The 56,274-nt window shown below is 66.0% G+C and carries 56 protein-coding genes, 2 tRNA genes, 1 other RNA gene and 1 pseudogene (2 of these 60 running past the window's edge); 21 read left to right on the forward strand and 39 right to left on the reverse strand.

Annotated features, from left to right (window positions below; genetic code table 11):
* The 4 genes in view from RM532_RS10630 to RM532_RS10645 are tightly spaced (at most 51 nt apart) and all read left to right on the forward strand, a layout consistent with a single transcriptional unit that may run on beyond the window.
* A protein-coding gene (locus RM532_RS10630; RefSeq protein WP_311653308.1) for a PilW family protein crosses the window boundary here: on the forward strand, positions 1-510 show its end. 552 nt of this gene lie to the left of the window's left edge; only the last 510 of its 1,062 coding nucleotides appear in the window; the start codon falls outside the window, past its left edge; its stop codon occupies positions 508-510.
* Complete coding sequence (locus tag RM532_RS10635; RefSeq protein ID WP_311653309.1) at positions 507-1,070, forward strand: pilus assembly PilX family protein; 564 nt, start codon at positions 507-509, stop codon at positions 1,068-1,070. Before RM532_RS10630 ends, RM532_RS10635 begins: the two co-directional genes overlap by 4 nt.
* On the forward strand, positions 1,067-4,852 hold the full coding sequence (locus RM532_RS10640; RefSeq protein ID WP_311653310.1) for a pilus assembly protein: 3,786 nt from the start codon (positions 1,067-1,069) through the stop codon (positions 4,850-4,852). The genes RM532_RS10635 and RM532_RS10640 overlap by 4 nt, the downstream gene beginning before the upstream one ends.
* Positions 4,853-4,903: 51 nt before the next feature.
* Positions 4,904-5,398: a type IV pilin protein gene (locus RM532_RS10645; RefSeq protein WP_311653311.1), complete on the forward strand. Its 495-nt coding sequence runs from the start codon at positions 4,904-4,906 to the stop codon at positions 5,396-5,398.
* Positions 5,399-5,410: 12 nt separating this feature from the next.
* Here the strand turns inward: RM532_RS10645 and lspA are convergent, their stop codons facing one another.
* The 3 genes from lspA to murJ are packed head-to-tail and all read right to left on the reverse strand — an operon-like array spanning position 5,411 to position 8,434.
* The gene (lspA, locus tag RM532_RS10650; protein WP_311653312.1) at positions 5,411-5,905 is read right to left on the reverse strand and encodes a signal peptidase II; all 495 of its coding nucleotides are present in this window, start codon (positions 5,903-5,905) and stop codon (positions 5,411-5,413) included.
* Positions 5,898-6,878, reverse strand: a complete 981-nt coding sequence (gene ribF / locus RM532_RS10655; RefSeq protein WP_311653313.1) for a bifunctional riboflavin kinase/FAD synthetase — start codon at positions 6,876-6,878, stop codon at positions 5,898-5,900. Before ribF ends, lspA begins: the two co-directional genes overlap by 8 nt.
* Positions 6,878-8,434 (reverse strand): murein biosynthesis integral membrane protein MurJ, encoded by a 1,557-nt coding sequence (murJ, locus tag RM532_RS10660; protein WP_311653314.1) that lies wholly within the window; start codon positions 8,432-8,434, stop codon positions 6,878-6,880. Before murJ ends, ribF begins: the two co-directional genes overlap by 1 nt.
* A 165-nt stretch (positions 8,435-8,599) precedes the next feature.
* On the opposite strand from murJ, the gene rpsT reads away from it, so the two are divergent.
* Positions 8,600-8,863, forward strand: a complete 264-nt coding sequence (gene rpsT / locus RM532_RS10665; protein WP_311653315.1) for a 30S ribosomal protein S20 — start codon at positions 8,600-8,602, stop codon at positions 8,861-8,863.
* An 83-nt stretch (positions 8,864-8,946) separates the two neighbouring features.
* On the opposite strand, the gene cysC is transcribed toward rpsT, so the two are convergent.
* The 5 genes and pseudogenes from cysC to rplU all read right to left on the reverse strand — a co-directional run.
* On the reverse strand, positions 8,947-9,561 hold the full coding sequence (gene cysC, locus RM532_RS10670; protein ID WP_311653316.1) for an adenylyl-sulfate kinase: 615 nt from the start codon (positions 9,559-9,561) through the stop codon (positions 8,947-8,949).
* 41 nt (positions 9,562-9,602) lie between these two features.
* Entirely contained in the window at positions 9,603-10,721 is a 1,119-nt protein-coding gene (proB, locus tag RM532_RS10675; RefSeq protein ID WP_349255309.1) for a glutamate 5-kinase, read from the reverse strand.
* Between the two features lie 4 nt (positions 10,722-10,725).
* Positions 10,726-11,808 carry an Obg family GTPase CgtA gene (gene cgtA, locus RM532_RS10680; RefSeq protein WP_311653318.1) on the reverse strand — a complete coding sequence of 361 codons (1,083 nt, stop codon included), beginning with the start codon at positions 11,806-11,808 and terminating at the stop codon, positions 10,726-10,728.
* 71 nt (positions 11,809-11,879) lie between these two features.
* Entirely contained in the window at positions 11,880-12,137 is a 258-nt protein-coding gene (gene rpmA, locus RM532_RS10685) for a 50S ribosomal protein L27 (protein ID WP_311653319.1), read from the reverse strand.
* 186 nt (positions 12,138-12,323) lie between these two features.
* A pseudogene (gene rplU, locus RM532_RS10690) lies at positions 12,324-12,626 on the reverse strand (50S ribosomal protein L21); the annotation flags it as partial.
* 180 nt (positions 12,627-12,806) lie between these two features.
* On the opposite strand from rplU, the gene RM532_RS10695 reads away from it, so the two are divergent.
* The gene (locus RM532_RS10695) at positions 12,807-13,778 is read left to right on the forward strand and encodes a polyprenyl synthetase family protein (RefSeq protein ID WP_311653320.1); all 972 of its coding nucleotides are present in this window, start codon (positions 12,807-12,809) and stop codon (positions 13,776-13,778) included.
* Positions 13,779-13,782: 4 nt separating this feature from the next.
* Positions 13,783-13,859, forward strand: a tRNA-Pro gene (locus RM532_RS10700).
* Between the two features lie 392 nt (positions 13,860-14,251).
* On the opposite strand, the gene orn is transcribed toward RM532_RS10700, so the two are convergent.
* Complete coding sequence (gene orn / locus RM532_RS10705) at positions 14,252-14,797, reverse strand: oligoribonuclease (protein ID WP_311653321.1); 546 nt, start codon at positions 14,795-14,797, stop codon at positions 14,252-14,254.
* A gap of 105 nt (positions 14,798-14,902) precedes the next feature.
* On the opposite strand from orn, the gene RM532_RS10710 reads away from it, so the two are divergent.
* Entirely contained in the window at positions 14,903-15,244 is a 342-nt protein-coding gene (locus RM532_RS10710) for a 4a-hydroxytetrahydrobiopterin dehydratase (RefSeq protein ID WP_311653322.1), read from the forward strand.
* A gap of 29 nt (positions 15,245-15,273) precedes the next feature.
* The gene (rsgA, locus tag RM532_RS10715) at positions 15,274-16,119 is read left to right on the forward strand and encodes a ribosome small subunit-dependent GTPase A (RefSeq protein ID WP_311653323.1); all 846 of its coding nucleotides are present in this window, start codon (positions 15,274-15,276) and stop codon (positions 16,117-16,119) included.
* 8 nt (positions 16,120-16,127) lie between these two features.
* Here the strand turns inward: rsgA and recR are convergent, their stop codons facing one another.
* The 7 genes from recR to dapA all read right to left on the reverse strand — a co-directional run bounded on the left by recR (position 16,128) and on the right by dapA (position 20,544).
* Entirely contained in the window at positions 16,128-16,724 is a 597-nt protein-coding gene (gene recR, locus RM532_RS10720) for a recombination mediator RecR (RefSeq protein ID WP_311653324.1), read from the reverse strand.
* Between the two features lie 13 nt (positions 16,725-16,737).
* Positions 16,738-17,064 (reverse strand): YbaB/EbfC family nucleoid-associated protein, encoded by a 327-nt coding sequence (locus RM532_RS10725; protein WP_349255306.1) that lies wholly within the window; start codon positions 17,062-17,064, stop codon positions 16,738-16,740.
* A 16-nt stretch (positions 17,065-17,080) separates the two neighbouring features.
* On the reverse strand, positions 17,081-18,745 hold the full coding sequence (dnaX, locus tag RM532_RS10730) for a DNA polymerase III subunit gamma/tau (protein ID WP_311653326.1): 1,665 nt from the start codon (positions 18,743-18,745) through the stop codon (positions 17,081-17,083).
* A 73-nt stretch (positions 18,746-18,818) separates the two neighbouring features.
* Positions 18,819-18,909, reverse strand: an RNA gene (ffs, locus tag RM532_RS10735) — signal recognition particle sRNA small type.
* A 108-nt stretch (positions 18,910-19,017) separates the two neighbouring features.
* Positions 19,018-19,108 (reverse strand) — tRNA-Ser (locus tag RM532_RS10740).
* 270 nt (positions 19,109-19,378) lie between these two features.
* A complete protein-coding gene (locus RM532_RS10745; RefSeq protein ID WP_311653327.1) occupies positions 19,379-19,654 on the reverse strand; it encodes a hypothetical protein in 276 nt (91 codons plus the stop codon).
* A 5-nt stretch (positions 19,655-19,659) separates the two neighbouring features.
* Entirely contained in the window at positions 19,660-20,544 is an 885-nt protein-coding gene (gene dapA, locus RM532_RS10750; RefSeq protein WP_311653328.1) for a 4-hydroxy-tetrahydrodipicolinate synthase, read from the reverse strand.
* A 118-nt stretch (positions 20,545-20,662) separates the two neighbouring features.
* On the opposite strand from dapA, the gene RM532_RS10755 reads away from it, so the two are divergent.
* The 3 genes from RM532_RS10755 to RM532_RS10765 are packed head-to-tail and all read left to right on the forward strand — an operon-like array spanning position 20,663 to position 23,137.
* Complete coding sequence (locus tag RM532_RS10755) at positions 20,663-21,202, forward strand: glycine cleavage system transcriptional repressor (RefSeq protein WP_311653329.1); 540 nt, start codon at positions 20,663-20,665, stop codon at positions 21,200-21,202.
* Between the two features lie 24 nt (positions 21,203-21,226).
* Entirely contained in the window at positions 21,227-21,691 is a 465-nt protein-coding gene (locus RM532_RS10760) for a peroxiredoxin (protein ID WP_311653330.1), read from the forward strand.
* A gap of 42 nt (positions 21,692-21,733) precedes the next feature.
* A complete protein-coding gene (locus tag RM532_RS10765; protein WP_311653331.1) occupies positions 21,734-23,137 on the forward strand; it encodes a PhoH family protein in 1,404 nt (467 codons plus the stop codon).
* 228 nt (positions 23,138-23,365) lie between these two features.
* Here RM532_RS10765 and RM532_RS10770 read toward each other — a convergent pair whose 3' ends face one another.
* Positions 23,366-24,436 (reverse strand): AI-2E family transporter, encoded by a 1,071-nt coding sequence (locus tag RM532_RS10770; RefSeq protein WP_311653332.1) that lies wholly within the window; start codon positions 24,434-24,436, stop codon positions 23,366-23,368.
* Positions 24,437-24,559: 123 nt separating this feature from the next.
* Here RM532_RS10770 and RM532_RS10775 point away from each other — a divergent pair, with 123 nt between their 5' ends.
* Positions 24,560-26,044: a beta-barrel assembly-enhancing protease gene (locus tag RM532_RS10775; protein WP_311653333.1), complete on the forward strand. Its 1,485-nt coding sequence runs from the start codon at positions 24,560-24,562 to the stop codon at positions 26,042-26,044.
* A gap of 24 nt (positions 26,045-26,068) precedes the next feature.
* Here the strand turns inward: RM532_RS10775 and lapB are convergent, their stop codons facing one another.
* The 12 genes from lapB to gyrA form a co-directional block, all read right to left on the reverse strand.
* Positions 26,069-27,241: a lipopolysaccharide assembly protein LapB gene (gene lapB / locus RM532_RS10780; protein ID WP_311653335.1), complete on the reverse strand. Its 1,173-nt coding sequence runs from the start codon at positions 27,239-27,241 to the stop codon at positions 26,069-26,071.
* Positions 27,234-27,524 (reverse strand): lipopolysaccharide assembly protein LapA domain-containing protein, encoded by a 291-nt coding sequence (locus RM532_RS10785; protein WP_311653336.1) that lies wholly within the window; start codon positions 27,522-27,524, stop codon positions 27,234-27,236. Before RM532_RS10785 ends, lapB begins: the two co-directional genes overlap by 8 nt.
* Positions 27,525-27,597: 73 nt before the next feature.
* On the reverse strand, positions 27,598-27,882 hold the full coding sequence (locus RM532_RS10790; protein WP_311653337.1) for an integration host factor subunit beta: 285 nt from the start codon (positions 27,880-27,882) through the stop codon (positions 27,598-27,600).
* A gap of 105 nt (positions 27,883-27,987) precedes the next feature.
* Complete coding sequence (gene rpsA, locus RM532_RS10795) at positions 27,988-29,664, reverse strand: 30S ribosomal protein S1 (protein ID WP_311653338.1); 1,677 nt, start codon at positions 29,662-29,664, stop codon at positions 27,988-27,990.
* Between the two features lie 142 nt (positions 29,665-29,806).
* Positions 29,807-30,520 (reverse strand): (d)CMP kinase, encoded by a 714-nt coding sequence (gene cmk, locus RM532_RS10800; RefSeq protein ID WP_311653339.1) that lies wholly within the window; start codon positions 30,518-30,520, stop codon positions 29,807-29,809.
* 2 nt (positions 30,521-30,522) lie between these two features.
* Positions 30,523-31,842: a 3-phosphoshikimate 1-carboxyvinyltransferase gene (gene aroA, locus RM532_RS10805; RefSeq protein WP_311653340.1), complete on the reverse strand. Its 1,320-nt coding sequence runs from the start codon at positions 31,840-31,842 to the stop codon at positions 30,523-30,525.
* Positions 31,839-32,726: a prephenate dehydrogenase gene (locus tag RM532_RS10810; RefSeq protein WP_311653341.1), complete on the reverse strand. Its 888-nt coding sequence runs from the start codon at positions 32,724-32,726 to the stop codon at positions 31,839-31,841. Before RM532_RS10810 ends, aroA begins: the two co-directional genes overlap by 4 nt.
* Positions 32,723-33,850 carry a histidinol-phosphate transaminase gene (gene hisC / locus RM532_RS10815; protein WP_311653342.1) on the reverse strand — a complete coding sequence of 376 codons (1,128 nt, stop codon included), beginning with the start codon at positions 33,848-33,850 and terminating at the stop codon, positions 32,723-32,725. The genes RM532_RS10810 and hisC overlap by 4 nt, the downstream gene beginning before the upstream one ends.
* Positions 33,851-33,888: 38 nt before the next feature.
* The gene (gene pheA, locus RM532_RS10820; RefSeq protein ID WP_311653343.1) at positions 33,889-34,974 is read right to left on the reverse strand and encodes a prephenate dehydratase; all 1,086 of its coding nucleotides are present in this window, start codon (positions 34,972-34,974) and stop codon (positions 33,889-33,891) included.
* 4 nt (positions 34,975-34,978) lie between these two features.
* Entirely contained in the window at positions 34,979-36,169 is a 1,191-nt protein-coding gene (locus RM532_RS10825; protein ID WP_311653344.1) for a phosphoglycerate dehydrogenase, read from the reverse strand.
* A 152-nt stretch (positions 36,170-36,321) separates the two neighbouring features.
* Positions 36,322-37,398 (reverse strand): 3-phosphoserine/phosphohydroxythreonine transaminase, encoded by a 1,077-nt coding sequence (gene serC / locus RM532_RS10830; protein ID WP_311653345.1) that lies wholly within the window; start codon positions 37,396-37,398, stop codon positions 36,322-36,324.
* Between the two features lie 132 nt (positions 37,399-37,530).
* Positions 37,531-40,077, reverse strand: coding sequence for a DNA gyrase subunit A (gyrA, locus tag RM532_RS10835; RefSeq protein ID WP_311653346.1), 2,547 nt, complete (start codon positions 40,075-40,077; stop codon positions 37,531-37,533).
* Positions 40,078-40,273: 196 nt separating this feature from the next.
* Here gyrA and RM532_RS10840 point away from each other — a divergent pair, with 196 nt between their 5' ends.
* The 4 genes from RM532_RS10840 (at position 40,274) to RM532_RS10855 (ending at position 43,814) form a co-directional block, all read left to right on the forward strand.
* Entirely contained in the window at positions 40,274-41,599 is a 1,326-nt protein-coding gene (locus RM532_RS10840) for a TRZ/ATZ family hydrolase (RefSeq protein WP_311653347.1), read from the forward strand.
* 97 nt (positions 41,600-41,696) lie between these two features.
* Complete coding sequence (gene ubiG, locus RM532_RS10845) at positions 41,697-42,410, forward strand: bifunctional 2-polyprenyl-6-hydroxyphenol methylase/3-demethylubiquinol 3-O-methyltransferase UbiG (RefSeq protein WP_311653348.1); 714 nt, start codon at positions 41,697-41,699, stop codon at positions 42,408-42,410.
* Complete coding sequence (locus tag RM532_RS10850) at positions 42,407-43,090, forward strand: HAD family hydrolase (RefSeq protein WP_311653349.1); 684 nt, start codon at positions 42,407-42,409, stop codon at positions 43,088-43,090. Before ubiG ends, RM532_RS10850 begins: the two co-directional genes overlap by 4 nt.
* Entirely contained in the window at positions 43,083-43,814 is a 732-nt protein-coding gene (locus tag RM532_RS10855; RefSeq protein WP_311653350.1) for an SDR family NAD(P)-dependent oxidoreductase, read from the forward strand. Before RM532_RS10850 ends, RM532_RS10855 begins: the two co-directional genes overlap by 8 nt.
* On the opposite strand, the gene RM532_RS10860 is transcribed toward RM532_RS10855, so the two are convergent.
* Genes RM532_RS10860 through RM532_RS10880 form a run of 5 tightly spaced genes read right to left on the reverse strand, consistent with a single transcriptional unit; the run spans position 43,811 to position 47,763 of the window.
* On the reverse strand, positions 43,811-44,557 hold the full coding sequence (locus RM532_RS10860; RefSeq protein WP_311653351.1) for a pseudouridine synthase: 747 nt from the start codon (positions 44,555-44,557) through the stop codon (positions 43,811-43,813). The two genes, RM532_RS10855 and RM532_RS10860, sit on opposite strands and share 4 nt — an antisense overlap.
* On the reverse strand, positions 44,557-45,219 hold the full coding sequence (scpB, locus tag RM532_RS10865) for an SMC-Scp complex subunit ScpB (protein ID WP_311653352.1): 663 nt from the start codon (positions 45,217-45,219) through the stop codon (positions 44,557-44,559). The genes RM532_RS10860 and scpB overlap by 1 nt, the downstream gene beginning before the upstream one ends.
* On the reverse strand, positions 45,212-46,072 hold the full coding sequence (locus tag RM532_RS10870) for a segregation and condensation protein A (RefSeq protein WP_311653353.1): 861 nt from the start codon (positions 46,070-46,072) through the stop codon (positions 45,212-45,214). The genes scpB and RM532_RS10870 overlap by 8 nt, the downstream gene beginning before the upstream one ends.
* Positions 46,069-47,088 carry a tryptophan--tRNA ligase gene (gene trpS / locus RM532_RS10875; RefSeq protein ID WP_311653354.1) on the reverse strand — a complete coding sequence of 340 codons (1,020 nt, stop codon included), beginning with the start codon at positions 47,086-47,088 and terminating at the stop codon, positions 46,069-46,071. The genes RM532_RS10870 and trpS overlap by 4 nt, the downstream gene beginning before the upstream one ends.
* A gap of 51 nt (positions 47,089-47,139) precedes the next feature.
* Positions 47,140-47,763, reverse strand: a complete 624-nt coding sequence (locus tag RM532_RS10880) for an L-threonylcarbamoyladenylate synthase (protein ID WP_311653355.1) — start codon at positions 47,761-47,763, stop codon at positions 47,140-47,142.
* Between the two features lie 82 nt (positions 47,764-47,845).
* Here RM532_RS10880 and ispZ point away from each other — a divergent pair, with 82 nt between their 5' ends.
* The 4 genes from ispZ to RM532_RS10900 are packed head-to-tail and all read left to right on the forward strand — an operon-like array spanning position 47,846 to position 51,014.
* A complete protein-coding gene (gene ispZ / locus RM532_RS10885) occupies positions 47,846-48,391 on the forward strand; it encodes a septation protein IspZ (protein WP_311653356.1) in 546 nt (181 codons plus the stop codon).
* A 1-nt stretch (position 48,392) separates the two neighbouring features.
* Complete coding sequence (locus RM532_RS10890) at positions 48,393-48,695, forward strand: YciI family protein (protein WP_311653357.1); 303 nt, start codon at positions 48,393-48,395, stop codon at positions 48,693-48,695.
* Positions 48,692-48,961 carry a BolA family protein gene (locus RM532_RS10895; protein ID WP_311653358.1) on the forward strand — a complete coding sequence of 90 codons (270 nt, stop codon included), beginning with the start codon at positions 48,692-48,694 and terminating at the stop codon, positions 48,959-48,961. Before RM532_RS10890 ends, RM532_RS10895 begins: the two co-directional genes overlap by 4 nt.
* Positions 48,962-48,968: 7 nt before the next feature.
* Positions 48,969-51,014: a TonB-dependent receptor family protein gene (locus RM532_RS10900; RefSeq protein WP_311653359.1), complete on the forward strand. Its 2,046-nt coding sequence runs from the start codon at positions 48,969-48,971 to the stop codon at positions 51,012-51,014.
* On the opposite strand, the gene RM532_RS10905 is transcribed toward RM532_RS10900, so the two are convergent.
* From RM532_RS10905 to smc, 5 genes are all read right to left on the reverse strand, one after another.
* Entirely contained in the window at positions 51,004-51,390 is a 387-nt protein-coding gene (locus RM532_RS10905) for a hypothetical protein (protein ID WP_311653360.1), read from the reverse strand. The two genes, RM532_RS10900 and RM532_RS10905, sit on opposite strands and share 11 nt — an antisense overlap.
* Before the next feature lie 65 nt (positions 51,391-51,455).
* On the reverse strand, positions 51,456-52,607 hold the full coding sequence (locus RM532_RS10910; RefSeq protein ID WP_423246893.1) for a PQQ-dependent sugar dehydrogenase: 1,152 nt from the start codon (positions 52,605-52,607) through the stop codon (positions 51,456-51,458).
* Positions 52,608-52,644: 37 nt separating this feature from the next.
* Positions 52,645-54,765, reverse strand: coding sequence for an NAD-dependent DNA ligase LigA (gene ligA, locus RM532_RS10915; RefSeq protein ID WP_311653362.1), 2,121 nt, complete (start codon positions 54,763-54,765; stop codon positions 52,645-52,647).
* Positions 54,762-55,568 carry a cell division protein ZipA gene (locus RM532_RS10920; protein ID WP_311653363.1) on the reverse strand — a complete coding sequence of 269 codons (807 nt, stop codon included), beginning with the start codon at positions 55,566-55,568 and terminating at the stop codon, positions 54,762-54,764. Before RM532_RS10920 ends, ligA begins: the two co-directional genes overlap by 4 nt.
* A 50-nt stretch (positions 55,569-55,618) precedes the next feature.
* On the reverse strand, positions 55,619-56,274 hold the end of the coding sequence (gene smc / locus RM532_RS10925; RefSeq protein ID WP_311653364.1) for a chromosome segregation protein SMC. Its footprint extends 2,863 nt past the window's final position; 656 of the gene's 3,519 nt are visible here — the last part of the coding sequence; its start codon lies off the right edge, out of view; its stop codon occupies positions 55,619-55,621.

The raw sequence follows: 56,274 nt of genomic DNA on the forward strand, positions 1-56,274 counted from the left end.
GCCGATGCCGAGGCGCCGGATACCTCGCACGCCCCGCGGCTGCCGCCGAAATCCATCTGGGAATACGAGTCGCGCTTGTACTTCGTGCGGGACTACAGCCAGACCCCGGGCGACGGCATACCGGCCCTTTGCCGCCGCTATCTGGCTGATCAGGCCAGTCCGCGGACTGATACCGAGTGTATCGCCGAGGGGGTGGAGAACTTCCAGATCGCCATCGGTATCGATACCGACGACGATGGAATCGTCAACCACTATGACACCGATCCCGCCGTCACGGACCTAGCCCGGGCAGTCACCGCGCGCATCCAGCTGCTGATGCGCAGCACCGCGGCGGATCCCGGCTACCGTAACGACAAGCGCTACGACCTGCACGGTCACGACGATGACGGTGACGGCGCGATCGATGAAAGCGGCGACGGCTACACTCCCGACGACCGCTTCTACCGGCGCCTGGTGCAGACCACTATCAACCTCCACAACCCGGCGCTGGCGTCGGGCAGCACGCCATGAGCAGTCATCCCGCAACCCGCCGGAATTCGGCCGTCCCGCTGCGCCAGCGCGGCATCGCGCTGGCCACGGCACTGATCTTTCTGGTGGTGATCACCCTGCTGGGTCTGGTGGCCATGCGCACCAGCACCACCGAACTGCGCCTGGCCCGGAATGAACAGGTTCGCATGGAAGCGATGCAGACCGCCCAATCGGTGGTGGACACGGTACTTGCCGACAGCGACAACTTTCCGCTGATCATGAACATCGACTCGCCCCATTGTTTTGCCAGCGGCGGCGGCGACATTCAGGCCGCCTGCCCGCCGGAACAGGCGCAGCTGACGCTGTCCGGCCCGGACCAGCCCGTGCCGCCGCTGTTCCAGAAAGGCATCCATGCGGAAGTCCGGCGGTTGCCGCCGGATCAGGCTCCGTTACCGGGTGGTCTTCTGACCAGCATGGACAAGTTCACCGGTGCTGCATTTGCCGTGCGCGGACAGTACTCGCGCGGTCAAGCCGGCCAGGGCGCGGCCGATATAGAACAGGGGGTTATCAAACTGGTGCCCCGCCAGGAAAGGATCCGATGAGCCGCTCCCGTGACAATCAACCGAATCGACGCCGCAGCGGTCCGCGCTGGGGCGCGCTGCTGGGCGGCATGTGTCTGTCACTGGTAGCAACCCTGTCCCCGGCGCCGAAGGTGGTAGCCGATGATATCGACATCTACCAGCAGACCGGCACCCCCGACACCCAGCCCCCGCTGGTGGTGCTCAATCTCGATCTGAACCTGGATCCCACGGAAATCGTCTGCAGCAACGTGCTGGCCGATCCCGCCACCCTGGTGGGAGAACCCGCCTGCGAGTTGCTGCAACAGGTGGCGGTACTGCCGGTGCTGGAACAGGCGCTGGGCCTGGAAATCGGCGCGCTGCTGGGTACGCTGCTCGGCGACAATGCTGTCGTTGGCGGTCTGACCGGCCTGGTCGGAAACCTCACCGGGGCCTCGCTGGGCTCACTGGCCGACAGCCTACGCGGCATCACCGGGGATGAGGGCGACGGCACCAGCGTTGCTCTCGACCAGCTCGACGTGGTACGGCTGCTGCTCTACCGCGTTCTGCATCAGCTGGTCGGGGTCCGGGTGGCGGTGCTAGCCAGCCATGCCAATACCTGCGCCGAGGCGGATTTCGATGATCCGCGCGCCGATACCGACAACTGCAGCAACGGCGCGGTTGTGCTCCTTCGCGCGACCGAGCTACTGGAAGACAATCTGGACAGTACGGTCGACAACCTGCTCGCCCGTGTGGGCCAGGTCGACGCCCAGCGCCGTGACCAGATCCCGGACTACACTTCCGGCAACAAGGTCACGCTCTGCCATAAGCCTCCCACCGATCCTGACGACCTGGAAACCGTCAACGTCGATATTTCGGTCAACGTCAACGCGGTGGATCCTCATCTCGCCCACGGCGACTACATCGGTCCCTGCAGCGACCCACCCGCGCTGGCGCCGCACCCCTTCCAGGGCAAGGAAGTCTACTTCGAACTGCTGCGTTATCTGACCGGCTCGTCGGTCTACAACGCGGGGCTGAATGCGGACAATAGTCTGCCGCTGCTGGCGGACCCCGCGGCCACCAGCGGTGACAGCTACAACAGCCCGCTCGGCCCGGAGGCCTGCGGGGACATCCGCGTCATCAACGTACTGCTGACCGACCCAACCGCGCAGGATGAATCCGACGACGACATCCTGGGGCATCCAGCGATGGCCGGGGCGGACGGGCCCGAGGGCGAGGGCTTCACCTTCGCGGAAATGACCCGCCATCTGGCGGACGAGGGTTTCAACTACGGCGGCGGGAATTACCGCCTGCACAGCTATTACTTGCTCAACGGCATCGAAGGCGGCGGGCCCACCCAACTGCTGAGCAATCTGGTGGGTACCACCATGAGCCTGCCCATCGGCCTCAATCCACTGGCCGCCCCGTTTGCCAGTCGCGACTCGTTCCTGCCGGTCAGCACCGACAGCGCATCGATGGGCGGCCCGCAACCGGTCTTCTCCCGAGCGCAGCCGGGCGAGGCGCAATCGGCCCTGTTCACCGGCCTGTTCCAGCCCGACCCGGACCGGGCCCCCGCCTGGAACGGCAACCTGAAGAAACTTGCGCTCAGCGACGGCGCAGGCCCGGTCGTGGTCGATGCGCTCGACCAGCCGGCTATCGCCCCGAACGGCCAGATCGCCGACGGTGTCCTGACATTCTGGACTGAGCCCAACGCGCTGGAATCCGGTGTCTCGGGCACTGTGAACGGCCGTGACGGTGGCCATGTCACTCGCGGCGGCGCCGGCATGTTCCTGCTGCCACCCACGACCCCGCCGAGCCCGAGCAACCCGCCCGGCAATGCCGGCAGCGGCGGTGGTGGTCCGCGCATTTTCTATCAGACTGCGGGTGGCGGGCTAACCGTGGCGCCATTGAATCTGGACACCACAACTGTCGAGGAGGCACGTCCCGCGCTGGCGGCTGACGACAAGCTCCACGCGGCCGAGCTGGTGGCCTGGGCCCGCGGCTACGAAACGGACCCGAACGTTCTCGGAGACGAAGGCTACGGCGGGCTGCTCGGATTTCTGGACGATCTGGTGCAAGGCCTGAGCAGCCTGATCCGCGACCTGGTGCGGGATGTGCTCAGCGGGCTGTTCTGCAACCCGATCCTGGGCTTCCTCGGCGTGGTGCTGGGCTTCAACTGCAGTGTCCCCGCCGCCGAGGAACCGCCGCCGCAGGACTGGCCGATGGGCGACATCCTCCACGCGCATCCCCTTGCGATCGACTATGGCAGTGGCGGCAACGATTCGGACATCCGCGTCTTCGCCGGCACCAACCGCGGCTTTCTGCACCAATTCCGTGATGGCGGCAGCGGCGGCAACACCTACGCCGGGCAGGAAGTCTGGCGACTCGCCCCGCGTGCCGTAATGGCCAACTTCAAGCGCTGGCAGTCCGGCAGCCCCACAGCGGCCAGCCGGCCCTACGGCGTGGATGGCGCGCCGGTGGCCCTGATCCAGGACAGTGACGGCGTGATCAGCAGTGCGCAGGGCGACCGCGTCTGGCTGTACTTCGGCCTGCGCCGCGGCGGCAAGGCCTATTACGCACTCGATGCCACCAACCCCGACGCCCCCCCCCAAGGACTCTGGTCGATCGAGAAGACCGGCCAGGACGGCAATTTTTCGGAACTCGGGCTGACCTTCTCCACCCCGCAGGTCGGCTACATCCGGCTGACCAACGACAGCGACGAAACCACCTCGCGGCCGGTGCTGGTATTCGGCGGCGGATACGACGGCGGCTATACCAGCGCCGGCAACCCCCTCGGCAAGGACGCTGCCCGCGGCAGCCAGGCCGATGCCGACGGCCAGACCGAGGGTGCGCTGGTGGGCAGCGACGACGATGAGGGCAACGCCCTGTTCGTGGTGGACGCGCAAACCGGTGAGTTGATCTGGAAGGCTCGACACGGCAGTCGAGGCCACAGCGCCAGTGGCGGCGCGGACGTCTGGCAGCACCCGGCAATGGACGACAGCATTCCCTCCGACGTCACGGCGCTGGATACCGACGGCGACGGGCACCTGGACCGGCTCTACGTCGGCGACACCGGCGGCCGGGTCTGGCGAGCGGACATCGGCGCGCCCGATGCCGCCGACTGGCGTGCCGAACCGATTGCCAGTCTCGGCCGCCATGCCGGCGACGGCGGTCTGGCCACCGATCGGCGTTTCTTTCACCGGCCGGACGTGGTGCGAGTCAGCGCCGGGGCCCGGAGTTTCTACGCCGTGGTCATCGGCTCAGGCAATCGTGCCGACCCCCTCAACCGGGCCACCGACAACCGGCTGTTCGTGATCAAGGATCCGGAAACCCTGCCCGACAATCCCGAACCGGCCACGCCAGCCGATCTGGCCGATTTCTCCGGCAACTGCGCGGGCGGCGAGTGCGCCAGCCTGCTAGACCCTGCGTTCTCACCAGCCGGCTGGCAGATGGCGCTGGGCAGCGCCGGGGAAAAGATCCTGTCCAGCCCCACCACCATCGCCGGCAAGGTACTGGTAACCAGCTATGAGCCACCGGCTGTCGGCGGCAGCGCCTGTGCGCCGTCAACCGGCACTGGCCGCCTCTACGCCGTGGACATCCGCAATGCCACCCCCACCCTGCCCGCTTTCGACAGCGATGGCGACAGCGTCGGCAGCGGCGGTTCACTTGGCATGGCCCGCAGCACGCCGCTGCGCAACGCCGGCATCCCGGCCGAGGTTCAGTACTTGCGGCCCGAGAAATTCCTGACCAGCGATTTCGGGGTACTGGACATCAACCACCGGCTCATCTGGCGCACGTACTGGCGCGAACGCGTCGGCGACCAGTAGGCGGGCGGTCCGGCTTCCGGCCGTACGGCCAGGCCCGTATCATTGCCTCGCATGCCTCGCCCTCACTCCATCCCGGCCGTACTCCGCCGTTGCCAGCGCGGAATGACGCTGATCGAACTGATGATCGTGATCACGGTGGTTGGCATTCTGGCCGCGGTGGCCTACCCGTCGTACCTGAACGTGGTGGTGCGCAACAATCGCTCGGTGGCCCATGCCGCACTGAGTGATCTGGTGGCTCGGCAGGAGAACTACTTCACCCAGCGCAAGCGTTATGCCCAGACCATCCGGGAACTGGGCCTGCCATCGAGTCCCACCGGGGTGCGCAACAACGGCGCGCTAGACGACCTGGACGCGTCGCCCAATCCGGGCGACATCGTCTACCATCTTCAGGTGTCGTCGGTCGCGCCGTTCGACCAGGACACCAATTTCCGGGTGGAGGCCGTGCCGACCAACATGCAAACGCGGGATGATGACTGCGGCACCCTGTTCATCACCGCCGCCGGCACACGCGGTGCCACTGGCGACAACCCCGAGGACTGCTGGTAACCGAACCCCGCCTCAGGACTGACCGCGCTTGCGCCACATGTCCAGCAGCAGCAACGCGGCACCCATTGTGATGGCACAGTCGGCAATATTGAACGCCGGCCAGTGATAGCCCGCCGCGTGCAGATCGAGAAAATCGATCACGTGCCCACGGGCAACACGATCAATCGCGTTGCCCAGGGCCCCGCCCAGAATCAGCGCCAGCGAGGCGGCCACCAATCGGTCCGTATGCGGGTTGCGGCGCAGCCAGATCAGGATGCCGATGCTCACCACGACCGTCAGCCCGACGAAGAACAGCGGCGCCGCACCCGCAAACATGCTGAAGGCCGCGCCGGTATTGTGCAGCCGTACCAGATTGAAGAACGGTGCAATCACCAGCCGGTCGTAGAGATCGAACGACCGGACCACCAGCTGCTTGGTGATCTGATCGGCCACGATCACGATCGCCGAAATCCAGAGCCAGTGAGCGTTTTGGTAGCGGAATGCTTGGCCGGTCGCGGACTCAGACATGGGTGCCTCGGTTGGTATCGGGATTCGGCTCGTCGCCGGCCGGGGGAATTCGGGCCAGCAGGGTCCGGGCATGGTCGATATCCGCCATCATCGCATCGCGCAGCGCGCTGGTGCTGTCGAATCGGACTTCGCCCCGCAGGAATGCGTGAAAGAATACCGCGATTCGGGTGCCGTACAAGTCCTCGTTGAAATCGAGCAGATGCACTTCCAGCAGGCAGCCTTGGCCGTTGACCGTGGGCCGAGTACCCAGGCTGGCCGCCCCATCGAGCACACGACCGTCAGCCAGCCGCACGCGAACGGCGTAGACCCCGTGACGGGGCGCGACCTTGCGTTGGAGGTCGAGATTGGCGGTCGGCACACCCAGCGACCGACCCAGTCGCTGACCGCTGATCACCCGCCCGGACACCCGATAGGGACGTCCCAGTAGCGTTTCCGCCACGTCCGGCTTGCCGGCAGCCAGCGCCTCGCGTACCCGCGTGCTGCTCACGCGCTGGCCGTCCACCGAGATCGTGGGCACCGGCAATACCTCGAAGCCGCATTCCCGTCCCAGCGTCTCGAGCATGGCGAGATCACCGACGCGGTCGCGGCCGAAACGGAAGTCGGTACCCACCATCACCGCTGCCACACTCAACTGCCCCACCAGCAACGAACGCACGAATTCAGCCGGTGGCTGGGCCGCAAACCGCGCGTCGAAACGGGCCCGGACCAGCCGTTGCAGCCCGTAACGAGCAGTGTCCTCGATCTTTTCCCGCAGGCTGGACAGCCGCGCCGGCGCCAGCTCTGGCTTGAAGAATTCCAGCGGGGTCGGATCGAAGGTCAGCAGCGTGGCCGGCCGGCCATGCGTTGCCGCCAGCGTCGTCAGGCGCTGGATGATGGCCTGGTGGCCGCGATGCACGCCATCGAAGTTGCCGATCGTCAGCACGCAGCCGCGCCGGGACGGCGGCAACGCCGATACGCGCCGGACGAACTCCATCAGGCCGCCCGCAGGTGGCGCGGCCGCAAGCCGAGCGCCGCGATCACGACGGCATAAACCGCCAGACCGGCGCCGATAAGGGTAAACAAGCGTGCCGCCCGCTCGGACGCACCGGCCGACAGCCAGCTGCCGATATCACCAGCCAGCCAGAACAACAGCCCGCTCATTACCAGCGTGGCCGCCGTCACCTGGAAAAGCAGCGGCCTCCAGCCCGCACCCGCCTGGTAGACCCCCTCCGCGCGCAGCCCGCGAAACAGCAGACCCGCGTTGACGAAGGCACCCAGGGAAGTACCCAGGGCCAAACCGGCATGCGGGGCCGGCCAGTCGAGCGCGACCACGGCACCGACGAATACCACGTTCATGAGCATCGCCGCCGCCAGCGAGATCACCCCGAAGCGAACCGGCGTGCGCGTATCCTCACGCGAGAAATAACCCGGTACCAGTACTTTCACCAGGGAGAAACCCATGAATCCGAATGCATAAGCGCACAGACTGTACCGGCTCATCAGCACGTCCTGCACACCGAAGGATTGATACTGGAACAGCGTGGCGATCAGCGGTCCGGCCAGCACGAACAGTCCGGCCATGGCCGGCAGGCCGAGCACGATAACCAGTTTCAGCGCCCAGTCCAGGGTGGCCGAGAATCTGGCCGGCTCGGCCTCCGCATGCCGGGCCGACAGATTCGGCAGGATGACGGTGCCCAGGGCGATGGAAAACACCCCCAGGGGGAACTCCATCAGGCGATCAGAGTAATACAGCCAGCTGACGCTGCCAGCCGCCAGCAGCGACGCGATAGCCGTATCCAGCAGCAGATTGACCTGGGCCACCGAGGAGCCGAACAGGATCGGCAGCATCAGCTTCAGAATGCGGCGGACCCGCGAGTCGCGCCAACCCCAGCGGGGTCGCGGGAGCAGCCCCAGGCGCCACAGGAACGGCACCTGGAAAAGCAGTTGCGCCAGCCCGGCCAGAAACACGCCGATGGCCAGTCCCAGTTCCGGCTGTGCCAGCCGCGGCGCCAGCATCAGGGCGGCACCGATCAGACAAAGATTGAGCAAAACCGGTGTGAATGCAGGTACCGCAAAGCGACCGTAGGTGTTGAGAATGCCGCCGGCCATTGCGGTCAGGGAGATGAACAGCAGGTACGGAAAGGTCCAGCGCAGCAGATCTGCCGCCAGCGCGCCGGGGCCATCGTCCAGCATGAAACCCGGCGCGAAAACCAGAATGAACACGGGTGCAGCCATCACGCCCGCCACGGTGATTCCCAGCAGGATCACTGCCAGCGTGCCGCTGACCACGTCGATCAATGCCTGCACCTCGGCCCGGCTGCCCTGACTGCGAGTGGCGGATAGCACCGGGACGAAAGATTGCGCGAACGCACCCTCCGCAAACAGCCGACGCATGAAGTTGGGAATCTTGAATGCGACCAGGAATGCGTCCATGCCCGCGCCGGCGCCGAACACCACGGCGAATACCACATCGCGTGCGAATCCGAGCACACGGGAAAGCAGCGTCATGGCGCCCACGACGCCGGTGGATTTAAGCAGGGACGACGACATCAAACAGCGCCTTGGCGTGAATCCGCGATGATAGCGGTTTCGTTCCGCGGGCCTCCAGCGCAGGAACGCATGCCTGCATTGACAAGCGCCCGTCGAATACCAATAATAGCGGGCTTTCCCGGGCGGTTTCTGCGCCCGAAACAGATGCCTTCAGGAGCTTTTTTCGTGGCCAACTCCCCGCAAGCGCGCAAGCGCGCCCGCCAGTCCGAAGTCCGGCGCACCCATAATATGGCTCAGCGCTCGCTGGCCCGCACGCACATCAAGAAGGTTCGCAAGGCGATCGACGCCGGCGACAAGGATGCCGCCCTGGCCGCATTCCGGGCCGCCGAGCCGGTGCTGGACCGCTTCGCCGGCAAGGGACGGATTCACGCGAACAAGGCTGCGCGCCACAAGTCGCGCCTGAACGCCCAGATCCGCGCCCTCGGCTGATCGGAAGTACGCACGAATAGCTCGAAAAGGGCCCGCTCCGGCGGGCCCTTTTTCGTTCGCATTTCCCGGCGCCCGGGATCGGCCTAGATCATGCCCCGTTCGCGCAGGGCATCGCTGATCTGCGCGACGCACGCCTCCAGCCCATGATCCGCGGTATCCACGATCAACTCCGGATCCTCCGGCGCCTCGTAGGGTGAGTCGATGCCGGTGAAGTGCGGAATTTCTCCCGCCCGCGCCTTCTTGTAGAGCCCCTTGGGATCACGCTGCTCGCAGACGTCCAGCGGCGCCCGGGCGTGGATCTCGATGAACTGGTCCGGCTCGACCAGCGATCGCACGATTTCGCGATCGGCCCGGAACGGCGAGATGAAGGCGGTCAGCACGATCACGCCGGCGTCCACGAACAGCTTTGCCACTTCGCCGATCCGCCGGATGTTTTCCACCCGGGCTTCATCGGTGAAACCCAGATCCCGGTTGAGGCCGTGGCGGATGTTGTCGCCGTCCAGCACATAGGTCAGACGCCCCTGTTCGAACAGGCTGGCCTCCAGCGCGTCGGCCAGCGTGGACTTGCCCGAACCCGACAGACCAGTGAACCAGAGGATGCCCGGCTTCTGCCCGAGGCGCTGCACGCGGTCTTCATGGGCCACCCGGTGCTCGTGCCAGACCACATTGGTTGAGCGATCGTTGTTTTCGTCGGTCACAGGCTTGGTCCTCTGATTGCAGTGAAAAGATTACGGCCGCGTCAGATCAGCACCAGGTTGTCCCGGTGCAGGAACTCCGGATCACCGGCGTAGCCGAGAATATCGATGATGCTCTCGCTGGGCCGGCCGGCCAGCCGCGCAACTTCCGGGGCATCGTAGTTGGCCATGCCGCGGGCGATATCCCGGCCCTCGGGATCCGTGCACACAACGATATCACCACGGCGGAAATCGCCCTCCACCCGTGTGATGCCGATGGGCAGCAGGCTGCGGCCGGACTGGCGCAGAACCCGGGCCGCGCCCGCATCCACGTGGACGCAACCCCGGGTCTGGCGGTGGCCTGCGATCCAGCGCTTGCGCGCCGCCAGCTTGCGTTCACCGGCGGTCAGTAGGGTACCCAGCGACTCCCCGGCCGCGATACGGCCGAGCACCGCCGGCGAGCGACCATCGGCAATCAGCGTGTGGGCACCGGAACGGGCCGCCTGCTGCGCCGCCTGCACCTTGGTTCGCATGCCGCCGCGGCCAAGCGCGCCGGAGCCGCCGCCGGCCATGGGCAACAACGCCGGGTCATCGGCCCGCTGCGTATCGATCAGACTGGCATTCGAATTGCCACGCGGATCGGCATCGAACATGCCGGCCTGATCGGTGAGTATCACCAGCAGGTCGGCATCCACCAGATTGACGGTCAACGCGGCCAGGGTATCGTTGTCGCCCAGCCGGATTTCCTCGGTCGCCACGACATCGTTTTCGTTGACCACCGGAATCACTCCCAGATCCAGCAGCGTCAGCAATGTCCCGCGCGCATTGAGATAGCGCCGCCGGTCGGCCACCTCCTCGTGCGTCAGCAACACCTGGGCGGTGCGCAGGCCGTGGCGCTGAAATTCCCGTTCGTAGGCCTCCACCAGACCCATCTGCCCGACCGAGGCAGCCGCCTGCAGGCCGTTGAGCGTATCCGGCCGGCGCTGCCAGCCCAGCCGTACCAGACCTTCCGCTACCGCGCCCGAGGACACCACCACAATCTGATATCCCTGCCCGGCCAGCGCCGCGATCTGGGCCACCCAATCGGCAATGCGCGCATGGTCCAGCCCGCGGCCGTCATTGGTTACCAGCGAGCTGCCGACCTTGACCACCCAGCGCCGGCTGGCACCGACGCGCTGGCGCATGTCGCTACTGGATCCAGTCGTCGTCATCCGCCTCGTCCGTGTCGTTATCCTGATCTTGTTCGTCGGTGAAATTGGCCGCTCGCTGGGCTTCCAGCCAGGTCATGATATCGCTCAGCAGGGGTCGCACACTCTCCGGCCGGATAGCGGAAATGGTGTACACGGGGCCGGTCCACCCCAGCGCGTCGGTCAACCCCGTGATCCGCTCGGCGATATCCGCCTGATCGAGCAGATCCGCCTTGTTGCAGACCAGCCAGCGTTCCCGCCCGGCCAGCTCCGGGCTGAACTCCGCGAGTTCGTCAGCCACGGTGGCCACGGCCTGCTCGGGAGAAGAGCCGTCCACCGGCCACAGGTCAACCAGGTGCAGCAGCAATCGCGTGCGCTGGATGTGCCGCAGGAATCGATGCCCCAGCCCCACGCCCTGGGCGGCGCCTTCGATCAGGCCGGGCAGATCCACCATGGTGAAGCTACGCAGTTCCCCCACCCCGACCACCCCGACCTGGGGATGTAGCGTGGTGAAGGGGTAATCCGCGATCCGTGGCCGGGCCCCGGAGACCGAGGCCAGCAGCGTCGATTTGCCGGCGTTGGGCAATCCCACCAGGCCCACTTCGGCCAGTAGCTTGAGTTCCAGCCGCAGGGACCGCTTTTCGCCCGGCGAGCCGTCGCTGGTCTGACGCGGCGCACGGTTGGTGCTGGACTTGTAACGCGTGTTCCCCAGCCCGTGGAAACCGCCGCGGGCCACGCAGAGCTGCTGGCCGTGCTCGGTGAGATCCCCGATCAGTTCGCCGGTGTCGGCGTCGAAGCAGAGCGTGCCCACCGGCACCGGCAGGATCACGTCGTCACCCCGCGCGCCGGTACGCTCGCCGCCGGATCCGTTGGCACCGCGCTGCGCCTTGATCTGACGGGTAACGCGGTAATCGAACAGCGTATTCAGGTTGTGCTCGGCCAGCAGATACACGCTGCCACCGTCACCGCCGTCGCCACCGTCCGGCCCGCCCCGGGGCACATACTTTTCGCGACGGAACGACATGCAGCCGTTGCCGCCGTCGCCGGCCTCGACGCGCAGATTGGCTTCATCGACGAATTTCATGATCCTGCCCGGGTATTGCCCACAAAAAACCCCGCCAGTAGCGGGGTTTCAGATCCGCGTATGGCGCGGTATCAGTCCGCCACGATGGACACGAACCGGCGGTTGCGCGGGCCCTTGACGGCGAATTCAACGCGCCCGTCGGTCTTGGCGAACAGCGTGTAATCCTTGCCCATCCCGACATTGCTGCCCGGATGGAAGCTGCTGCCGCGCTGGCGCACGATGATGTTGCCGGCCACTACCGACTGACCGCCGAAGCGCTTGACACCAAGCCGTTTCGACTCGGAATCGCGACCGTTGCGGGTACTACCGCCTGCCTTTTTATGTGCCATCGCTGAGGCTCCTCAGATTATGCCGTGAGTCTATTCGGTCGACTTCGCGTCGTCTGCCGCGCGCTCGGCCGACTTGGCCACCGCATTAGCCGCACCACCGGCGGGCGCTTCGGCCTGGTCATCCTGTTTCGGTGCCGCAGGTTCGGCCGCCTTCTTGGCCTTCTTGGCGCCGCCGGACAGACCGGCGATGCCAGTGACCTTCAGTTCCGTGTAATCCTGGCGGTGACCCTGCTTACGCCGATACTTCTTGCGCCGCTTGAACTTGATCACGTCGATCTTGTCGCCGCGACCATGCCCCTGGACTTCCGCCGTGACCTTGCCACCGTCAACCAGCGGCGTACCGATCTGAGCGGTGTCGCCGTCGGAAACCAGCAAAACCTCGTCGATATCGATAGACTTTCCGGCCTCGACATCCAGCTTTTCCACTCGCAGGGTCTCGCCCTCGCTGACGCGGTACTGCTTGCCTCCGGTCCTGATGACGGCGTGCATCTCAACAAACTCCTGATCTAGGGTCGAGCGCGCGGCGCAACTGCGCATGACGCTCATCGAAGGGCGCGAAGTCTACGCGCAAGCCGCCTCCCGGTCAATGTAATCCGCGGTCTCGGCTGGCTTTCTTGACAGCCCCGGACCCGGCGCCTAAGTTTGCGCGGTTCCCGTCGACGGCCATTCATGCAACTCGAACCGATACTCAAGCCGGTTGAAGCCGACATGCGCGCCGTCGATGCGCTCATCCGGCGCCATCTCGACTCCGACGTGGTCCTGATCCGGACCCTCGCCGACTACATCATCGCCGGCGGCGGAAAGCGGCTGCGACCGGCAACCGTGCTGCTGGCGGCGCGCGCAGCCGGGTTCACCGGGAACGATGATCATCGTCTGCTCGCAGCCATCATCGAGTTCATCCATACCGCCACCCTGCTGCATGACGATGTGGTGGATGAATCCGGGCAGCGCCGCGGCCGGGATACCGCCAATGCCGTATGGGGCAACAGCGCCAGCGTCCTTACCGGCGATTTCCTCTATTCCCGCGCATTCCAGATGATGGTGGCGCTGGAACGCCCACAGGTAATGCAGGTGCTGGCCGATACCACCAACCGCATCGCCGAAGGCGAAGTGCTGCAGCTGATGAACGCCCACCGTGCCGACATCAGCGAATCCGATTACATGGATGTGGTGGATCGCAAGACCGCCAGCCTGTTCGCGGCCGGTTGCCGGCTCGGCGCCATGCTCGCCGACGCCCCGGTGGCACAGTCCGATGCCCTGGCGCGTTACGGCTGCCACCTCGGTATTGCGTTCCAGATCATGGATGACGCGCTTGATTACGACGCCACCGACAATGCCTTCGGCAAGAACGTCGGTGACGACCTCGCCGAAGGCAAGGCGACCCTCCCGCTGATCTGGGCCCTGAGCCAGGCCACCGATGACGATGCCAGCGCCCTGCGTCGCGCCATCGAGGACGGTGATTGCGGTCAACTCGAAGCCGTGCGATCCGCGATTGAATCCACCCGGGCGATGACATACACTCTCGCCCGCGCCGAGGACGAGGCAGCAAAGGCCAGAGCGGCCCTTGACCAGATTCCCGACTCGCCCTACAAACGCGCACTCTTGGAATTGGCCGATTTCGCTGTTCGGCGCAGTTTCTAGACTTCGGGGTATAGCTCAGCTTGGTAGAGCGCCATCTTCGGGAGGTGGAGGTCGTAGGTTCAAATCCTGCTACCCCGACCATATTCAGTGAGCCTGTCACTACCGACGAGTGACGCCGATTCCGAAGCGCTCACGCGCTTCCCGGTCGTAGGTTGATGCTCGCCATCCCTGACGAGCACCCTGCGGGCGGCGCCTGACGGCCCCGTCAACGCGGCAGTCCTGCCGCGTTCATCAAATCCTGCTACCCCGACCATATTCAGTGAATCTGTCACTACTAGACGAGTGACGCCGATTCCGAAGCGCTAACGCGGCTTCCTGGTCGTAGGTTGATGTTCGCCATCTCTGACGACCACCCTCCGGGCGACGCCTACCGGCGCCGTCAACGCGGCAGTCCTGCCGCGTTTATCGAATCCTGCTATACCCCGACCCTATTCGGTGAACTCTGCGCTCGCCTGCGTCACTGACTGGCAACTTCATCCGCGCAGAAAATTTGCCCGGTAGTGCGCCAGCTCCGCGATGGAGTCGCGGATGTCATCCATCGCCAGGTGCGCGCTGGTCTTGGTGAATCCGGCTGCCACGTCGGGCGCCCAGCGCCGTGCCAGCTCTTTGAGGGTGCTGACGTCGATATGGCGGTAGTGAAAGTAGCGCTGCAGCTCGGGCATGTAGCCGGCCAGAAATCGCCGATCCTGGCAGATACTGTTGCCACACATTGGCGACGCGCCGGCCGGCACCCACTTGGCAAGAAATTCGAGCGTCTGGCGCTCGGCTTCCGCCTCATCGATGCGGCTGGCCTGTACCCGCGCTACCAGGCCGGAGCCGTTGTGCTGGCGGGTGTTCCAGTCGTCCATGGCGTCGAGCACCGCATCGGGCTGGTGCACGGCCAGGATCGGGCCTTCGGCAAGCAGATTGAGCTGGGCATCGGTGACGGCGGTGGCAATTTCGATGATCAGGTCACTGGCCGGGTCCAGGCCGGTCATTTCGAGATCGATCCAGATCAGGTTGTCGGCACTGGGTTGCATGAATGCGGTCCCTTGTTGAAACAGTTCGGTCACGGTCGGCGGCGGGGCTGATGCCACCTTGCACAGGGTGTTAACTTAGCCCCGCATTCTACCGAGGACATTGCCATGAGTGATCTGGCACAACGCCGTTGCCAACCCTGCGAAGGCGGGGTCGCCCCCATGGATCGCGCAACCGCCGAGCAGCATTGCGGCGAGTTGTCGTCCAACTGGTCAATCAGCGATGACGCGAAGGCCATCCGGGGCGAGTTCACCTTCAAGAACTACTACCACACCACTGCGTTCGTGAATGCGGTGGCCTGGATTGCGCATACCGACGACCACCATCCGGACATCGCCTTCGGATACAAGAACTGCACCATTCATTACAGCACCCATTCCATCGGCGGCCTGTCGGAGAATGACTTCATCTGCGCCGCCAAGATCGACCGGCTGGTCGACGCGTCCTGAACAGCCGGCAGGAAGCGACCGTCCTGGCGGTGCACGGCCGCCGGGCGGTGGTGCGGCTGGCGGACGGCTCAAGCGCAGATGCACTGATCGGCAGTCGCGCGCTGACGCCGGTTGCGGGCGACCGGGTGGATATCGAGGTGGAAAGCGATCCACCCGGGCTGTGTCACATCCATCCGCGCCAGGGCTGCCTCTGGCGGCACGACACTCGACGCCACAAGCGCCTGCTGGCCAGCCACGTAGACCGCATGCTGGTGGTGGCGGCACCGAAACCCGGGATTAGTGCCGAGCAACTGGATCGTTACCTGGCGATCGCGTCAATCGACCGCATGCCGGCGTCAATCGTGCGTCACAAGGCCGATCTGCCCGATCCGGCCCTGGACGCGCGGCTCGACGAATTCCGGGCCCTGGGCTATCCGGTGCTGACCACCAGCGCCCAGACGGATGCCGGGCTCACCGAACTGGTGGCGCATATCGGCCGCGGCACCGCGGTGTTCGTGGGGCTGTCGGGCGCCGGCAAATCCTCGCTGACCGGCCGGCTGATTCCCGCCGCCCGGCCGCGGACGGGGACGCTGTCCGCCGGCAGCGGCGACGGTCGTCACACCACCACCACGACGCGCCTGTATCCGCTACCGGACGGTGGCGCGGTTCTGGATTCTCCCGGCGTGCGCGATATCCGGCTCTGGCCCATGGCGGCCACCGAGCTGATCCACGGGTTTCCGGAACTGGCGCGGGCGGCCGAACAGTGCCGATTCCGCGATTGCGCCCATGATGGCGAGCCGTGCTGTGCAGTGGCGCAGGCGGTCGAGGCGGGAACCATCTCGAACCGGCGGCTGGCCAGCTTCCGGCACTTGACCCATTACCTGGCCAGCGCCTGAGCCATCGGTCAGAGCTGGCGGCGCCCGGAAAACGCCTGCGCTAGCGTCCCGGCATCGACGTATTCGAGTTCGCCACCCACCGGCACACCGTGGGCAATGCGCGTCGCCGAGGCGCCGTGACGCGCCGCGAGATCGCCGATATAGCTGGCAGTGGCGTCGCCCTCGACGGTGGCGCCGGTGGCCAGGATCAGCTCCTTGACCTCGCCATCACGCAGGCGTTCGCGCAGCTGATCGAGGCCCAGCTCTTCCGGCCCGATGCCGTCGATGGGCGACAGGTGCCCCATCAACACGAAGTAGCGGCCGCGAAAGTCGGTGTTCTGTTCCACCGCCAGCACATCGGCCGGCGACTCCACCACGCAGAGCACCCGGGCGTCACGCCGGCTGGACCGGCAGATGTCGCAGATGTCGTCTTCGGCAAACATGCGGCATTGCCGGCAATGACCCACCCGCTCCAGCGCTTCGCCCAGCGCCTGGGCCAGTCGCTGCCCGCCCTGGCGCTCGCTCTGCAACAGATGAAAGGCCATGCGCTGCGCGGTCTTCTGGCCCACGCCGGGCAGAACGCGGAAGGCGTCGATCAACGCATCGAGTGCGGGGGCGAATGCCACGGAGCCGGCCCGCCTACATACCGGGGAAATTCATACCCGGCGGCAGATTCATGCCACCCGCCAGATCCGACATGCGCTCCTGCGTGGTGGTGCTGACCTTCTGCACCGCGTCGTTCATGGCAGCGGTGAGCAGGTCTTCCAGCAGTTCCCGGTCTTCCTCGAACACGCTGTCGTCGATATGCACCGAGCGGACCTCGTGCTTGCCGGTCATCACGATCTTCACCAGCCCGGCACCGGCCTCGCCGGTGATTTCCATGTTGGCCAGCTCGTCCTGGGCCTCCTGAACCTTGCCCTGCATTTCCTGGGCCTGCTGCATCAGTTTGCCGATGGAACCTTTCATTGGCCGCACCTCCGATTCATGGGATTTGTTCGTCACCACCGCCGTTGCGGGGTTCAATGGAATCTTCCTTGAGTTGCGCACCCAGCAGATTCTGCAGGGCATGCACGTTCGGATCCTCCGCCAGCGCGCGCGCCGCTTCACTGCGCCGCTCGGTCTGACGCACCTCGTCGCGCCGGGCCGGTGAGTCACCCACGTTATCGTCCCCCTCGCCAAGACTGAGCTCGAAACGGACCGAGTCGCCCAGTTCCCGGCGAATCCCTTCACGCAGTTGCCTGACGGCGCGATCGGTGCGCATGTGCTGCAGGGCAGACGGCAACGAGAGCACGACGGCCTCACCGTCCAGTTGCCGGCACATGCAGTTCCGGGCCAGTTCTGCGGTCATGCCGCGCAGGCCGAGCCGCGGAATCAGCCCTTCCCAGTTCGAGACGGGGTCCGCCTCGGTCGCTGGCGGCGGGTTCTCGGCCGGCATCGGTTCCGGTGATTCGGCCTTCTCGGCGGGCGGCGGTGCCGGCGAGCTGTTCCCGGATGGCGGCCGGGACGCAGGTGTCGTTGACGATGCCTGCGCGGCGCCGGAGATAGCCTGATCCGGCCCGGCCGCATCGGCAGGCCGGAAGGCAAGCATGCGCAGGCAGGTCATTTCCAGCCCGGTACGAGGGTCCGGCGCCCAGTCGAGATCGCGCCGGCCGGCCAGACAGATATCGTAATAGAGCTGGACATCCGCCGGGTCCAGCCGGTCGGCCAAGGTCCGGTAATCGTCGGGCGCGTCGATCCGGCTGTCCGGTACCAGTTGCAGCACGGCAATGCGATGCCAGGCCTCGGCCAGGGCATCGTGCAGGCCGGCGTAATCCGGCGCCCGCTCATCCAGGGTTTCCAGCGCCTGCCACAGGGCGGTGGCATCGCCCCGGGCGATGGCATCGAGCAGACCGCTGAGCCGTTCCACGCCGACGCTGCCGAGCAGTTCATGGACATCGGCGGTCCGCAGGGCCCCGCCCCCGAAGGCCACGGCCTGGTCGGTCAGCGACAGGGCGTCGCGCATGCTGCCGTCGGCGGCGCGGGCGATCGCCGTGATCGCACCGGATTCGGCATCAATCGACTCGATGCCGAGAATGCGTTCCAACTGGCCGCCAATATCAGCCAACGTGAGTCGTTTGAGCGGGAACTGCAGGCAACGTGACAGAATCGTGACCGGAATCTTCTGCGGGTCCGTAGTCGCCAGCAGGAACTGGATACGCGGCGGGGGCTCCTCGAGGGTCTTGAGCAGCGCATTGAATGCGTGCCGCGAGAGCATGTGCACCTCATCAATGAGATACACCTTCACCCGACCGCGGGTGGGTGCGTACTGGACGTTCTCCATCAGCTCGCGGGTGTCGTCCACCCCGGTGCGCGACGCGGCATCCACCTCGATCAGATCGACGAATCGCCCCTGATCGATTTCCGCACAGCTCTGGCAGGGATCATCGGTACAGGGACTGGCACCGCTGCTACGCTCGCAGTTCAGGCATTTGGCCAGGATCCGACCGAGCGTGGTCTTGCCAACCCCGCGGGTGCCGGAGAACAGCAACGCGTGATGCAGCTTGTCGGACGTCAGAGCATGCGACAGGGCCCGGACCACGTGATCCTGGCCGATCAGGTCCTCGAACCGGCGGGGCCGGTAGGTGCGCGCCAGGGCTTGATAGCTCATCTCACGGATGCCTCGGCATGACGACATCGCCCGCCGCCCCGGGCCGAATCGCAAAAATGGCGGCGGACCGCGCCAGCCACACCCCGGCGCCCGATGCCGCCGCTGCCGCTGCTCCCTTCCGGGCCTGACGGGGTTCACGGCGTCTCGTCGCGGGGGGACCGACGCGGACCACCATTGCCTGTTGCGGGGCGCGCGGATTGCCGGAACACCCGTAGGCATCCGGCCGTGCGCCGGCCGCGGATCGATCGTCGTACTGCGACCGATCAGGGAAATGGCGGAGAGGGAGGGATTCGAACCCTCGGTACGGGGTTACCGCACACACGCTTTCCAGGCGTGCTCCTTCGACCGCTCGGACACCTCTCCAGTTCGGCGTAATCGTTACTCCAGTCGTCGTTCGCACATCCCTGTGCTCACTAAATTCTCACGCTATCCGGGGATGCGTCCTGCATCCCGTTTGACCGGCGCGAGCCGTGCTCGCGCTATCTCGGTCAAACCCGCTCGGACACCTCTCCAGTTCGGCGTAATCGTTACTCCAGTCGTCGTTCGCACATCCCTGTGCTCACTAGATTCACACGCTATCCGGGGATGCGTCCTGCATCCCGTTCGACCGGCGCGCATTCTAGCAGAGCCGGATCAGCCCCGAGCATCCTCCATCCGGGGCGGAGACACCAGGCAGCGGCGGGTGTCCTCGACCGCCTCCTCGTCGTCTTCGTCCGGCGGGAACGCACCCACCGGGCCGTTCCCGGCAACTTCCGGGATCGCCAAGTTGGGATCGGGCTCCGGCGCCTGCATCCCGGGCGGCACCCGCAGCGGCGGAAATACTTCGGCCGTGTGATATGGCTGGTCATTCAGGCAGGCCGGGCCCGTGCAGGCCGCGAACAGCGGCAGCAGCAGGGTCAGAGTCAGCATCCGGATCACGTTATCGCTCCCACATTGCGCAGCGCCTCACGGACAGATTCGTGAAAACGCTCTTCCAACGGCGTCATCGGCAGCCGGATGCCGGGGCCGATCCGCCCCATTTCGTACAGCGCCCATTTCACCGGAATCGGGTTGGGCTCCAGAAACAGCGCCGTATGCAGCCATTGCAGGGTAGCATCCAGCTTCTCAGCGGTTTCCCGTTCGCCATTGATGGCAGCGGTGCACATCTCGTGCATCAACCGTGGCGCGACATTGGCGGTTACCGAAATGTCGCCCTTGCCACCCACCAACATGGACTCCATCGCCGTACCGTCGTCGCCGGAGAAGATCATCAGATCATCGCCGCAACGCTGGATCAGTTCGTGAATGCGCTCGAGTGAGCCCTTAGCTTCCTTCAGCGCCACGATGTTGTCGATGGCAGCCAGCCGTTCCACCGTTTCCGGCAGCATGTCCACCCCGGTGCGCGACGGCACGTTGTAGAGCACCTGCGGAATGTCCACCGCCATGGCAAGTGCATGGAAATGCCGGTAGAGGCCCTCCTGGGTGGGCTTGTTGTAGTAGGGACAGACCAGTAGACAGGCGTCGGCGCCCGCACGCTTGGCGTGGCGCGTCAGGCGGATGGCCTCGTCGGTGGCGTTACCGCCGGTACCGGCAATCACCGGCAGACGGCCGTCCACCAGTTCGACCACCCGCTCGATCACCTCGTCGTGCTCGCGAAAACCCAGGGTTGCGGATTCCCCGGTCGTGCCCACAGCCACAATGCCATCGGTGCCCTCGGCGATGTGCCAGTCCACCAGGTCACCCAGACTGTCCCAGTCCACGGTGCCATCGGCGTGCATCGGCGTTACCAGGGCAACCATGCTCCCGCCCAGTGCCACCATTGCCTCTCCTGCCGCGAAAAACGGGCGGCGAGTATAACGCAGGCACGGCGTATTCGGGTCCGTTCAGGTCGGCCCGGTGCTATCATCGGCTTCTTTGGGGCCAGCCACCGGGAAGGGCATGCCGGAAGTCCGAAAATATCTCGCGCTGACAGCGCTGGGGGCGCATCGTGAGACGCTGACCGCCGACCTCATAAGCGCAGTGGAAAAGCGCGGCTGCGACATCGTGGAATGCCGCCTGGCGCCGCTGGGCCGCCAGGTGACTGCCGCGCTTCTGATCGCCGGCAACTGGAGCGCGCTGGGCAAACTCGAAAGCGCCCTGCCCGGCCTGGCCGAACAGCTCGACCTCCAACTTCACTACGCCCATACCGAGAACCCCGACCTGGCGCCCGATTTCCGCCCCTATGCCGCCGAGGTCTCGGCGCCCCAGCAATCGGGACTGCTGGGCGAACTGGTGGGATTCTTTCACGGCCAGGGCGCGCGGGTGGTGGAAATCACCAGCCAGGGTTACGACTCCGGCTACACCGGCGGGGCCATGTGCGGGGTGCATATTGCGCTGCAGGTTCCGATGACCCAGCATCCGCAGACGCTACGGGAATCCTTCATGGACCTGTGCGACGACCTGCACGCCGACGGCATGCTCGACCCGATCAAGTCCTGACCCAGCCTCTCCGACCAAGCCACTATGAGCGAACTGCTTGACCGACCCGCGCCGGATATCACCCTGCCCGCCACCGGTGACCAGTCCCTCTCGCTGGCCGACCTGCGCGGCCAGGTCGTGGTGCTGTACTTCTACCCACGGGACAACACGCCCGGCTGTACCCGCGAGGGCGAGGCCTTCCGCGACCGCTACGAGCAGTTCCGGCAGGCCGGCGCCGAGGTTCTTGGCGTATCCCGCGATACCGTGCAGAAGCATGAGAACTTCCGCGCCAAGTACGATTTCCCCTTTCATCTGCTGGCCGATACCGAGGAAACCGCCTGCCGGGCCTTCGGTGTACTTCGCGAAAAGATGATGTACGGCCGCAAGTCGATCGGCATCGAACGGTCGACCTTTCTGATCGACGACCAGGGCGTTGTCCGCCGCGAATGGCGGGGCGTGTCGGTCAAGGGCCATGCCGACGAGGTGCTGCAGGCGATCGCAGACCTCTAGGCCCGCTTCACCGTCAATCCACCACTGCCGAGTGCTTGCCTCATGGCGCGCCGCGTATTCGTTCTTGATACCAACGTGCTGATGCACGATCCCGCCGCTCTGTTCCGTTTCGAGGAACACGACATCTTCCTGCCGATGGTGGTGCTCGAGGAGCTGGACGCCGGCAAGAAGGGTCTGTCGGAGGTGGCCCGCAACGTCCGCCAAGTCAGTCGCTTCCTTGATGAGCTGATGCAGGGCTGCTCGCATGCGGATATCGAGGCCGGGATTCCGCTAAGCCCCCTCACCCGCAGCGGTGAGAACGGTGATACGCCGGTGGCCTGGGGCCGGCTGTATTTCGAGACCCACAACCCCTCGGCCGAGCTACCGACGGTACTGCCCGGCAGCAAGGCCGACAACAGCATCCTGCTGAGCGCCCTGTCACTACGGGCAGAACAGCGCGAGCGCGAGGTGGTACTGGTGTCCAAGGACATCAACCTCCGGATCAAGGCTGCGGTGATCGGTATCGACGCCGAGGATTACTACAACGACAAGGTCCTCGAAGACCTGGATTTGCTCTATACCGGCGCCGCCACCCTGCCCCCCGACTTCTGGGAACAGCATGGCGATTCGCTCGACTCCTGGCAGGAAGGGGCCCGCACCTTCTACCGGGTGACGGGCGAAGACACCCGCGAGTGGATCAGCAACCAGTGTCTGCATTTCGACGCCGAAAACGACGTCGAGCTGATCGTGCGCGACCGTGACCAGGACGGTGCCACCCTGGCGCTGGCCGACGATTACCGCGAGGGGCGGAAAGCCGTCTGGGGCGTGAACGCCCGCAACAGTGAGCAGAACTTCGCTCTGAACCTGCTGATGGATCCGGACATCGACATCGTCACCCTGCTCGGCGCGGCCGGTACCGGCAAGACCCTGCTGGCTCTTGCCGCCGGCCTGGCCCAGACCATGGACGAACAACGCTACCGCGAGATCGTGATGACCCGCGTGACGGTCCCCGTGGGGGACGACATCGGATTCCTGCCGGGCACCGAGGAAGAGAAGATGACGCCCTGGATGGGCGCGCTGATGGACAACCTGGAAGTGCTGACCGGCAATCAGGAGGGGTCGGACTGGGAACGGGCCGCCACCAACGAGCTACTGGCCAAGCGCATCAAGATCCGCTCGGTGAACTTCATGCGCGGCCGCACCTTCCTGCACCGATACATTATCCTGGACGAGGCGCAGAACCTGACACCCAAGCAGATGAAAACCCTCATCACCCGGGCCGGCCCCGGCAGCAAGATCGTCTGTCTGGGCAATCTGGCCCAGATCGACACCCCCTACCTCACCGAAACCACGTCCGGTCTGACCAACGTGGTCGACCGTTTCCGCGGCTGGGAACATGCCGGCCACATCACCCTCGCCCGCGGCGAGCGCTCGCGGCTGGCCGATTACGCGTCGCAGGCGCTGTAGGCACTGATCGCAGCGTTGTTACAGGTAACCTCGCGGGCTAAACGCAAAGCCGAAAAGCCGTTCGCATCATCACCCCTTCGTGATTCTTGCGACCTTGGCGGTGTCGTGAGCGACAACCGCAAAGGGCGCAAAAGACGCAAAGCCGGAAAACAATTCCATTAATCACCCCTTTGCGCTCTTCGCGACCTTTGCGGTTCCAGCGACAGGCACCCGGATTCATGCAGGCGCTCATGACGCCGCGTCAGAGGTTTCGGGGAGTGACCGCGGCCAGGCATTGATCACGGCATTGACCAGGGTGGCCAGCGGGATGGCGAAGAACACCCCCCAGAAGCCCCAGACGCCGCCGAAGAACAGTACCGCGGCGATGATCACCACCGGATGCAGACTGACGGCTTCTGAAAACAGCACCGGCACCAGCACGTTGCCATCCAGGATTTGCAGCACGATATAGGCGATCAGCACGTACAGCGTGTAGGCGGTCGGCCCCCATTGGGAATAGGCCACCAGCATCACCGGCAGGGTCATGAAGAAGGCACCAATGTAGGGCACCAGCACCGACAGCCCCACCAATGCCGACAGCAGCATGGCGTACTTCAGACCGAGTATGGAAAACACGACGTACGCCACGATCCACACGAGCGCAATCTCGACCGCCTTGCCGCGGACATAGTTGGCCAGCTGCAGATCGACCTCGCTCCAGACCTGGCGCACGAGGCCTTCGTTGCGGGGTCCGAAGCGGCGCAGCCAGGCCAGAATGGCGCCCTTGTCGCTGAGCAGGAAGAAAACCAGCAGTGGCACCAGCACCAGGTAGACCGCCAGATAAAGCAGGCTCACGCCCACCACCACCGACCGCGATACCACCACCTGGCGCAGGGAACCGACATCCCGGGTGGCGGCGTTCATGACCGCGTCGACCTGTTCCTTGGTGATCAGGGCCGGATAGCGTTCCGGCAGCCCCTCCAGCCAGTTCTGGATGCTGCCGACGACCGCCGGTACGTCCTGGAGAATCTGCACCACCTGCCGGGCCAGCAGCGGCACCAGCGCGAATGCGCTCAGCAGCACCGCCAGCAGTAGTACCAGCGAGACCATCCCAGCGCCGGCGCGGCGCGGCACCCGCCAGCGTTCCAGCCGCGCCACCGGCCCTTCCAGCAGGTAGGCGAAAACCACCGCCGCGAAAACCGGCGCCAGATAGCCGCCGAAGAACACTACCAGCAGGATACCGCCGCCCAGCAACAGCGACAGCGTGACCACCTGGGGATCGGAAAAGTGGCGGGAAAACCAGTCTCTTATGATGTTCATCGCAGTGACTCGGGTCGCTGTCCATGCTCGCCGGGGGCCGGACCGAACCGGGGATTGAACCGGCACCGAAATCGGGCGTCAAACCCGGTACCATTATGCCGTGCCGTCAGCGGAAACATCCTAGTGCGTCCCGTGTTCCTTTTCTTTCTAAGTCTGGGGCTGACCGTCTGCACGATGGCCAGCGCCGCCGATTACGACCTGCCGTCGATCGGCCAGCCGGCGGATACCGTGATGTCCCCGGCAGAGGAAGATCGCATCGGCCGTCAGGTGGTGTCGCAACTTCTCAAGAACGGCGCCATTCTGGACGATCCCGAGCTTTCCGCCTATCTGCGCAGCGTCGGCACCCGGCTGGCGTTGCAGACCCGTAGCCAACCGGACGATTTCGAGTTCTTTCTAATCAACAGCCAGCAGGTTAACGCGTTCGCGTTGCCCGGTGGTTATATCGGCATGAATGCCGGTCTGATCATGGAATCGGAGACGGAAAGCGAGATGGCCGGCGTGATGGCCCACGAAATAGCCCATGTCACCCAGCGCCACATCGCCCGCCAGATCCAGGCCACCCAGGGCATGTCGATCGCCACGGCCGCTGCCATGCTGCTGGCCATCATCGCCGGCGGCGGCAACCCGGCGGTGGTCCAGGCCGCCATCACCATGGGCATCTCCGGCATGGGGCAACAGCAGATCAACTTTACCCGCGCACACGAACTGGAAGCGGACCGACTGGGCATCCGAACGCTCGCCGGCGCCGGCTATAACCCGAACGGCATGGGCAGCTTCTTCGAGAAGATGGAGCGTCGCTCCCGCCTCTACGGCAACCAATTGCCGGAAATTCTGCTGACCCATCCGATCAGCACCACGCGTATCGCCGAAGCTCGCTCCCGGGCGCGCGACTACGGTTCCGGCAACATGCAGGAATCGGATCGCTACCGACTCATGCGGGCCCGGGCCCGGGTACTGTCCAGCAGCCAGCCGACCGATTCGCTGGCCTATTACCAGGGACAGCGCAATGGCGATCAGGCCCACCCGGCGGACGACTATGGCTATGCCCTGGCACTGTCACGCGTCGGCCGAAGCGAGGCCGCTCGCGATATTCTCGCCAACCTGACCGAGAAGACCGGCACGGCACATCCGCACTTCGCCCTGGCCCTGGCCCAGACACAGTTCGAAACCGGAGAGGATGACGCCGCCTTGGCAACACTCGACCAGCTCCGGCGGGAGTACTCCTCCTACCGGCCGGTAATCCTTGCCTATGGCAAGGCGCTGCTGCGGACCAACCAGCCGGCCGAAACCCGCGCCTTTCTGCTTGACCAGAGCAGCATGCTCAACCGCGATCCCCACCTGCATCAGTTGCTGGCACGCGCGGCCGATGAGATGGACCAGCCGGAAGAGGCTTATTACCAGGAAGCCGAGGCGCATCGGCTGCGTGGCGAATACGGCGCCGCCATATTCAAGCTGCGCTCGGCGCTGGAACTACCGGATCTGAGCAGCCAGGCCGAATCCCGGATCCAGGCGGCGCTCAGCCGCTTCCGTCAGCAGTGCGATCGGCTCTGGTCCGAAAGCGAATGCCGAAAGCGAATCGAGGGTGTAGTCGGGCGGCGAGACTGGTAGCCGTATAAATCAGGGAATCCGTGGTCAGACAGCCGGGCGCAGATCGCGCACCGGCGCCATGCTGTTCCAGAGCTTGCAGCTGGGACATTGCCAGTGCAGATACCGTCCGGAGAACCCGCAGTGGCCGCAGTGATAGCGCGGCTGCTGCTCCATGATCTGCTGCAGCGACTGACGCAGACTTTCCAGCGGCCCCGACAGCCCGGAACGTGAATCGGTCGAGGTCAGGTCCAGCAGGTGATAGAACCCCATCCAGCTGGGCTCGCCCTGGAGATAATCGGCCAGAAAGGCGATGGCGCCGTCACTGTCGCCTTCCCGCTGCATCAGTCTGGCCATGGCGATGGAAGGCGCCGCCCCCGGATAACGCGGGATGATCTGCTCCAGCAGCTTGCGATACCCGTCCGGCTGGCTAAGGACCTCGTGGCAGCGCCGCAGGGGCTCGATGATTTCGGTCACGAAATCGATATCCTGACGAATCACCTGCCGGTAGGCCTTGATCGCTGCGGTGTGATCATCCGCGGCTTCGGCGATCTCGCCCCGCAGCAGGCTGGCGCGCACGCAGTCGCGGTACTCGTGGCGGGCACGGCCGAGATGGCTGAGGGCAGCATCGGCATCGCCGGATTCGCGAGCCGCTTCCGCCATTTCGCAGTGATACTGGGCGATCACCGGCCGCAGCGCCTGCCCCCGGGCGGATTCCAGCCGACGGGTGGTTTCGATCGCCTGGCGCCAGTCCCGCTCGGCCTCGTAGATCGACAACAGCCCCACCAGCGAACGTTCCAGGAACATGCCCTGATCCACCAGTTCGCGGAACAGGTCCTCCGCCCGGTCGAGCACCCCGGCGCGCAGATAGTCCTGTGCCAGTTCGAACCGGGCCTGGTTGCGATGGATGGCCTTCAGATTGGGCCGGGCCACCAGGTTCTGGTGGACCCGCAATGCGCGGTCGACTTCGCCCTGCCGGCGGAACAGATTGCCCAGCGCGAGGTGGGTCTCGACCGTCTCGTTGTCCACCTCGAGCAGCCGCATGAAGACCTCGATGGCCTTGTCGGCGTCCTCGTTAACCAGATGGCTGATGCCCCGCAGATAGTCGGCGTGGACGACCGGCGGATTCTCCTCGGCCGGGCGAAAGCGCCCGCGCAGGTACCAGCCCGACGCCGCTGCCAGCGGCAGCAGCAGAAGGACCAGCCAGAGTCCGTCAAGCATCGTGTATGGGCATGCTCCGCAGGTTGCGGATCTCGGTGCGCGCGTCCTTCAGGCCGCGCTGCGTCCTTGCCAGCTCCCGCCGCAACCCCATCATGCGACCGAGCAACAGCAGCAGCGCAATGGCGAAACCGAGTGCGAAGTCCAGGATCAGGACCACGACCAGGGGCACTCGCGCGTCGCTGAACAGCAGATCGACGGTCACCAGCTGGAAATTGAAGAACCCGAAGGTCACGCCCAGTACCAGGGCGGCCACGAGAACGAGATTGCGGAGCAGTCGGAGCATGCGAGGAAACCCGTGAGGCCTAGCCAAACCAGCACCGGATTGTAGCAGCCGTGCCGGCGATCCAGCGGGAGGGTCAGGGGCCGCCGTTGACGCGCTCGCGCAACTCCTTGCCGGGTTTGAAGTGGGGCACGTACTTCTCGGGAATATCCACGGACTCACCCGTCTTCGGGTTGCGTCCGACGCGTGCCGGACGATGGTGCACAGAAAAGCTGCCGAAGCCGCGTATTTCGATGCGCCCGCCGATTTCCAGCGCGTTGGCCACGCGATCCAGCACCAGCTTGACCGCCAACTCCACATCTCGGTGCCCGAGATGCGTCTGGCTGGCCACCAAGCGCTCGATCAGTTCGGATTTTGTCATCGAAGCCCCGCCAATATTGCTCCCATCTTGTTCGAGGCTAGACCAAATACCGGGCACCGACAAGCGGTGCCCGGTCAAGCACTTAAAGGAACCCGGGAGTCCCGACTACTCCCGGTCGCCCATCTGCTCCTTGAGCAGATCGCCGAGGCTGGTGGTACCGGTGGTGTTCTCGGTATCGCCGTACTCGCGCAGCGCTTCCTTTTCTTCCTTTTCTTCCTTGGCCTTGATCGACAGGCTGACCGTGCGGTTCTTGCGGTCCAGACCCATGAAGCGGGCTTCGACTTCCTCACCCTGCGACAGCACGCTGCGAGCATCCTCGACCCGGTCGCGGGCGATATCCGAGGCACGGATATAGCCGGAAATGTCGTCGGTCAGCTGCACCGTGGCGCCCTTGGCATCCACTTCGGTGATGGTGCCGGTCACGATGGTGCCCTTGGGATGGGCGGCCACGAAATCGGACAGCGGATCCTGGGCCAGCTGCTTGACGCCCAGCGAGATGCGCTCGCGGTCGGAGTCAATGGAAAGCACCACGGCTTCCACTTCCTCGCCCTTACGGTAGTTGCGCACGGCATCCTCGCCCGGTTCGTTCCAGGACAGATCCGACAGATGCACCAGGCCATCGATGCCGCCCGGCAGGCCGACGAAAATACCGAAGTCGGTAATCGACTTGATCTGGCCGGAGACGGTGTCGCCCTTCTGGTGATTCTGCGAGAAATCGTCCCAGGGGTTGGCACGGCACTGCTTCATGCCCAGCGAGATGCGGCGACGCTCCTCGTCGATCTCGAGCACCATGACCTCGACTTCCTCGCCGACATCCACCACGGCACCCGGGTTGACGTTCTTGTTGGTCCAGTCCATTTCGGACACGTGCACCAGACCCTCGACGCCTTCCTCGATCTCGACGAAGGAGCCGTAATCGGTGATGTTGGTGACATTGCCGAACAGGCGGGTGTTCTCCGGGTAGCGGCGGGCGATGTTGACCCAGGGATCGTCGCCCAGCTGCTTCAGGCCCAGCGACACGCGGGTGCGTTCGCGGTCGAACTTGAGTACCTTGACCTCGATTTCGGCGCCGACTTCCACCACCTCGGACGGATCCTTGACCCGCTTCCAGGACATGTCGGTAATGTGCAGCAGACCGTCGATGCCGCCCAGGTCCACGAACGCGCCGTAGTCGACCAGGTTCTTGACGATGCCCTTGAGGACCACGCCTTCCTGCAGGGTCTCCAGCAGCTGCTTGCGCTCCTCGCTGTATTCTTCCTGCAGCACGTCGCGGCGCGAAACCACCACGTTGTTGCGGGCGCGATCCAGCTTGATCACGCGGAACTCGAGCGGCTTGCCTTCCAGGTAGGTGGTGTCGCGCACCGGACGCACATCCACCAGCGACCCCGGCAGGAACGCGCGGACATTGCCCACGTCCACCGTGTAGCCGCCCTTGACCTTGCCGCTGATGGTGCCGGCCACCGACTCGCTCTTTTCGTAGGCAGTGTTGAGGAAATCCCAGGTGCGGATACGTTCCGCCTTTTCCTTCGACAGCCGGGTGGCGCCGAAGCCGTCCTCAACCGCTTCCAGAGCGACCTCGACCTGGTCGCCCACGTTGATCGAGAGTTCGCCGCGCTCGTCGTAGAACTCCTCAATGGGGATGACGCCCTCGGACTTCAGTCCGGCATCGACGATGACCACGTCGGACTTGATTTCCAGCACCTCGGCATCGACCAGCGATCCGGGGAGCATGGTCTGCCCCTTGAGGCTTTGTTCAAATAGCTCGGCAAAACTTTCAGTCATGGTTGAGGAAAATTCCTACGGCCTCCGGCGAATGCGGGTCGTTGCCCGGCGGGCGAAGTGCCGTGTTGTTGTGTGAAACCGCCGACACGGACATTGCGTCCGGACCGGTCCGTTGATGCCCTCGCGGGCCTCCTTCTTCTCGTCAGGCCAGCCCCCGCTCGGACAGTAATCCGAATACGCGTGCCAGCGTTTGCTCGACGTCCTCGCCGGTGGTGTCCACCTCGACGGCATCGGCCGCGGGTTTCATCGGCGAGTGCGTGCGCGCTTGATCCCGCGCGTCCCGCTCGACAATGTCCCAGTAAATCTGATCAATGTTAGCACCGCCCCCAGACAGCGACAACTGTTCGTACCGGCGTCGTGCCCGTTCATCGGGACTGGCGGTGACGTAGAGCTTGAGCTCGGCATCCGGAAACACTACCGTACCCATGTCGCGGCCGTCCGCGACCAGACCGGGCTCCCGGCGCAACCGCCGCTGCAGCTCGAGTAGGGCCGCCCGTACCGGCGGATGGGCGGCAAAGCCGGATGCCAGCCGGGCCACGGCCTCGTCGCGGATCACCGCGGTCACGTTCTCACCGGCCAGCAACACCGCGGCATCGCTGCCATCGCCCGCCACCGGAAAGGCCACGTCCAGCGCTGCTGCCGCGGCGGCGGCCCGATCCACATCCGCCGGCTTCTCGGGGTCCCAGCCTTCGCGGGCGGCCACCACCGCCACCAGCCGGTACAACGCCCCCGAATCAAGCAGATGCCAGCCCAGACGTGCCGCCACCAGCCGGCTCAGCGTGCCCTTGCCGGAGCCGCCCGGCCCGTCGAAGGCCACCACCGGAGCCAGGTGGCCATAGTCGTGTTCGGCTGGCATGGTCAGGCCGACGTCCCGGTACGGACGGCGACTTCCAGCCCGAGCTGGCCCGCCACCGTCTCGAATCCGGGAAACGAAGTCGCCACGTTGGCGCAGTCGTCGATCACGACCGGCCCGTCGGCTCGCAGCGCAGCAATCGCGAAGGCCATCGCCACCCGGTGGTCGCCATGGCTGTCGACCCGCGCGCCCGTCAGCGGGCCGCCGGTGATGTCGATGCCGTCCTCGAATTCGGTGACCGCCACGCCCATGGCCCGAAGGCCGGCGGCCATCACCGCCAAGCGATCGCTTTCCTTGACTCGCAACTCCGCGGCGCCGCGCAACCGCGTGGTGCCGGCCGCACAGGCCGCGGCCACGAACAGCACCGGAAACTCGTCGATGGCCAGTGGCACCAGTTCCGGGTCGATATCGATGCCGCTCAGCGCGCCGCCGCGAACGTGCAGGTCGGCCACCGGCTCGCCGCCGCACATCCGCTCGTTGCGGCACTCGATGGCGGCACCCATCGATCGCAGTATCTGCATCACACCGGTGCGCGTGGGATTGATGCCCACGGCTTCGATTACCAGATCGGCATCGGGACTGATTGCCCCGGCCACCAGAGCGAATGCCGCCGAGGAAATATCCGCCGGCACCTCGATGGCCCCGCCCTGCAGCGACTGGCCGCCGGCCAGGCGTACAACGTTGCCGGTCCGCGTCACCGCCGCACCCAGGGCCTGGAGCATGCGTTCGGTGTGGTCGCGACAGACGCCGGGCTCGGTCACCACCGTTTCGCCGCTCGCATACAGCCCGGCCAGCAGCAGGCAGGAGGCCACCTGGGCGCTGGCAACGGGCATATCGTAGTGGATGCCGGCAAGCCGGGCCCCGCCGCCGATGCGCAGCGGCGCCCGCCCCTGATCGTCGCCGGCGATAGCCGCGCCCATCAGCCGCAGCGGGTCGATCACCCGTTTCATGGGGCGTCGCCGCAGGCTGTCGTCGCCGGTGAGGGTCACATCGAATGCCTGTCCGGCCAGCAGCCCCGCGAGCAGCCGCATCGACGTGCCGGAGTTGCCCAGATCGAGCGGCTCGGCCGGCGGCTGGAGACCATCGCGTCCCACGCCGTCCACCACGAGCTGATCACCCCGGCGCGCGATCGACACCCCCATCGCCTGGAAGGCCCGCATGGTGGCCAGGCAATCCTCGCCCTCGAGAAAGCCGCTGATGTCGCTGCGGCCTTCCGCAATCGCCGCCAGCATCACGGCACGGTGGGAAATCGACTTGTCGCCCGGCACCCGAACCACCCCGGCGGGCGACGCCACGCCGCGAACGTCCCAGTCGACCCGACTCATGTCCGGCCCGTGCGGTTGTCCACGAACCGGTCGCGAACGGCCTTGGCCCGCTCGAAACGCCGGTTGACGGCGTCGCGGTCGTTATCGGCCAGTGCCTGGCGCAGCGTGCTCAACTCGACCAAATAACGATCGATCACGGGCAACAGACAGTCGCGGTTGGCCTGCACGATGTCGCTCCACATGGCGGGGCTGCTACTGGCAATGCGGGTGAAATCGGCGAATCCGCCCGCGGCGTAATCGAAGATTTCCTGCTGTTCGTCGAGGCCGGCCAGGGTATCGACCAGCTGGTAGGCCAGCACGTGCGGCAGATGGCTGGTCGCGGCCAGCACCGCGTCGTGATGCTCGGGCGTCATCTCGCAGACCTGCGCCCCGGCCGCCTCCCAGAGACCGCGCACCGTGGAAAGTGCCGCCGGATCGGTTTCGGTATCGGGCGTCAGAATCACCCGGCGGTTTTCGAACAGCGCCGCGAAGGCGGCGTCGGCGCCGCTGTATTCCGTCCCTGCCACCGGATGGCCCGGCACGAACCGTGCTGCAGCTCGCCCCAGGATGCGCCGGGCGTCCGCCACCACGCCGGTCTTGGTGCTGCCGGCATCGGTGACGATCGTCCGGTCACCCAGCGCGGGGGCGATATCGGCCAGTACCGCCGCGGTGGCACCAACCGGTACGGCCAGCAGCACCAGGTCGGACCGGGCTGCGGCGTCCGCCGGCGACTCGGCGATTTCGTCGATCAGGCCAAGTTCCAGCGCGCGTTCCAGGTTGGCCCGACCGCGACCGGCGCCGATCAACCGATCGACACAGCCCGCCCGCCGCCATGCCGCAGCCGCGGAGCCGCCGATCAGACCCACGCCGATAATCGCGACCGATGTCACGCGTGTCGTATTCATCCAGCCCGATCCAGCACGCGGCCCATCGCCGCCAGAAAGCGTTCGTTCTCGGCCTCGGTACCCACGGTGATACGCAAATGGCGAGGCAGGCCATAACCCGCCATCGGCCGGACGATCACGCCCTCCCGCAGCAGGGCCTGAAAGGCCTGATCGCCATCCATGCCCATGTCCGCGGTGACGAAGTTGGCCTGCGACGGCAGTACCTGGCCGCCGAGCGCTTCCAGGCCAGCGGTCAGGGCGGGTAGCGCCGCATTGTTGTGATCGACGGATCGGGTCAGGTGAGCCTCGTCGCCCAGCGCCGCCTCGGCCGCAGCCAGGGCCAGGCTGTTGACGTTGAACGGCTGGCGTACCCGGTTGAGCCGGTCGGCGATATCCGCATGTGACAGGGCATATCCCACCCGCATCCCGGCCAGCCCGTAGGCCTTGGAGAAGGTCCGGGTCACCACCAGGTTGGGATAGCGCTCGAGCCAGGCGCGGCTGTCCGGCCGCTGATCCGGCGACTGATATTCGCAGTAGGCCTCGTCCAGCACCACCATCACCCGGGCCGGCACCTGTTCCAGCAACGACTCGATCGCCGCCGGTGGCAGCCAGGTACCGGTGGGATTGTTGGGATTGGCGATGAACAGGATGCGGGTGTCGTCATCCACCATCGCGGCCAGCTGACCGGCATCATGGCCGTATGGCATGACCGAATCCGGCGCCCGGGCCTCGGCCCAGCGCACCCCCGCGTTCATGCCCAGGGCCACCAGCGCATAGATGGCGAAGGCGTGCCGCGCCATCACGATGTTGGTGCCCGGCCCCAGCAGGATCTGGCCCAGCAGGCACAGCAGATCATTGGAGCCATTGCCCAGGGTGATGCGCGCCGGATCGATGTCGTGAAACGACGCCAGCGCCTGCTTGAGTCGGTAGCCGGTGCCGTCCGGATAGCGCGCGCCTTCGGCGGCTGCGTCGGTCACCGCCGCCACCGCCTTCGGCGAGGGGCCGAAGGGATTTTCGTTGGACGCCAGTTTGATGATGTCGGTCAGACCCAGCTCCCGGCGCAGGGTCTCCACCGGCTTGCCGGGTTCGTAGGGCGCCAGGGACTGGATCCCCGCATTGACATGGTCTAGCAGCGAACTGGGCATCGGCGAGAAAACGGTTGGCGTAAGTGGCGGCAGCGCCGTCAGAGCACGGCCCGGGGATAGGACCCCAGAATCTTGAGATGGGCCGCTTCGGCCTCGATCCGGTCGATGACCTGCCGGACGCGATCCTCGGCCACGTGGCCTTCCAGATCGATGAAGAAATTGTAGTCCCAGGCCTGACGCCGGGACGGCCGCGACTCGATGCGCGACAGATCCACGCCGGCGTCGGCGGCCGGGGCCAGCAGCCGGTGCAGCATGCCCGGCCGGTTGTGGATGGATACCAGAATGGACGTCATGTCCTCGCCGGTGGCCGGCACCGACTGACGGCCCAGCACCAGGAAACGGGTGGTGTTGTTGGGCTCGTCCTCGATATTGGCGCACAGGATCGGCAGTTCGTAGAGCTCCGACGCCGCCCGGCCGGCAATCGCGGCGGCGGCTGGCTCGTCGCGGACCATGCGGGCTGCCTCGCCGTTGCTGGCAACCGCCTCGCGCATCACGCTGGGCAGCTTGGCGTCCAGCCACTTGCGGCACTGCGCCAGCGACTGGGCATGCGACACCACCCGCTTGACCTCGCTGAGGTCTGACGCATGCGACAACAGATGATGATGCACCGCCAGTGCCACCTCGCCGACGATCGACAGGCGGCTTCCCACCAGCTGGTCCAGCGTGTGACTGACCACGCCCTCGGTGGAATTTTCCACCGGCACCACGCCGTAATCGGCGTTGCCAGCCTCCACCTCGCGGAATATCTCGTCGATCGCCGCCAGCGGTACCGCCGTGACCGAATGTCCGAAATGCTTGTAGACCGCCGCCTGGGTGTAGGTGCCTTCCGGCCCCAGGTAGGCCACCTTGAGCGGCGACTCCAGGGCCAGACAGGCCGACATCACCTCGCGCATCAGACGCACGACGGTTTCGTCGGACAACGGCCCGCGGTTGCGTGCCGCCACCGCCCGCAGAACCTCGGCCTCGCGGGCAGGGCGATAGCAGTCGCCGGCCTCGCCGTCGATATCCGCCTTGATACGGGCGATTTCCTGGGCCAGACCCGCCCGTTCGCCGATCAGCGCCTGCAGCTGCTCGTCGAGCCGGTCGATGCGGTCACGCGCCGCCTTGAGGCCATCGTCGGTCATGGTGTCAGCTGCTGCGTTCGCTCACGGCGTTGAGGTAACGCACCGACAGTACGCCTTCAATGCCCCGGATTTCCTCCAGCACCGCCTCGTCGGCTTCGGTGTCGACGTCCACCAGGGTATAGGCGATCTGGTTGCGCGACTTGTTGATCAGGTCCGCGATGTTGAGTTTATGCCGGGCCAGGGTGGAGGAAATCTGCCCCACCATGTTGGGCACGTTGGCGTTGACAATGCAGATGCGATGCGCGCCGTCGGTGGGCGGCATGATGGTTTCGGGGAAATTCACCGAATTGCGGACGTTGCCCACTTCGAGGTAGTCCCGGATCTGATCCGCCACCATCACCGCGCAGTTGTCCTCGGCCTCGTCGGTGGAAGCACCCAGATGCGGCAGCGACACCACCTTCGGGTGATTCTTCGACGCCATCGTGGGGAAGTCGCACACGTAGGTGCTCAGTTTTTCCGCATCCAGCGCTTCCAGCACCGCCGCCTCGTCCACGATCTCCGCCCGGGAGAAGTTGAGCAGCACCGAATTCTGACGCATCAGGCGCAGGCGCTTGGCGTCGATCAGATTCTCGGTCCCCTCGACCAGCGGCACGTGAATCGACACGAAATCGGAGCGCGAGAGGAGCTCATCCACCGACAGCGCCTGCTCCACGCCGGCATGCAGCCGCCAGGCATTGCTCACGGTAATGCCCGGGTCGTAGCCGAGCACGTTCATGCCCAGGTCACGGGCCGTGTTGGCCACCTTCACGCCGATGGCGCCCAGGCCGACCACACCGATGGTCCGGCCCGGCAGCTCCACGCCCTTGAACTGCTTCTTGCCGGCTTCGACCTTCTTCTTGAGGCCCGGCTCGCTGTCATCCAGCTTCTGCACGTAATCCCAGGCCTGGACGATGTTGCGGGCCGCCAGGAACAATCCCGCCAGCACCAGCTCCTTGACCGCGTTGGCGTTGGCGCCCGGGGCGTTGAACACCGGCACGCCGCGCTCGCTCATGCGATCGACCGGGATGTTGTTGACCCCGGCGCCGGCACGACCGATGGCCTTGATGGTGTCATCCAGATCCAGGCCGTGCATGTCGGCCGACCGCACCATCACGGCATCGGGCCGCGATAGCTCGGAAGCCACTTCGTAGAGATTACGGGGAAACCGATCGAGTCCGAGCGGCGAGATGTTGTTAAGCGTCTGAATTCGGTACATGGGCTCTTGCTTTGAAGAAAACTTTAACCACAGATTTCGCGGGCTACCGCAGATGTTTAACGAAAATTCTCAACCATTTGTTTCCGTTATTTAATCTGTGAAATCTGCGTAATCTGCGGTTACCTCTTATCGGCGTGGACGCAATGCTTGCGTCAGCCGTTGCGCTGTTCGAAATCGCGCATGAAATCGATCAGCGCTTCCACGCCGGCCTCCGGCATGGCGTTGTAGATGCTCGCGCGCATGCCGCCCACCGACCGATGCCCCTTGAGCGACGACAGGCCGGCTTCCCCCGCTTCGCTGAGGAAGGTCTTGTCCAGACCGTCGTCCGCCAGCAGGAACGGCACATTCATGCGTGACCGGGCGGCCGGATCCACCGGGTTGCGGTAGAAGTCACTCTGATCGATGAAGTCGTACAGCCGCGATGCCTTGCGGGCGTTGGTGGCGGCCATGGTCTCCAGGCCGCCGTTGTCCAGCAGCCAGCGGAACACCAGGCCGCAGACGTACCAGGCGAAACAGGACGGCGTATTGAGCATGGAGTCGGCCTCCAGCTGGGCCTGCCAGTCCAGCACCATCGGCGTGGCCGGCGCCGCGTGGCCGAGCAGGTCGTCACGCACGATCACCATGCAGATGCCCGCGGGGCCCGCGTTCTTCTGGGCGCCGGCGTAGATCACGCCGTAACGCGACACGTCCACCGGCCGAGACAGGAAATTCGACGACATGTCGGCCACCAGCGGCACGTCACTGCCCAGGTCGGGGTCGTTCGGGAACTCCACGCCCTGGATGGTCTCGTTGGGCGTGATGTGCACGTAGCGGGAAGCGGCATCCAGATCCCAGTCGCTCTGGGCGGGAATCGAGGTGAAACCGTCATCACCGGTGGCGGCCACGCGAGCGTCGAGATACTTGCCGGCTTCCTTGTGGGCCTTCTTGCCCCAGTTGCCGGTCACGATGTAGTCAGCCCGATCGCCGGGCAGATTCAGTGGCACGCCGGCGAACTGGGCGGTGGCCCCGCCCTGCAGGAACAGGATGCGGTAGTTGTCCGGCACCGCCAGCAGCGTGCGCAGATCCTGCGTGGCCTGCTCGGCGATGGATACGAACTCCGGCCCGCGGTGACTCATTTCCATGACGGACATGCCGCTGCCCTGCCAGTCCAGCATGTCGTCGCGCACCTGGGCGAGCACGCTTTCCGGCAACGTCGCCGGGCCTGCACTGAAATTGAACACTCGTGCCATGTAAACCTTCTTGTGTTGAAGAATGCGATGAAAGACCCGTCGTTTCGCGGGCGCACAGCCTGAACGACTATCGTGACCCGCCCATGGCAGGACGGCGAGAATCGCGTCGGCGCGGGCGCCGGATCGGTGCGACTATGCGTCTTCCCCCTCGTCCTCGTCCGCCGCGATGCGGTCGATGCCCACCAGCTTGTGCTCGTCGGCAATGCGGATGATGCGCACGCCCTGGGTATTGCGACCGACGATCGAGATCTCGGCCACCGGCGTGCGGATAAGCGTGCCGATATTGGTGATCAGCATCACCTCGTCGTCTTCGCCGACCTGGGTGGCGCCGATCACGGCGCCGGTCTTCTCGCTCTGGGCAAGCGCCAGCACGCCCTGACCGCCGCGGCCCCGCAGCGGGTAGTCATCCACCGGCGTACGCTTGCCGTAGCCGTGCTCGCTCACGGTGAGGATGTGGCCTTCGCGCATCACGATCAGCGCGATCACGGACTGGCCCTTGCCCAGACGAATGCCGCGCACGCCGGCCGCCACGCGGCCCATCGAACGGACATCGGCCTCGGCGAAGCGGATCACCTTGCCGCCGTCGGAGAACAGCATGATCTGGGATTCGCCCTCGGTGAGGTCGACCCCGACCAGCGCATCATCGGCCCGCAGGTCGATGGCAATGATGCCGTTGGCCCGCGGCCGGGAGAACGATTCCAGCGGGGTCTTCTTGACCGTACCGCGGCGGGTGGCGAAGAACACGTTCTCGCCGGTGTCAAAGCTCTTGACCGGCAGCACCTGGCTGATGCGTTCGTCGTTTTCCAGCGGCAGCATGTTGACGATCGGCTTGCCGCGGGCGCCGCGGCCGGCGCTGGGCAGTTCGTACACCTTCAGCCAGTAGACCTTGCCGGCCGAGGAGAAGCACAGCAGCGTGTCGTGGGTGTGGGTGACCCACAGCTTGTCGATGAAATCCTCGTCCTTGGTCTTGGTGGCCGAACGGCCGCGACCGCCCCGCCGCTGCGCCTGATAGACGTCCAGCGGCTGGGACTTCACGTAGCCCTCGTGGGTCAGCGTGACCACCACGTCCTCGGGCGTGATCAGGTCCTCGGTGGTCAGATCGAGATGGTCATCGAGAATCTCGCTGCGGCGCTCGTCGCCGAACTGTTCCTTGATCTCCACCAGCTCGCCGCGAATCACCTCGAACAACCGGGCATCCGAGGAGAGAATCTCGATGAAATCGGCAATCTCGGCCAGGAGCTTCTCGAACTCCTCGATAATCTTGTCCTGCTCCAGCCCGGTGAGCCGGTGCAGTCGCAGGTCCAGAATCGCCTGGGCCTGGGTCTCGGTTAGCCGGTAGCCCTGGTCGGTCATGCCGAATTCTTCCGGCACGTCCAGCGGCCGCGAGGCATCGGCACCGGCCCGGCCCAGCATGTCGGTAAGCTGGCCCGGCGGCCAGGTCCGGCTGATCAGACCCTCGCGGGCTTCGGTGGGGCTGGCCGAGGCGCGGATCAGCTCGATCACCTCGTCGATGTTGGCAAGCGCCACCGTGAGGCCTTCCAGCACATGGGCCCGGGCCCGCGCCTTGGCCAGTTCGAACTGGGTGCGCCGGGTCACCACCTCGCGCCGATGGCGCAGGAAGGCCTGCAGAATTTGCTTGAGATTGAGCGTGCGCGGCTGGCCGCCATCCAGCGCCACCATGTTGATGCCGAACACCATCTGCATCTGCGAGTGGCGATACAGGTTGTTCAGGATCACTTCCGGCGTCTCGCCGCGGCGCAACTCGATCACCATGCGCATGCCGTCCTTGTCGGACTCGTCGCGCAGTTCGGTGATGCCCTCCAGCCGCTTTTCCTTGACCATCTCGGCGATCTTTTCCAGCAGCCGGGCCTTGTTGACCTGGTAGGGCAGCTCGGTGACCACGATTGCCTGCTTGCCGCGCTCGTCGATGTCCTCGATGTGCGCGCGCGCCCGCATCCACATGCGGCCGCGACCGGTGCGGTAGGCCTCGCGGATGCCGTCCACGCCGTTGATGATGCCGGCGGTGGGCAGGTCCGGGGCCGGCACGTACTGCATCAGATCGTCGATGGTCAGCTCGGCATCGTCGATCAGGGCGATGCAGGCGTTGATCACCTCGCCCAGATTGTGCGGCGGGATGTTGGTGGCCATGCCCACCGCGATACCGGTGCCGCCGTTGACCAGCAGATTGGGCAGCCGCGTCGGCAGTACCGCCGGCTCGGTCTCGGATTCATCGTAGTTGGGGATGAAATCGACCGTGTCCTTGTCGATGTCGGCCAGGATTTCGTGCGCCAGCTTGGCCATGCGCACTTCGGTGTAACGCATGGCCGCCGGGGCATCGCCATCCACCGAACCGAAGTTGCCCTGCCCGTCCACCAGCATGTAGCGCATGGAGAAATCCTGGGCCATGCGCACGATGGTGTCGTACACGGCCGAGTCGCCATGCGGGTGGTACTTACCGATCACGTCGCCGACCACGCGGGCGGACTTCTTGTAGGGCTTGTTCCAGTCGTTGCCCAGCTCCCGCATCGCGTGAAGCACCCGCCGGTGAACCGGCTTGAGGCCGTCGCGCACGTCCGGCAGGGCACGGCCCACGATCACGCTCATGGCGTAATCCAGGTAGGACTGCCGCATCTCGTCCTCGAGATTGACCGGCAGAATCTCTTTTGCAACCTCGGCCATAAATGTACACACGTTCATGCGGGCCGGCCGCTAGTGCGGCCCGGGCCGGGAGGTGGGTGCCCGGCGTGCGGATGCGCACGCAAACAGGCCTGATCAAGCGGCGCATTTTAGCATAGGCGGGGCATGCCGACACCTGCCGCGAGGCCCCGTCTGATATAGTCCCGGCCATCGCGACATCGCCCGCCACACGCCCCTGATGAGTGCCTCCCGTCAGCACATTGACACGCTGATCCTGCCGCGCTGGTTGATTCCGGTGGCGCCCTCGGGCGCGGTGCTCGAAGGCCATGCCCTGGCGGTGGACGGCGGCCGCATCCTGGCGGTGCTGCCGGCCGCGGAAGCCGGCGAGCGCTTCACTGCACGGGAGACCATCGAACTCCCGCGACAGGCCCTGATTCCCGGGCTGATCAACGCCCATACCCACGCGGCGATGAATCTGATGCGGGGGTTGGCCGACGACCTACCCCTGATGCAGTGGCTGCAGGAACACATCTGGCCCGCGGAAGGCCGCTTCGTGTCCGAAGGCTTCTGCGCCGACGGGGTACAGCTGGCCACCGCCGAGATGTTGCGCGGCGGCACCACCTGCTTCAACGACATGTACTTCTTCCCCGATGTCACCGCCGCGACTACTGCGCGCATCGGCATGCGGGCAGCCATCGGCATGATCCTGATCGATTTCCCCACCCCCTGGGCCAGTACCACCGAGGAATACCTGGCCAAGGGCCAGCAGGTGCGCGACGCCTACCGCGATCATCCGCTGATCAGCACCAACTTCGCGCCGCATGCGCCCTACACCGTGTCCGACGAGCCGCTGCGGGCGGTGCGCACCCGGGCCGACGAGATGGACCTGCGGGTCCACATGCACGTGCACGAGACCGCCTTCGAGGTGGAACAGGCCGAACAGAACGACGGTCGCCGCCCGCTGGCCCGGCTGGCCGACTTGGGTCTGGTCACGCCCAATCTGCTGGCTGTGCACATGACCCAGCTCACGGATGCGGAGATCGCGGATTGCGCCCGCGCCGGCGTCCACGTGCTGCATTCGCCGGAGTCGAATCTCAAGCTGGCAAGCGGCCTGTGCCCGGTGGCGAAATTGCTGGACGCCGGGGTCAACGTGGCGCTCGGCACCGACGGCGCCGCCAGCAACAACGATCTGGACATGATCGGCGAGATGCGCACCGCTGCCCTGATCGGCAAGCTTGCCGCCGGTGACGCGGCCGCCCTGCCCGCCGCCACCGTTCTCCAGATGGCCACCCTCAACGGTGCCCGGGCGCTGGGCCTGGACGCGGACACCGGCTCCCTGGAGCCAGGCAAGTGGGCGGATTGCACCGCCATCGACCTGGACACCCCGGAAACCCGCCCCCTGTACGACCCGGTGGCGCAGATCGTCTACAGCAGCGACCGTCGTCAGGTCACCGACACCTGGGTGGCCGGCAAACGTTTGCTGCGGGACCGCCAGCTGACCACCATCGATCTTGACGACACGCTGGCCCGCGTCGATCACTGGCAGACACTTCTGCGGACCTGAAGATCAAACGCAAAGGACGCAAAGCTCGCCGAGGGTTTTCTCAATCCATCCCGGCTTTGCGTTCTTCGCGTCCTTTGCGGTTAATGTTGAGCGAACCATGAGCAACACCAGTCAACAGGAAGAACTCGTCAAATTCGATGCCCTGGCCCAGCGCTGGTGGGATCCCGACGGCGACATGCGCCCCCTGCACGACATCAATCCGGCGCGCACAAGCTGGATCGACCGCCGGGTAGGCCTGGCCGGCAAGCGAGTGCTGGACGTGGGCTGCGGGGCCGGCCTGCTCAGCGAGGCGATGACTCGCGCTGGTGCCCACGTGATCGGTATCGATCTGGCGCCGGGATTGATCGAGGCCGCCACGGCACATGCGGCCGACAGTGGCCTGGACGTAGTCTATCAGTGTCGGAGCACCCGCGATCTGGCCGCCGAGGCCGCCGGCCGCTTCGATCTGGTCACCTGTCTGGAAATGCTCGAACACGTCGACGATCCCGGCGTGATCGTGGATGACTGCGCCCGGCTGGTGAAGCCCGGCGGCGCGGTCGTGTTCTCCACCATCAATCGCAGCCCCGCCGCCTGGCTGCTGGCGATTGCCGGTGCCGAGTACGTGCTCGGCCTGCTACCGCGCGGCACCCACGAATACGCCAAGTTCATCCGGCCGTCGGAACTGTCCGGCTGGGCACGCCACAGCGGACTGGCCACCCGGGAAATCGCCGGCATGCACTACAACCCCTTCCTGCGCACTACCCGTTTCGGCACCCGGCCGGACGTCAACTATTTCCTGCACGCGGTCCGCCCGACCGGGGACGGCGCATGAGCCGTCACGGGGTCCTGCTGGACCTGGACGGCACCCTGCTCGACACCGCGCCCGACCTGGCCGGCGCCCTCAACGATCTGCGCCGCGAACGGGGCCTGACCCCGCTGCCGCTGGCCGCCCTGCGTCACACCGCCTCGATGGGCGGGCGCGGCATGCTTTTCCGCGGCCTGGGACTGACGCCGAATGACACTGAATATTCAGATGCTTACGGGAGATTCCTCACCTGTTACCGTAAGCGCTTGGTGGACATCGTCCAGCCGTTCCCCGGCATCCGCGCCGCGCTGGGCGAAATCGCGGCGGCAGGGCACGTGTGGGGCGTGGTCACCAACAAGATGAGCGCCCTGGCCAACCCGCTGATGACCGCCATGGCCTTCTCTCCGCCGCCGGCCTGCGTCATTGGCGGCGACAGCGCCGCCCGGGCCAAGCCCCATCCCGACCCGCTGTTGCTGGCCTGCGAACAGCTCGGGCTGGCGCCGGCCGACTGCATCTACGTCGGTGATTCCGACCGGGACATCGCTGCCGGCCGGGCCGCCGGCATGCCCACCATCGGCGTGCTCTACGGCTATTTCGACGGCGACGAGGACGTCGCCGGCTGGGGCGCCGATCAGCTCATAACCCAGGCATCGGAACTGCCTGCTGCCGTGGCCGACCTTCTGTCCATCCGGGAAACCCATGCCTGAACCCGCATTGCAGGATCGCGTGATCCTGATAACCGGCGCCACCGGCGGTTTCGGCCGCGCCCTGGCCGAGGCCGCCGCCGCGGCCGGCGCCCAGCTGGTGCTGGCCAGCCGCCAGCAGAAGAAGCTGGAAGCGCTTTCCGACCGCCTCACGGCGGCCGGCGGGCCCGCCCCCTGCCTGTTCCCGGTGGATTTCACCCGCGCCAGCGGCAATCCCTATCAGGCGCTGGCCGAAGGCATCGAGGCCGATCTGGGGCGGCTGGATGGTGTGGTACATGCCGCCGTGCGCTTCCAGGCACTCACGCCGCTGGCTGGGCTGGAACTGGAGGAGTGGCAACGCGCCCTGCACCTGGGGCTGACCGTGCCCTTCGCGCTCACCCAGGCCTGCCTTCCGCTGCTGGGCCAGTCGCCGGATGCCTCAGTGGTGTTTCTGGATGACGAGGTCGGGCGCGGCGACACCGCGTTCTGGGGCGGCTACGCGGTCGCCAAGGCGGGAGTATCGGCGCTGATGGCGCTGTTCGCCACCGAACACGGCCATCGCGAGGCATTGCGCTTCAATGCCCTGCGCCCGGGGCCGATGGCCACGCCGTTACGGGCTCGCGCCTTTCCCAGCCGGGACGACAACGCACAGCCGACAGACCGGGCGGTATCGGCCTGTTTACATCTGCTGGGACCGTCAGGCCACGGCATCAACGGGCAAACGCTGGATCCGGGCCAGGGCGTCTAGCGGCCGGACAGACCTACCGCACGGGCCAACGCCGCCACTTCCTTCGACGCCAGTTCGCGCCAGCCGCCGGCCTTGATCCCGGTGGGCAACGGTACCGGGCCGAAGCGCACCCGCATCAGCCGGCTGACCTCCACCCCCTGGCTGGCCCAGAGGCGACGTACCACGCGGTTGCGCCCTTCGGTGACCGTCACACGGAACCAGCGGTTGGCCCGGCTGGGGTTCTCCCCTTCCAGAATCCGATCGAAGCGTGCCAGTCCGTCCTCGAGCATCACCCCTTCCGTGAGCCGATCCAGCATGGGCTCGTCCACCGGCCCGTGCACGCGCACGGCGTATTCACGCTCCAGGCGATGGCTGGGATGCTCCAGACGCCGCTTGAGCTCGCCATCGGTGGTCATCAGCAGCAATCCGGAGGTATTGACGTCCAATCGCCCCACCGCCAGCCAGCGCCCGGCGGCCAGCCGCGGCAGCCTGGCGAACACCGTGGGCCGACCCTGGGGGTCGCGCCGGGTGACTACCTGGTCAACATGCTTCTTGTAGGCCAGCACCCGGCGCGGCACCGAAGCTGCCCGGGCAGTGGACAGCGGTCGGCCATCCAGGGTGATGCGGTCATCGAGCCCGGCCGGCTGGCCGGGTTCGGCCACCTGGTTGTTCACGCGGATGCGCCCGGCCGCGATCCAGCGTTCGATCTCGCGCCGCGAACCATAGCCCGCCCGGGCCAGCATCTTCTGGAGACGTTCGGCCATCAGTGGAGCGCGTCGGAGGGGGAATCGGCGTCATCGGCGGCCGGCACCTCGGGCGTGGTCGAGGCGTGGTCGTCCTCGCCTTCCTGCTCGTCCGAGGCACCGGCGCGCAGCCGATCGGCCGCGGCGTCGAGATCATCCAGGTCGCGGATTTCCGGCAGCGACGGCAGATCCTCCAGACGCTTGAGATCGAGATCGTCCAGAAACTGGCTGGTAGTGCCGAACAGCGCCGGCCGGCCGGGCACTTCCCGGTAGCCCACAACGCGCACCCATTCACGTTCGAGCAGCGTCTTGATGATGGATGACGACACCGACACCCCGCGCACTTCCTCGATCTCGCCGCGCGAAATCGGCTGGCGATAGGCGATCAACGCCAGGGTCTCCAGCAGCGCTCGCGACAGCTTGGGGGGGCGTTCCTCCCACAGCTTGCCGAGCAGGCCAGCGTAATCCGCGCCGACCCGGAATCGCCAGCCCCCGGCAACCTCGACCAGATTCACCGCGCGGCCGGCGTAATCCGACTGCAGCGCCGACAGCGCCGTGCGGATGGCCTTGCGATCCGGCGCCCCGTCTTCCGCCAGCAGGATTTCCAGCCGGGCCACGGTCAGCGGGCCGTCCGCGGCCATCAGCAGGGCTTCCACGCAGCCCAGTATCTTTTCCTCAATCATCGCCATCGCTCGTGATCACGTCGTCGTTGCCGCGGCGGTCGCCGCGAGCCCCGGCCACCTGCAGGGACAACGGCGCATAGGGTTCGGTCTGCTCCACTTCCACCAGCGCTTCGCGCACCAGTTCCAGGATCGCGAGAAAGGTCACCACCACGCCCATCCGCCCCTCGCTTTTCGGGAACAGACTGGAAAACGGGGTCGCGCCCCGGCCCTGCAGCCGCTGCAGGATACCGCTCATGCGTTCACGCACCGACAGCGGCTCGCGCTCAATCTGGTGATGGGCGAACAGCTCCGCCCGCTGCATGACCTCCTTGAAGGCCAGCAGCAGGTCGGCCAGCGCCGGAATCGGCTGGGGCCGGTCGATGTCGACCTGCTCGGCCGACAGCTGCACCACCGCCATGTCGCGCCCTACTCGCGGCAGCGTATCGACATTCTCCGCGGCGGTTTTGAACTGCTCGTACTCCTGCAGCCGCCGCACCAGTTCGGCCCTGGGATCGTCGCCTTCATCGTCCTCGGCGCTGGGCCGGGGCAACAGCATGCGCGATTTGATCTCGGCCAGCATCGCGGCCATCAGCAGGTATTCCCCGGCCAGTTCGATCTGCAGTTCCTGCATCAGCTCGATGTAGGCCACGTACTGCTGGGCCACCCGCTGGATGGGGATATCGAGAATATCCAGATTCTGCCGCCGGATCAGATAGAGCAGCAGGTCGAGCGGGCCTTCGAAGGCCTCCAGAATGACCCGCAGGGCATCGGGCGGGATGTAGAGGTCGTCCGGCAGCTGGTCCAGGCGTTCGCCGCGGACCAGGATCGCCGCGGGCGGTGGCTCGTCGACGAAATCGGCCGGGTGTTCGCTCATCCGGTAGCGGCCGGAATGAAGCCGCTGACCTCGAACACGCGATCCAGCGTCGGCGCCGCCCGCTCGCGGGCCGCCCGGGCGCCATCCCGGAGGATCGCGTCGAGGCTGCCCGGATCATCCCGGAACGTCCGGTAGCGTTCCTGCAACGGCTCCAGAAAGGCCACCACGGCATCCGCCAGCTCGCCCTTGAGCTTGCCGTAACCCTCGCCGGCGAACCGGGCTTCGAGATCGGGAATGCGCTCGCCGGTAACCGCCGAGTACATCGACAGGAGGTTGGAAACCCCCGGCTTGGCCGCCTCATCGAAGCGGATCTCGGCGTCCGAATCGGTGACCGCGCGCTTGATCTTCTTGACCACCCGCTTGGGCTCGTCCAGCAGGGCCACATAGTTGGCTTCCACCTCGTCGGACTTGGACATCTTGGCGGTGGGCTCGCCCAGGCTCATGATCCGCGCCCCCACCTCCGGAATGAAAGGCTCCGGCACAGTGAACACCTCGGCCTCGTAGCGGGCATTGAAGCGCTGGGCCAGATTGCGCGCCAGTTCCAGATGCTGCTTCTGATCGTTGCCCACCGGCACCGCATCGGCCTGGTAGAGAAGGATATCGGCGGCCATCAGCACCGGGTAGCCGAACAGGCCGGCATTGATGTTGTCGGCGTGCTTGGACGACTTGTCCTTGAACTGGGTCATGCGATTGAGCTCGCCCATCGCGGTGTGACAGTTCAGGATCCAGGCCAGCTGGGAGTGGGCCGGCACATGCGACTGCACGAACAGCGTCGATTTCGCCGGGTCCAGCCCGCAGGCCAGATACAGGCAGAGGAATTCGTGGCAGCACTCGCGCAGGGCTGCCGGGTCCTGGCGGACGGTGATGGCGTGCAGATCCACCAGCGTGAACAGGCATTCGTGCGTGTCCTGCATCGCCACCCAGTTCTTCAGCGCCCCGATGTAGTTGCCGATGGTGAGGCGACCGGAGGGCTGGATACCGGAAAGCACGACGGGTTTGGCGGTGTTGGAGGGCACGCGGCGAGGGGTTGCGAAGACGATGCCCGGATTATACGGAAATCCCGACCGTCAGCCGGTCACCGCGTCCACCGGCCCGCGGCCAACCCGGAGAATGCGCGGCGTGGTGCCGGTCAGGTCAATCACCGTGGTCGGCTCCAGGTTGCAGGCACCGCTGTCCACCACCACGTCCACATGGGCGCCCAGACGCGCCTGCACATCGCCGGGATCGGACAGCGGAATGTCGTCATCCGGCAGCAGCGCGGTCACCGACATGATGGGAGAATCCAGTGCCGTGGCAATCGCCGTGGCGGTGTAATGGGTGGGCACCCGGATGCCGATGGTCTTGCGCTTGGGATGCCACAGCCAGCGAGGCACCTCGCGCGTGGCCGGCAGCACGAAGGTGTAGGGACCCGGGGTCAGCGCCTTGAGCAGCCGGAAGCTGGCGTTCTCCACCTTGGCATAGGTGGCGATCTCCGACAGATCGCGGCACAGCAGGGTGAAGTAGTGCTCGCGCCCGAAACCGCGAATCCAGCGGATGCGGTCGATGGCGGGCTTGTTGCCGATGGCGCAGCCCAGCGCGTAGGAGGAGTCGGTGGGATAGGCGATCACCGCCCCGCCGCGCAGTTGATCGGCCACGCGTGCCACCAGCCGCTGCTGCGGGTTCTCGGGATGGATGCGGATGGTTTCTGCCATGGCGCGCGAGGATAGCGCACCGGGTCAAGCAGCCGCGACGGTGGCGGCTGCAGCGGCTCGCCGTCTGTGTACAATCGCGCCCATGAACGCCTTGATGGAATACCTGCCGCTGATCGCCTTCGGCGTGGCCTACTTCATGTACGACATCTATGTGGCCACCGGCGTGCTGATGGTGGCCCTGATCGTGCTGGTAGCCGGCACCTGGCTGGTCAGGCGCCGGGTATCTAACATGCATCTGGTGACCCTGGTGCTGGCGGTAGTGTTCGGCGGACTCACTCTCGCCGTGCACGATCCGCTGTTCATCAAGGTCAAACCCAGCGTGCTCTACGTGGCCTTCGCCCTGGCCCTGGCCGCCAGCGCCTTCATCGGCCGCAAGACCCTGGTGCAGCGGGCACTGGAATCCCAGATCACCGTGCCGGCGCTGATCTGGCGGCGGGTGACTTTCATGGCCACCGGCTTCTTCCTGCTAATGGCGGTACTCAATCTGGCGGTGGCGTTCAGCTTCAGCGAAACCGTATGGGTCAACTTCAAGCTGTTCGGCGTAACCGCGTTGAGCCTGGTATTCATGATCGCTGTGGGCTTCTACCTCAGCCCGCACATTCAGGAATCCGCCAGCGACGAGGCCTGACATGCTCTACGCCTTCATTTCCACCGACGTCGACGATAGCCTGCCCCGCCGCCGCCCTGCCCGCGAGGCCCATCTGGCGCGGCTGCACGAGCTACAGCAACAGGGCCGCCTGATCCTCGCCGGCCCCTGCCCGGCGGTCGACGCCAACGACCCCGGCGACAACGGCTTCACCGGCAGCCTGGTGGTGGCCGAGTTCGACAGCCTGGAGGACGCCCGGGCCTGGGCCGATGCCGACCCCTACGTGGAAGCCGGCGTCTACCGTGAAACCGTGGTCAGGCCCTTCCGGAAGGTGCTGCCGGCGTGACGGCCGAGCGCGTCCAGCGTATCCGCGAGGCCCTGATCACGGAACTGGCCCCGAACGAGATCGACGTGATCGATGAAAGCCACAAGCACATCGGCCACGCCGGAGCCCGCAGCGGTCTCGGCCATTTCGCGGTGGTGATCCGTTCCGCCAGGTTCGCCGGGTGCAGCCTGCTGGAACGCCATCGCCTGGTTTACGACGCCCTCGGGGACATGATGAGGACTGACATTCATGCTGTATCCATCCGCGCCCTGGCGCCCGACGACTGACACCGCCATGCCCACGCGTCGCCTGACCGGTGCCCTGCTGCTGGCCGCCGCTGGTGTTCCCGCGGCCTATGGTCAGGAGACCACCGAGCTGGAACCAATCACCGTGGATTCCTCCCGCATCGAACGGGATTTACAGGACACCCCGGCGGCCGTCGGTGTGGTCGACGAACAGGACGCGACCCAGGGCCGGCAGGGCCTGCAGCTGGATGAATCGCTGGTGCGCATCCCCGGCCTGTTCGCCCAGAATCGCTACAACTTTGCCCAGAACCTGCGGGTATCCATCCGCGGCTTCGGCGCCCGCAGTCCCTTCGGCATTCGCGGCATCAAGCTGCTAGTGGACGGCATTCCGGAAACGGTGGTCGACGGGCAGTCCCAGTCCGACGCCATCGACCTGACCACAGTCGAGAATATCGAGGTGATCCGCGGCCCCTCCTCGGCGCTCTACGGCAACGCCACCGGCGGCGTGATCGACATCGACACCCTGTCCCCCACCGACTATCCGCTGCGCGAAGCAGCGGCGGAGTACGGCAGTTTCGGCTACAACCGGATCAGCGCCCGGGCCGCCAAACAGCATGACGGCTGGGGCTACGCCCTGAGCGCCTGGAACATGAACTACCGCGGCTATCGCGACCAGAGCGAAACCGAAAAGCGCCTATTCAACGGCAAGTTCAACGTGCAGCTGTCCGACGATGCCAGCATCGAGACCATCGTGCGCGTGCTGGATCAGCCGCTGGGCGAGGACCCGGCCGGTATCGACCGCGACCAGGTCCGGGACGATCGGCGCCAGGCCTCGGCCAACGCCGCCCGGCTAAATTCCGGCCAGGAAGTGGATCAGCAGACGCTGGGGGTGATCTACGAGCACGCCCTGAGCGACGTGGACCAGCTGACCGGCCGGGTGTTCTACACCCGCCGCGACTTCGAGCAGCAGCTGCCCTTTCCCGGCCCGAGCCTGATCGCCTATGTCCGGGATTTCTACGGCACCGGCCTGCAGTACACCCGCACCGCGCCGATCGCCGGCTTCCCCAACCGCTTCACCATGGGGATGGACGCCGAGTTCCAGTCGGACGACCGGGAACGCTTCCTGGTCACCCAGCCGGGCGGTCAGCCGGGCACCCGCACCCTGCAACAGCAGGAAGAAGCCGATTCCATCGGCATCTACGCCCAGAACGTGCTATCGCTGACCGATCGCCTGGACCTAACCACCGGAATCCGCTACGACGATCTCGAGTTCACCATCGACGATCGCAGCGCCGGCCCCGGGGATTTCGACGATTCGGGCGAACGCAGCTTCTCCGAGTTCAGCGGCACCGTCGGCGCCACCTATGCCGTGACCCAGCGCCACAGCGTCTATACCACCGTGGGCACCGCGTTCGAAAGCCCTACCTTCACCGAGTTCGCCAATCCGTCAGGGGGCGGCGGTTTCAACCCCGACCTGCAGCCGCAGGAGGCGATCAACTACGAAGTGGGTGCCAAGGGCTTCATCGGCACCCGCATCCGCTACGACCTGGCCCTGTTCCGGGTCGACGTGGAAGATGAACTGGTGGTGTTCGACATGGGCGAGCGCGACTTCTACGAGAACTCCGGCGAATCCGAGCGCCGCGGTGTCGAGGCCTCGCTGGCCTGGGACCTCACCAGCGACCTGAGCCTGAGCGCTGCCTACACCTACTCGGATTTCGTCTTCCAGGAGTTCACCGACGTCAACGGCAATGATTTCGCCGGCGAACGCATCCCGGGCATTCCGGAGAGCGTGTTCTTCGGGGAGCTGGCCTGGCGCAAGCCCGGCACCGGCTTCGCCATCCTCGACGTGCAGATCTACGACGAGCTGTACGCCGACAACGCCAACCAAGTAAAGGTGGCCGGCTACGGCGTGGTCAACGGCCGCATCGGCGTGGAGCAGCGGCTCTGGGAGAACCTGCTCACGGTGCACGTGGGCATCAACAACATCCTGGACGACGAGTTCTTCAGCAACGTCCGCATCAACGACTTCAACGGGCGCTTCTTCGAACCGGCCCCGGACCGAAACTTCTACCTGGGGGCAACGCTCAGCCTGTAAGCCAGCGCGTCAGCCCGTCCCGGTCCAGATCGCCACAGCGCAGCGCCGTGGCCGCCGGTTTCGAGCCGGCGCCGCCCGGGTGCCGACGCAACACCGCCATGCCGGTAAGGGTGTCGAAGCCCACCTCGGCCCAGGCCGGCTTGAGGCCTTCGCCGACCATGCGCAAGGCAGGCGGGCCACTGGCGCGGTCGGGATCGACCCGTTGCAACTGCCAGCCCCGCTGTTCAGCCACGGCCTCGAACACCGGCTGAACCACCTCGGTCAGGCAGTGCTGGGCGGCATCGAGCCGCCCGGCCCGGCGCTGGTCGAGTTGCGCCTGCGCATCGCGCCGGGCGCGAATCTCGTCGGTGGTCACGTCAAGCCAGTGGCTTCCCAAGGTCGATCCCCGTCGGCAATCCGGCTGGCAGGCTAACCGGGTGCCGCAGGTGGGGCAAGCAAATCCTAGGACGCAGGTACCAGCCGCAGCAGCCGACCGTCGCTGCCGTCCGTCAGCAGATAGACATATCCGTCCGGCCCGACGCGGACGTCACGTATCCGCATCCCGGTGTCGTCGAGCAGCCGCTCCTCGGCCACCACCTCGCCGTCCTCGAGCTCCAGCCGCGCCAGATGGGTGAGCTTGAGCGCCCCGGCGAACAGGTCGCCCTGCCATGCCGGAAAAGCATCACCCTGGTAGAAGGCCATCCCCGAAGGCGCAATCGACGGCGTCCAGTGATGCACCGGTGACACCGTGCCCTCGAGCGGCGGTTCGGGGGCGAACCGCCCGCCGCCGTAGTTCTCGCCGAAGGTGGCCACCGGCCAGCCATAGTTGGCCCCCGCGCGGATGCGATTGATCTCGTCACCACCCTGCGGCCCGTGCTCGTGCAGCCAGATGTCGCCGGTGTCCGGATGCACGATCATGCCCTGGGGGTTGCGGTGTCCGTAGCTGTAGATGCCGGGCCGGGCATCGCTGTCGCCAACGAACGGATTGTCGTCCGGGATGTCACCATCCAGGGTCAGGCGGATCAGTTTGCCGTGATACTTGTCGAGCTGCTGGGCGTGTTCGCGATTACCCCGTTCACCGGCGGTGAGGAACAGATACCCGTCCCGGAACACGATACGGGACCCGAAGTGGCGACCGCCACGCACATAGGGTTCGGCGGTGAACAGCACCTCGAGATCCGCCAATCGATCATCGGTCAGCCGCGCCCGGGCCAGGCGGGTGGCATAGCCGCCATCGGCGGCCGCAGCATAGCAGAAGTAGATGAGCCGGTTGTCCGCAAACGCCGGGTGCAGGACCACGTCCAGCAACCCGCCCTGGTTGACCGTGGCCACCTCCGGCACGCCCTCGATGGCTCGGGCTTCGCCGTCGGACAGGCGCAGCAGCCGCCCGCCCCGCTCGGTCACGAGCCTGTCGCCATCCGGCAGAAAGGCCAGTGACCAGGGCTGATTCAGCCCCTCGGCGACCGTTTCCACCTGAAAATTCGCCTGCTCGCTGCTGACCATGCCGTCCGGCGGCTCGGCCGCGGTGCAGGCGCTGATGCCGCCGAGTGCCAGTGCCCAGAAAACGGTGCCGGCGGTGAACCGCCGCGGTGGCAGGCGTCGGAAGAATGTCATGGTCATGAGAGGGCTGTTCGGGATGAGATGGATTTGCCTACTCGGACCCGGGCGGGTCCGGTTCGTTCGCCAGCAGCGCCCGCAGGCCGGCCTCGTCGAGCAGGGTGACGCCCAGGCGCTCGGCCTTGTCTCGCTTGGAACCGGGATCAGACCCGGCCACCACGTAATCGGTCTTGCTCGACACGCTCGAGGTCACCCGACCCCCGGCGGCCTCGATCGCGGCCCGGGCCTCGTCGCGGGTCCAGTCCGCCAGGGTGCCGGTGAGCACGAAGGTCCTGCCGGACAGGGGCTGGCCGCCGGCGGCGGCGGGATCTGCCTGCGGCCAGCTCACGCCGATCGCGCGCAGATCGGCAACAACCTCCCGGTTGTGCGGCTCGGCGAAGAAGTCGCCGAGCTGACCGGCCACCCGCGGGCCGATATTCGGGACCTGGCGCAGCGGATCATCACGCAGCTGTTTGTCGGCGGCCGCCTCGTCGCCTTCGACCTCGGCGAGAGCGGCGCGACGACGGTCGGCATAGGCGCGGGCGGTGTCGTCGAGGGCCTCCAGGGTTCCGAAATGGGCAGCCATGTCGCGGGCCATGGTCTCGCCGATCTCCCGGATGCCCAGCGCGAACAGGAAGCGGCCGAGTGTGGTCTGCTTGCTCGCCTCGATGGCAGCCAGCAGGTTGTCCACCGATTTCTCGCCGTAGCCGTCACGCTCAACCAGGGCATCCCGATGCCCGGCCAACCGGTAGATATCGGCGGGTGATTCGAGCAGACGCTCGTCCACGAACTGTTCGATCTGACGATAGCCCAGACCCTCGATGTCCATCGCCTTGCGGGCCGCAAAGTGCTTGAGGCGCTCGCGGCGCTGGGCGTGGCAGAACAGCCCGCCGGTACAGCGGGCCACGGCCTCGCCGGGGTCGCGCCGTACGGTCGAGCCACACACCGGGCATTCGGCGGGCAACTCGATCACGCGGGCATTGCCGGGCCGTTTGTCCGGCAGCGGACGCACCACCTCCGGAATCACGTCGCCGGCGCGGCGCACCACCACGGTGTCGCCGATGCGCACGTCCTTGCGGGCGATCTCGTCCAGGTTGTGCAGGGTTGCGTTGGAAACAGTCGCCCCGCCCACGAATACCGGTTCGAGCCGGGCCACTGGGGTCACCGCGCCGGTGCGCCCGACCTGGAATTCGACATCGCGCAGCACCGTCACCGCCTCTTCGGCCGGAAACTTGTGGGCAATCGCCCAGCGCGGGGCCCGGGCCACGAAGCCCAGTTCATCGCGCTGGCGCTGGTCATCGACCTTGTAGACGCAGCCGTCGATGTCGTAGTCGAGCCGGTCGCGGCGCTCGAGCATGATCCGGTAATAATCACGACAGCCGTCCAGGCCATCCACGACCTGCACAAACTGATTGACCGGCAACCCCCAGTCCTGCAGTCGTGCCAGCAGTTCACGGTGGCTGACGGGCAGCTCGGCGCCCGCGACGTCGCCCACCCCGTACACCTGCAGCATCAGCGGGCGACGGGCGGTGACCGCCGAGTCCAGTTGCCGCAGGCTGCCGGCCGCGGCGTTGCGGGGGTTCACGAAGGTCTTCTCGCCGTTTTCGGCCAGCCCCCGGTTAAGAGCCTCGAAGCGGGATCGCGGCAGGATCACCTCGCCGCGAATCTCGAGTGCCGCCGGCGGCCGGTCGGTGCGCAGGCGTAGCGGCAGATTGCGGATGGTACGCACGTTGTCGGTGATGTCCTCGCCCTGATCGCCATCACCGCGGGTGGCGCCCCGCGTCAGCACGCCATCTTCATAAAGCAGATTGACAGCAATCCCGTCGAGTTTGGGTTCGGCGGTGTAATGGACCTGTTCGATTCCGAGACCCTCGCGCACGCGGCGATCGAAATCGGCCAGTTCGGCGTCGTCGAAGCAGTTGCCCAGCGACAGCATCGGCTGGCGATGGGTGACGGCCCGGAACATATCGGCCGGCGGCGCGCCGACCTTGCGGGTAGGCGAGTCCGCGGTGACCAGCTCCGGGTGCTCGGCTTCCAGCGCCTCGAGTTCACGAAACAGGCGGTCGTACTCGGCGTCACTGACGGCCGGCTCGTCGAGCACGTAGTAGCGGTAATTGTGCTCGTTGAGCGTGCGGCGTAATTCTTCGAGACGCGCCGCGACCCCGCGACCGCTCACCGGTGGGCTGCGAGCCGCTGACGGCGATCCAGTTCGGCGATCTCGTCCAGCATGTACTGGGCGGTCTGGGGCTTGAGCAGGCTGCGCTTGTCGTCGAGTACCTCCGCGCCCAGCCGCTCGGCCAGCGCCGCCGCGGTGTCCAGCAGATCGCGCGCCGCACGGCTGCCCTCCAGCGGTCCCGGCAACTGCAGGAACAGCGCCAGCCCCGGGGTCTGCAGATGGTCGGCCTCCACCGGATCAAGAAAGCCCGGCTTGAGGATGTTGGCCACCGAAAACACTGACTCGGGCACGCCGTTGGCCTCGGTGATGCGATGGTAGATACCGTGCAGCCCGAACTTGAGCTTTTGCTCCTGCAGCGCGGCGTGGATATCCGGCCCGTCATAGAGGCTGCCGTCGCGGCTGGATATGTGCAGCACGAACAACCGCTGCTCGCCGCTGGGTGGTCGCTGCGGGCGCACCGCCTCGACCGGTTCGCTGCGCGTCGGCTGTGGGGTCTCGCGGCCAGTGGTGAAGTTCATCCAGGAGGGTTCGTCGGCATCGTCACCGGCCGGTGGCGGCGCGGCGTCGGACTGCGGCGGCACCGAGGGGCCCGATGGCGGCGCCTGGGCCTCGGTCTGGCCGCCGACGGTGCGCACGCCCACAATATAGGAGTCACCACCCAGGGATTCTCCCCGGTCGATGCCGTCCGCGCCCTCTTCCATGCCCTGCCACGGGTCCACGCCGGACTGCCGCCGCAGGTAGAAGTAAACCCCGACGACCGCCCCGGCCACCAGGATCAGCAATACCCATTGAATGCCGGTCATGAGATTTCCGTCTGTCGAATCGCGTGTCGCATCTGGAGCCGGTCCCGCCTCTAGCTTGCCATTTCCAGCGCCTGATCGATATCCACACTGACCAGCCGGGACACGCCCGGTTCCTGCATGGTCACCCCATGCAGTTGCTGCACCAGCTCCATGGTGAGCTTGTTGTGGGTGATGACGATGAACTGGACCTGCTCCGCCATGCGGCCGACCAGGTCGCAGAAACGCGAGACGTTGGCGTCGTCCAGCGGTGCGTCGATCTCGTCCAGCATGCAGAACGGGGCCGGGTTGAGTTCGAACAGGGCGAACAGCAGTGCCACCGCAGTGAGCGCCTTCTCCCCGCCGGAGAGCATCTGGATGGAGGCATTCCGCTTGCCCGGCGGCCGTGCCATGATGCGTACACCGGTGGCCAGCAGGTCGTCCTCGGTAAGTTCCAGTCGGGCTTCCCCACCGCCGAACAGCACCGGGAACAGCGCGCCCAGCCGCTGATTGACCTGCTCGTAGGTGTCGCGGAAGCGCGAGCGGGTTTCGCGGTCGATCTTGGCAATCGCCTGTTCCAGCGTGCCGAGTGCCTCCATGAGGTCGTCGTACTGCCCCTGGAGATATTCCTCCCGCTCTTTCTCTGTCTCGAATTCCTCGATCGCGGCAAGGTTGATCGCCCCCAGTCGCTGGATGCGCCGTTCCAGAGATTCCAGCCGCGCCTCCCAGT

Source organism: Spectribacter hydrogenoxidans (assembly GCF_031846275.1).
In the GTDB taxonomy this organism is placed as follows: domain Bacteria; phylum Pseudomonadota; class Gammaproteobacteria; order Nevskiales; family Salinisphaeraceae; genus Spectribacter; species Spectribacter hydrogenoxidans.

Excerpts from the sequence above, each read along its gene's own strand:
- RM532_RS10635 (WP_311653309.1), top strand. The coding sequence starts at position 507 with ATGAGCAGTCATCCCGCAACCCGCCGGAATTCGGCCGTCCCGCTGCGC.
- RM532_RS10640 (WP_311653310.1), top strand. The coding sequence starts at position 1,067 with ATGAGCCGCTCCCGTGACAATCAACCGAATCGACGCCGCAGCGGTCCG.
- RM532_RS10645 (WP_311653311.1), top strand. The coding sequence starts at position 4,904 with ATGCCTCGCCCTCACTCCATCCCGGCCGTACTCCGCCGTTGCCAGCGC.
- lspA (WP_311653312.1), bottom strand. The coding sequence starts at position 5,905 with ATGTCTGAGTCCGCGACCGGCCAAGCATTCCGCTACCAAAACGCTCAC.
- ribF (WP_311653313.1), bottom strand. The coding sequence starts at position 6,878 with ATGGAGTTCGTCCGGCGCGTATCGGCGTTGCCGCCGTCCCGGCGCGGC.
- murJ (WP_311653314.1), bottom strand. The coding sequence starts at position 8,434 with ATGTCGTCGTCCCTGCTTAAATCCACCGGCGTCGTGGGCGCCATGACG.
- proB (WP_349255309.1), bottom strand. The coding sequence starts at position 10,721 with ATGCGCCAGCGCGTCGGTGCCAGCCGGCGCTGGGTGGTCAAGGTCGGC.
- cgtA (WP_311653318.1), bottom strand. The coding sequence starts at position 11,808 with ATGAAATTCGTCGATGAAGCCAATCTGCGCGTCGAGGCCGGCGACGGC.
- rpmA (WP_311653319.1), bottom strand. The coding sequence starts at position 12,137 with ATGGCACATAAAAAGGCAGGCGGTAGTACCCGCAACGGTCGCGATTCC.
- RM532_RS10695 (WP_311653320.1), top strand. The coding sequence starts at position 12,807 with ATGCAACTCGAACCGATACTCAAGCCGGTTGAAGCCGACATGCGCGCC.
- orn (WP_311653321.1), bottom strand. The coding sequence starts at position 14,797 with ATGCAACCCAGTGCCGACAACCTGATCTGGATCGATCTCGAAATGACC.
- RM532_RS10710 (WP_311653322.1), top strand. The coding sequence starts at position 14,903 with ATGAGTGATCTGGCACAACGCCGTTGCCAACCCTGCGAAGGCGGGGTC.
- RM532_RS10725 (WP_349255306.1), bottom strand. The coding sequence starts at position 17,064 with ATGAAAGGTTCCATCGGCAAACTGATGCAGCAGGCCCAGGAAATGCAG.
- dnaX (WP_311653326.1), bottom strand. The coding sequence starts at position 18,745 with ATGAGCTATCAAGCCCTGGCGCGCACCTACCGGCCCCGCCGGTTCGAG.
- RM532_RS10745 (WP_311653327.1), bottom strand. The coding sequence starts at position 19,654 with ATGCTGACTCTGACCCTGCTGCTGCCGCTGTTCGCGGCCTGCACGGGC.
- dapA (WP_311653328.1), bottom strand. The coding sequence starts at position 20,544 with ATGGTGGCACTGGGCGGGAGCATGGTTGCCCTGGTAACGCCGATGCAC.
- RM532_RS10755 (WP_311653329.1), top strand. The coding sequence starts at position 20,663 with ATGCCGGAAGTCCGAAAATATCTCGCGCTGACAGCGCTGGGGGCGCAT.
- RM532_RS10760 (WP_311653330.1), top strand. The coding sequence starts at position 21,227 with ATGAGCGAACTGCTTGACCGACCCGCGCCGGATATCACCCTGCCCGCC.
- RM532_RS10765 (WP_311653331.1), top strand. The coding sequence starts at position 21,734 with ATGGCGCGCCGCGTATTCGTTCTTGATACCAACGTGCTGATGCACGAT.
- RM532_RS10770 (WP_311653332.1), bottom strand. The coding sequence starts at position 24,436 with ATGAACATCATAAGAGACTGGTTTTCCCGCCACTTTTCCGATCCCCAG.
- lapB (WP_311653335.1), bottom strand. The coding sequence starts at position 27,241 with ATGCTTGACGGACTCTGGCTGGTCCTTCTGCTGCTGCCGCTGGCAGCG.
- RM532_RS10785 (WP_311653336.1), bottom strand. The coding sequence starts at position 27,524 with ATGCTCCGACTGCTCCGCAATCTCGTTCTCGTGGCCGCCCTGGTACTG.
- RM532_RS10790 (WP_311653337.1), bottom strand. The coding sequence starts at position 27,882 with ATGACAAAATCCGAACTGATCGAGCGCTTGGTGGCCAGCCAGACGCAT.
- rpsA (WP_311653338.1), bottom strand. The coding sequence starts at position 29,664 with ATGACTGAAAGTTTTGCCGAGCTATTTGAACAAAGCCTCAAGGGGCAG.
- cmk (WP_311653339.1), bottom strand. The coding sequence starts at position 30,520 with ATGCCAGCCGAACACGACTATGGCCACCTGGCTCCGGTGGTGGCCTTC.
- aroA (WP_311653340.1), bottom strand. The coding sequence starts at position 31,842 with ATGAGTCGGGTCGACTGGGACGTTCGCGGCGTGGCGTCGCCCGCCGGG.
- RM532_RS10810 (WP_311653341.1), bottom strand. The coding sequence starts at position 32,726 with ATGAATACGACACGCGTGACATCGGTCGCGATTATCGGCGTGGGTCTG.
- hisC (WP_311653342.1), bottom strand. The coding sequence starts at position 33,850 with ATGCCCAGTTCGCTGCTAGACCATGTCAATGCGGGGATCCAGTCCCTG.
- pheA (WP_311653343.1), bottom strand. The coding sequence starts at position 34,974 with ATGACCGACGATGGCCTCAAGGCGGCGCGTGACCGCATCGACCGGCTC.
- RM532_RS10825 (WP_311653344.1), bottom strand. The coding sequence starts at position 36,169 with ATGTACCGAATTCAGACGCTTAACAACATCTCGCCGCTCGGACTCGAT.
- serC (WP_311653345.1), bottom strand. The coding sequence starts at position 37,398 with ATGGCACGAGTGTTCAATTTCAGTGCAGGCCCGGCGACGTTGCCGGAA.
- gyrA (WP_311653346.1), bottom strand. The coding sequence starts at position 40,077 with ATGGCCGAGGTTGCAAAAGAGATTCTGCCGGTCAATCTCGAGGACGAG.
- RM532_RS10840 (WP_311653347.1), top strand. The coding sequence starts at position 40,274 with ATGAGTGCCTCCCGTCAGCACATTGACACGCTGATCCTGCCGCGCTGG.
- ubiG (WP_311653348.1), top strand. The coding sequence starts at position 41,697 with ATGAGCAACACCAGTCAACAGGAAGAACTCGTCAAATTCGATGCCCTG.
- RM532_RS10850 (WP_311653349.1), top strand. The coding sequence starts at position 42,407 with ATGAGCCGTCACGGGGTCCTGCTGGACCTGGACGGCACCCTGCTCGAC.
- RM532_RS10855 (WP_311653350.1), top strand. The coding sequence starts at position 43,083 with ATGCCTGAACCCGCATTGCAGGATCGCGTGATCCTGATAACCGGCGCC.
- RM532_RS10860 (WP_311653351.1), bottom strand. The coding sequence starts at position 44,557 with ATGGCCGAACGTCTCCAGAAGATGCTGGCCCGGGCGGGCTATGGTTCG.
- scpB (WP_311653352.1), bottom strand. The coding sequence starts at position 45,219 with ATGATTGAGGAAAAGATACTGGGCTGCGTGGAAGCCCTGCTGATGGCC.
- RM532_RS10870 (WP_311653353.1), bottom strand. The coding sequence starts at position 46,072 with ATGAGCGAACACCCGGCCGATTTCGTCGACGAGCCACCGCCCGCGGCG.
- RM532_RS10880 (WP_311653355.1), bottom strand. The coding sequence starts at position 47,763 with ATGGCAGAAACCATCCGCATCCATCCCGAGAACCCGCAGCAGCGGCTG.
- ispZ (WP_311653356.1), top strand. The coding sequence starts at position 47,846 with ATGAACGCCTTGATGGAATACCTGCCGCTGATCGCCTTCGGCGTGGCC.
- RM532_RS10890 (WP_311653357.1), top strand. The coding sequence starts at position 48,393 with ATGCTCTACGCCTTCATTTCCACCGACGTCGACGATAGCCTGCCCCGC.
- RM532_RS10900 (WP_311653359.1), top strand. The coding sequence starts at position 48,969 with ATGCCCACGCGTCGCCTGACCGGTGCCCTGCTGCTGGCCGCCGCTGGT.
- RM532_RS10910 (WP_423246893.1), bottom strand. The coding sequence starts at position 52,607 with ATGACATTCTTCCGACGCCTGCCACCGCGGCGGTTCACCGCCGGCACC.
- RM532_RS10920 (WP_311653363.1), bottom strand. The coding sequence starts at position 55,568 with ATGACCGGCATTCAATGGGTATTGCTGATCCTGGTGGCCGGGGCGGTC.